We start from the raw sequence: 44,893 nt of genomic DNA on the forward strand, positions 1-44,893 counted from the left end.
GGCGCCGAGATCGACCGCGGGGATGTTCGCCAGCGAACCCTGGAAACTGCCGACCGCGGTGCGGGTGGCGGCAACGATTACGACGTCTTGCATGGCGCGAATCCTCATTGTTGTTTGGCCTGGGCATCGATCGGCCGCTAGGGGGAAACGATGCCTGCGAACGCAGAAAATCATGGTTGCATAGAAGGCCACGGCGCGGCCAATCGCGAACCGGTGGGTCGCGATCTGTTCGCCCGGTCGGGGATTACAGGCCCATGCGTCGCTGCGCCCGCTGTATCGAACCATTGCGTACCGCCCAGCGCAGCATCGGCGCGCTGCGGTTGACGCTGGCGCGGATCAGCTGGCGTTGCAGCAGGCCCTGGTTGATGCCAAGCATGGTGCTGGCCCAGTCGGGCAACAGATCGATGCCGGCCTGCATCATCAACGCGCCGAACGGTTTGGCCAGCCGGCTCGGTGCCGGTGCCGCCTGCAGCAGGCGCAGCACTTCGTGGCTGCGGGCGTCACAGAGCAGTTGTGGGCGGATCCCGGCCAGGTAATCTGCCACGGCCCGGCGCGAGCGCGGGACATCGCGGGCGCCGAGGCGCTCGGCGATCAAGGCGACTTCCGCGTAGTAGCGGTCCTGGTCGGTGGGCGACAACCGTGGGTTGCGGTAGCGCAGGTGCGCCGCCAGAAAGCTACTGACTTCGGCCACATGCACCCAGGTCAGCAGTTGCGGATCGCTGGCGGCATAGGGACGGCCGTCGGGCGCATGGCCGACGATCTGCAGGTGAATGGTGCGCACCTTGTCGATCAGCCACTCGGCATCCTGTCGCGAACCGAAGGTGGTGCCGGAAATGAACTGCGCGGTACGCCGCAGGCGCCCGATCATGTCTTGGCGGAAGTTCGAGTGATCCCAGACTCCGGCCAGGGCCAGCGGATGCAGGGCCTGCATCAACAGGGCGCTGATGCCGCCGATCAGCATGCTGCTGAAATCGCCATGCACCTGCCAGCAGATGGCGTCCGGGCCGAACAGGCCCGGGTCGCCCTTGGGGTTGTCCAGGTCGAGCTGACCCAGCGACAGGCCGCCCAGGCTCATGACCTGGGTTTCGATACGACTGCGAATGAATTCCATACCGCTTGGCTGTTCCTTGGTTGGGAGGCTGAACCCCGCTCAGAGGTTCAGGCGCTTGTCGATCAGCCCCTCGACCACGCTCGGGTCGGCCAGGGTCGAGGTATCGCCCAGGCTGTCGAGCTCGTTGCAGGCGATCTTGCGCAGGATACGTCGCATGATCTTGCCCGAGCGGGTTTTCGGCAAGGCCGGTGCCCACTGGATCAGTTCCGGCTTGGCGAAACTGCCGATCTCGCGGCTGACCAGGCCCAACAGCTCCTTCTTCAGTTCGTCGTCGGGCACGACGCCATTCATCGGGGTGACAAAGGCATAGATGCCCTGGCCCTTGAGGTCGTGGGGGTAACCGACCACGGCGGCCTCGGCGATGCTGTCGTGCAGGACCAGGGCGCTTTCGACTTCGGCGGTGCCGATGCGGTGCCCGGACACGTTGATCACATCGTCGATGCGCCCGGTGATCCAGTAGTCGCCGTCTTCGTCGCGCCGGGCGCCGTCGCCGGTGAAGTAGTAACCCGGATAGGGTTTGAAATAGGTGTCGATCATGCGCTGCGGATCGCCGTAGACACTGCGGATCTGCGCCGGCCAGCTGGCCTTGAGCGCCAGGATCCCGCTGCCGGCGCCGCTGATTTCCCGGCCGTGTTCGTCCAGCAGCACCGGCTGCACGCCGAACATCGGGCGGGTGGCGCAGCCCGGCTTGACCCGGCTGGCGCTGACCAGCGGGCTGAGCATGATGCCGCCGGTCTCGGTCTGCCACCAGGTATCGACGATCGGGCAGCGCTGTTCCCCGACGTCATTGAAATACCATTCCCAGGCTTCCGGGTTGATCGGCTCGCCGACGGTGCCCAGCAGGCGCAGGCTGCCGCGGGAGGTCTGCCGCAGCGGCTCGGGGCCTTCGCGCATCAGCGCGCGCAACGCCGTGGGGGCGGTATAGAAGATGTTCACCCGGTGCTTGTCGATGACCTCCCAGAAGCGCGAGCTGCTCGGATAGCTGGGCACGCCCTCGAAGATCAGGGTGGTCGCGCCATTGGCCAGCGGGCCATAGACGATGTAGCTGTGGCCGGTGACCCAGCCGACGTCGGCGGTGCACCAGAAGACTTCGCCTTCGCGGTAGTCCAGCACGTACTTGAAGGTCATCGCCGCCTGCAGCAGGTAACCGCCGGTGGTGTGCAGCACGCCCTTGGGTTTGCCGGTGCTGCCGGAGGTGTAGAGGATGAACAGCGGGTCTTCGGCGTCCATCGGTTGCGCTGGGCAGTCGTCTTCGACGCCGCGTATGGCCTGGTGATACCAGAGGTCGCGGCCTTCGACCCAGTTCACCGGGTTCTGGGTGCGCTCGACCACCACCACCGTGCTGACGTTCGGGCAGCTCTGCAGGGCCTTGTCGACGTTGTGTTTCAAGGGCACGAACTTGCCGCCGCGCACCCCTTCGTCGGCGGTGATCACGGTGCGGCAGTCGGCATCGAGAATCCGGTCGCGCAGCGCGTCCGGGGAGAAGCCGCCAAAGACCACCGAGTGCACCGCGCCGATACGGGTGCAGGCAAGCATGGCGTAGGCCGCCTCGGGGATCATCGGCATGTAGATGCAGACCCGGTCGCCTTTGTTCACGCCGCGGCTTTTCAGGACGTTGGCCAGGCGGCAGACGTAGTGGTGGAGTTTCTTGTAGGTGATGGTCAGCGACTCGGCGGGATCGTCGCCTTCCCAGATGATCGCCACCTGATCGCCGCGTTTTTCCAGATGGCGGTCGATGCAGTTCTGGCTGACGTTCAACTGGCCGCCGGCGAACCAGGTGGCGGTGCCGGTTTTCAGGTCATAGCGCTGCACGGTTTGCCAGGGGGCGCTCCAGTCGAGAAAGCGGGTGGCCTGTTCGGCCCAGAAGGTGCTGGGGTGCTCGATGGATTCGCGGTACAGCCGCTGGTAGTCGTCCTGACTCAATTGCGCAGCCCGGCGGACGGCATCGGCGTTGGGGAACGTGCTGATATCGAACATGACGGTTCCTTATTCTTGTTTTAGCGACAAGTAATAAAGATGCGCCTTGCGGGGGAGGGGTTCAAGGGGAGGGAGACCGACGCGAGCCCGCTCGTTGCTACAGGTGGAATGCGCATCCTGTAGGAACGAGCGGGCTCGCGAAGGGTTGTTTCAGGTCGCGATCAACCGCGATGACGACCGCGGAAGTAGTTGATCAGGCCCTGGGTCGAAGCGTCTTCGGCCGGGCTTTCTTCGCTGCCGACCAGGCGGTTGTAGACGCCTTTGCCCAGCTCCTTGCCCAGCTCCACGCCCCATTGGTCAAAGGCGTTGATGCCCCAGATCACGCTCTGCACGAAGACCTTGTGTTCGTACATCGCCACCAGTGCGCCCAGGCGGCGCGGGCTGATGCGCTCCACCACCAGGGTGTTGCTCGGACGGTTGCCCGGGATCACCTTGTGCGCTGCCAGCTTCTGTACATCGGCCTCGCTCAGGCCTTTTTCACGCAGCTCGGCTTCGGCCTCGGCGCGGGTCTTGCCGAGCATCAGCGCCTGGCTTTGCGACAGGCAGTTGGCGTACAGCCACTGGTGATGGTCGGCGACCGGGTTGAAGCTGACGATCGGCACGATGAAGTCGGCCGGGATCAGTTGGGTGCCCTGGTGCAGCAACTGGTGGTAGGCGTGCTGACCGTTGCAGCCCACGCCGCCCCAGATCACCGGGCCGGTATCGGTGGAAACCGGCGTACCGTCCTGGCGCACGCTCTTGCCGTTGGATTCCATGTCCAGCTGTTGCAGGTGCTTGGTGATGTTGCGCAGGTAGTGGTCGTACGGCAGGATCGCGTGGCTCTGCGCGCCCCAGAAGTTGCCGTACCACACGCCCAGCAGGGCCAGCAGCACCGGCATGTTCTGTTCGAACGGCGCGGTCTGGAAGTGCTGGTCCATGGTGTAGGCGCCAGACAGCAGCTCCTTGAAGTTGGACATGCCGATGGCCAGGGCGATCGGCAGGCCTATGGCCGACCACAGCGAGTAACGCCCGCCGACCCAGTCCCACATCGGGAAGATGTTCTCTTCGCGGATGCCGAAGGCCACGGCGGCGGCGTTGTTGCTCGATACCGCGATGAAGTGGCGATACAGCTCGGCCTCGGAACCGCCCTGGGCCAGGTACCAGGCGCGCGCAGCCTGGGCGTTCTTCAGGGTTTCCAGGGTGTTGAAGGACTTCGACGAAACGATGAACAGCGTGGTTTCGGCGCGGATCTTCGACGACAGTTCGTGGAATTCGCTGCCGTCGATATTGGCCAGGTAATGGCAGCGCACGCCTTTCTGGGCGTAGGACAGCAGGGCCTCGGACACCAGCTCGGGGCCGAGGAACGAACCGCCGATGCCGATGTTCACCACGTCGGTGATCGGCTTTTCGGTGTAGCCGCGCCACAGGCCGTCGTGGATGCGCCCGACCAGTTCGGTGATCTGGTTCAGCACCTTGTGCACTTCCGGCATCACGTTGACGCCGTTGACCGACAGCTTGTCGCCCACTGGGCGGCGCAGGGCGGTGTGCAGGGCCGGGCGGCTTTCGGAAGAGTTGACCAGCTCACCGGCGAACAGGGCCTTGATCGCGTCCTGCAGACCGGCTTCGTTGGCCAGGCCCACCAGCAGGTTGCGGGTTTCGGCGGTGATCAGGTTCTTCGAGTAGTCGAGAAAAAGCCCACAGCCGCTGAGGCTGAATTGATGAAAGCGCTGTGGGTCGGCATTGAAGGCTTCGCGCATGCTGAAATCCTGCATGGCTTGGCGGTGGTCATTCAACGCCTGCCAGGCGGGCAGAGCGGTAACGTCGTGAGGAGTGCGGTAGTACGCCATCGCTGCGGTTTTCCTTTTACTTGAACTGCCTGTTGGACACTGAAAAGCCCGGAACGTCCTGCTCGAAGGATAACGTTCGGTCAACCCTGCGCTGACACGATTAAGCACGCAGGGCGATTACAGTAACGCTAGCGTGGTGATCTGTCTTGGCTTTGTCTGACCTGCGGCCGGTACTTTTTTATATCGGCGCCTTGGAACTGCTCAACGATCAGGGCTTCAGGGGAGAGAAATGCGTGGGGCCAGGACCCGCAGCATCGCTGCAAGCCCCGGGCGGCGGCAGTTTGCCCGAAGGTTGGGCTTCGGGCAATCCGCCTTTGGGGCTAGGCGTCGAGGTTCAGGTGCAGGTTGTCGATCAGGCGGGTGGCGCCCAGATACGCAGCTACCAGAATCACCAGGTCACGGTCGTCCGCGGTGGCCGGACGCAGGGTCAGGGCGTGGCGGACTTCCAGGTAATCCGGGCGGAAACCGGCGGCTTCGAGCAGCTGTTTCTGCTCGCCCAGCAGCTTTGGATAGTCCCGTTCGCCCTGGCCGATGGCCTGGGCGATCTGGCTCAGGCCGCGATACAGGGCAGGGGCGATGGCACGCTGCTCTTCGCTCAGGTAGCCGTTGCGCGACGACAGCGCGAGGCCATCGGCGGCCCGCACTGTGGGTTCGCCAATGATCTGGATCGGCATGTTCAGGTCATGCACCAGGGCGCGAATCACCGCCAGTTGCTGGAAGTCCTTCTGGCCGAAGACCGCCAGGTCCGGCTGCACCATGTTGAACAGCTTGCTGACCACCGTGGCCACCCCTTCGAAGTGCCCGGGGCGGCTGGCGCCGCACAGGCCTTCGGAGAGCTGCGGCACGCTGACCCGGGTCTGGCCGTCCATGCCGTCGGGGTACATCTCCTCGACGGTGGGGGCGAACAGCAGATGGCAACCGGCTTGCAGCAGCTTCTCCTGGTCGGCGGCTAGGGTCCGGGGGTATTTGTCGAGGTCTTCGCCTGCGCCGAACTGCAATGGATTGACGAAAATGCTCGCCACCACGAAGTCCACCCGCTGGGCCGCCTTGGTCACCAGCGCGGCATGGCCGCTGTGCAGGTTGCCCATGGTCGGTACGAAGCCGATGCGCTTGCCCTCGCTGCGGGCACGGGCTACGGCGGCACGCAGTTCGCGTACGGTCTTAACGGTATTCATGCAGAAAACCCGTGTTCGGCGCCAGGGAAGGTCACAGCCTTGACTTCATTGACGTAGGCGCTCAGGGCTGCCTGGATGCTGTCCTGGCCGGCCATGAAGTTCTTCACGAACTTCGGTGCGCGACCGCTCAGGGACAGGCCCAGCATATCGTGCAGGACCAGGACCTGGCCGTCGGTGCCGCTGCCGGCACCGATGCCGATCACAGGGATTTTCACCGCCTGGGTGATTTCCGCCGCCAGTTCGCTAGGCACGCATTCGAGCAGCAGCATCGCCGCGCCGGCCGCCTCGAGGGCGATGGCGTCGGCACGCATCTGCCGCGCCTGGTTTTCGTTGCGGCCCTGAACCTTGTAGCCGCCGAGGATGTTCACCGATTGCGGGGTCAGGCCCATGTGGGCGCAGACCGGGACGCCGCGCTCGGCCAGCAGGCGGATGGACTCCGCCAGCCAGAGCGCGCCTTCGACCTTGATCATGTGCGCGCCGGCCTGCATCAGCAGGGCGCTGTTGTTCAGGGCCTGTTCGGTGGTGGCATACGCCATGAATGGCAGGTCGGCGAGGATCAGGGCGCCACTGTTACCGCGCTTGACCGCGGCGACGTGGTAGGCCATTTCGGCGGTGGTGACTGGCAGTGTGCTGTCGTGCCCTTGCAAGACCATGCCGAGGGAGTCGCCCACCAGCAGTACTTCAACGCCGGCCTGGCAGCAGGTGTGGGCGAAGGTGGCGTCATAGCAGGTCAGCATGGTGATCTTTTCACCTTTCTGCTTGAGGCTTTGCAGGGTGGTCAGGGTAATGTCTGGCATGAAAAAGGGTCCTCATTCAGGCGCTCTGGAAACTGCTGCGAGTAACGCGCGTGATTCTTTATCTATGCAGGCGCACGCTCTGTTGTCGTGCTTATAAGGCCTGGATTGCGCCCTGTAACGCCGTGTTGGCGGCAACGGGACGCCTATAGTCGTGAGGAGAACTCGGGAAGTCAATTGCATGTGTTACCGCATTGTTACGGCGTAAGTGTTACCGCCGTAACTGATGCGTTTCAGCAGTCAGGCCAGGCGTTCCAGGCCGACAAATGGGCAGGCGGCGAGCAGCTCGCGCAGTTGGCGACCGTCGGCCAGTTGCAGGTCGGCGGGGGCCAGTTCGGCCAGGGGATAGAGGACGAAGGCCCGGGCCTGCATGTGGTAATGCGGCACCTTGAGCCGTGGCTCGTCGATCAGGCGATCGCCGAACAGCAGGATATCCAGGTCCAGCGTGCGCGGGCCCCAGCGCTGGAGCCGCTCGCGGCCCTGATCGTTCTCAATGGCTTGCAGCGCGTCCAGCAGTTCGAGGGGCGCGAGGCTGCTGTCCAGGGCGGCAACGGCGTTGGTGTAACGCGGTTGGCCGGGTAGCAGCGAATCGCTTTGATAGAAGGCCGAGACCCCTGCCAGTTGGCTGTGGGGCAACTGCGCCAGCGCGTCGATCGCGCTGCGCAATTGCTCTGCCGGGGCCGCGAGGTTGCTGCCCATGCCGATGTAGATCCGTTCCATCGGGTTATTCGCCGGAGGTGGCGCGCTTGCGCTTGGTACCACTGCTGCGACGGCGCTTGCGCGGGCCGGTGCCGGCGTCGTCCTTGCCGCTCAGGTCGCGGATCATGTCGCGGCGACCGGCTTCGTTGGCGTCCTGGTAGTCGGTCCACCATTCGCCCAGGCCGTCGGTCTGTTCGCCAGCGCTTTCGCGCAGCAGCAGGAAGTCATAACCGGCGCGGAACCGCGGGTTGTCCAGCAACTGGTCGGTGCGCTTGCCGCTACGGCGTGGCAGGCGTTCCTGCATGTCCCAGATCTCGCGGATCGGTAGGGTGAAGCGTTTGGGAATCGCGATGCGCTGGCACTGTTCGCTGATCAATTCGTGAGCAGCTTCCTGCATGGCCGGGATCGGCGGCATGCCACGTTCCTGGAGGCGCAACACGCGAGCCGGCAGGGCCGGCCACAGCAGCGCGGCGAACAGGAAGGCCGGGGTAACCGGCTTGTTCTGCTTGATGCGCAGGTCGGTATTGATCAGGGCTTCGCTGATCAGCGTGTGGGTATAGGTCGGGTTGTATTCCAGGGCCTCGGCGCTGGCCGGGAACAGCGGATCGAACAGTTGCAGGTCGACCAGCATCTCGAAGGTGTCGGCGGCATGGCCGGACAGGAACAGCTTGAGCACTTCCTCGAACAGGCGCGCCGAGGGGATCTCCCGCAGCATCGGGGCCAGATCGCGGATCGGCGCCGCAGTGTGTTTCTCGATGCCGAAATCCAGTTTGGCGGCGAAACGCACGGCCCGCAGCATGCGTACCGGGTCTTCCTGGTAGCGCTGGCGTGGATCGCCGATGAGGCGGATCAGGTGGTTACGGATGTCGTGTACGCCGTTGGCGTAGTCGAGGATGCGTTCGCTGACCGGATCGTAATACAGGGCGTTGATGGTGAAGTCGCGGCGCTGCGCGTCTTCCTCAAGGGTGCCGTATACGTTGTCGCGCAGGATGCGCCCGCTTTCGTTGCGCGAGGACTGGTTGCTGTCTTCCTCGTCATCTTGCGGATGATTGGCGCGGAAAGTCGCGACTTCGATGATTTCGCGGCCGAAGTGGATATGCACCAGCTTGAACCGCCGGCCGATAATCCGGGCATTGCGGAATTCAGCTCGCACCTGTTCCGGCGTAGCGCTGGTGGCGACGTCGAAATCCTTGGGGGTGATATTGAGCAGCATGTCGCGCACGCAACCGCCCACCAGGTAAGCCTGGTAGCCGGCGTTCTGCAGGCGTTCGACGATATTCACCGCATAACGGCTGAACTGGGCGCGTTGCAGCGAGTGTTGGCTGCTGTTGAGCACTTCAGGCGTGCTGCGTTTGTGTTGCGTACGACGCAAGGGAGAACGGAATGACTGGAACAACTTCTTCAGCATGGGATGCACTGTTTGAAGGAATGTTCGGCCATAACGAAGAATGACCGCATGATGGGCGGGGATTCTAGCATTTAGTCGGGGGATGGTGTAGGAAGCTGCGCGAGTCGTGCGCGGCGCCTTGGCGTGCGGGGTGATGGGGTTTTGCGCGAGTAAGGTCGCAATCCCGGAAACTCAAATCCCGGAAACTACAAGGGGAGCCAAAGCTCCCCCGGAAGTAGTTGCGTGCTCTATTTTTATTATTGGTTTCGGGCTTCTTGTTTTTGTTTAACGCCCTTGTCACCCGGTTAACCCGGTGTGACCCTCCCAATCGGGAGCCAAGAGCAAACGGATTGCTTTGGTCGCTGTGTTGCAATGATCAGTGATCCAACCAGTTCAGGCTCTGCCTTAGGGCAGTTTTTATTGTTCTCGGCCTGGTTGTGGGGCAAGCCCCAATGACAACGCCTCTCCAAAAGAATCAGTTAGCTGCGCCTCCGCCGTGTTGTTTTTGTTATGCGTGAGTCGATTCGTCTTATTTTTATTGTCTTGTGCATTGCTTGTTATTGTTCTTGTACCAAACATATAGCAGGTGCCGTGCCAACTTTTGCGAGGCCCAGTAAAACAAGGGGTTAGGCGCGTCGTTGAGGTTTTTTCAGGCCAAAAAAAACCGGGGCTTCGTTACCGTAAGCCCCGGTTTTTGTTACGTGAAATGACTGAGGTAACAGTTTTTTCACAAGGTGGCGTGTTACCCGTTCTTGTTACTGACGGGGTTTCAGCTTTCGCTGGCGATCCCGGTCTTGCGCCGTGGGATGCCCAGGCGCTGACGGCGCTCCCACAGGCATTTGCGGCTGACGCCCAGTTTGCGGGCCAGTTCGGTCTCGGTCATGTGGTCCTGGTGTTCGAGGACGAAATGCTGGAAGTAATCTTCCAGGGACAGATCTTCGGTCGGCTCATGGCTGGTGTTGTTGGCGCTGGCGGCCTGAGGCGCCAGGTTGACGAACTCGTCATCCTCCAGGTCGCTCAGCTCGATGTCGATACCCAACAGATCCGCGGAGATTTCCGGGCTTTCGCACAAAATGACCGCGCGCTCGACAGCGTTTTCCAGCTCACGGACGTTACCCGGCCAAGAATAGTGGCGAATGGCTTGTTCGGCGTCCGGGGCGAATTTCAAGTCGGTGCGGCCCACCCGCGCGCTCTGGCGGGCGAGGAAGGCATTGGCGATTTCGTTGACGTCGGCACCACGCTCGCGCAGGGCGGGCAGCTTCAGGGCGATCACGTGCAGGCGGTAATACAGGTCTTCACGGAACTGGCCGATCTTGGCCAGGCTCTTGAGGTCGCGGTGGGTCGCGGCAATCAGGCGCACATCGACCTTTTGCGACTGCACCGAGCCGACCCGGCGGATTTCGCCTTCCTGCAGCACGCGTAGCAGGCGGGCCTGAGCTTCGAGGGGCAGTTCGCCGATTTCGTCGAGGAACAGGGTGCCGCCGTCCGCCGCTTCCACCAGGCCGGCACGTCCGGCGCTGGCGCCGGTAAAGGCGCCTTTTTCGTGACCGAACAGCTCGGATTCGATCAGGGTTTCCGGAATGGCCGCGCAGTTCACCGAGATCATCGGTGCCTTGGCGCGCTTGGACAGGTTGTGCAGGGCGCGGGCCACCAACTCCTTGCCGGTCCCGGATTCGCCCTGGATCAGTACATTGGAGTCCGTCGGGGCGACCTTGCGGATCTTGCCGTACAGGTCCTGCATCGGTGGGCAGGAACCGATGATGCCGATTTCGCCGTTGCTGCTGTTGGCGCCGGCCTTGTCCGCGCCGTTGCCCGACTTGGCGACCGGGCGTTCGCTGGGGTTGCTTTGCGCCGTCTGGCGATCGCGCAGGATACGCGCCACGGCCTGGAGCATTTCGTCGTGATCGAAAGGCTTGGCGATGTAGTCCACCGCGCCCATCTTCATCGAGTCGACCGCCGAGCGCAGGCTGGCGTAGCTGGTCATGATCAGCACCGGGGTGCCCTGGCCCAGCTTGATCAGCTCGGTGCCGGGGGCGCCCGGCAGGCGCAGGTCGCTGACGATCAGGTCGAACGTGGGAATGCTGAAACGCTCTTGTGCTTCCTGCACGGAACCGGCTTCGCTGACCTGGTACTGGTTGCGCTCCAGCAGGCGACGCAAGGCGGAGCGGATAATGGTTTCGTCTTCGACGATCAAAATGTGCGGCATTGATTCGATTCTCTCGACGGTCTCAGTTCACAGCGGACGTCGCTACGACATGACGCGGCAAAGTCACCCGGATACGGGTGCCGCGTTGGCTTTCGGTGTCAGCCGGGCTGTCGATGGTGATTTGTCCATAATGCTCTTCAACGATGGAATAGACCAGTGCAAGGCCCAGTCCGGTGCCTTCGCCAGGATCCTTGGTGGTGAAGAAGGGTTCGAACAGCCGATCCATGATGCTCGACGGTATGCCACTGCCTTCGTCCTCGACGATCAGGTCGATGGTGTGCTCGCCGGCTTCGCTCTTGACCCGTACCGCGCTGCCCGCCGGCGACGCGTCGCGGGCATTGGACAGCAGGTTGATCAGGACCTGGGCGAGCCGCTGCGGATCGCCGTCGACCCAGTGGTCCGGATCGCACAGGTTGAAGAACTGCACTTCGAAGTTGCGTCGGTTCAGCGCCAGCAGACCAATGGCGTCCTGCGCCACCTCGGCCAGGCAGACGGCTTCGTCGTTATGCTGATGGCTGCCGGCGTGGGCGAAACTCATCAGCGACTGGACGATGCGCGACACCCGCTTGGTCTGTTCGAGGATCTGGCCGCTGATTTCGGTGAGTTCACCGTCTTCTTCGCGCTCTTCGCGCAGGTTCTGCGCCAGGCAGGCGATACCGGTGATCGGGTTGCCGATTTCGTGGGCCACGCCGGCGGCCAGGCGGCCGATGCTGGCCAGTCGTTCGGAATGCACCAGCTTGTCTTCGAGCATCTGGGTTTCGGTCAGGTCTTCCACCAGCAGCACCAGGCCGCTGTTGCCCGGGGCCAGGGGCTCGTCGATGGCGGCCTTGTGCAGGTTCAGCCAGCGGGTCTGGCCATCGAGGGCCAGGTGCTGCTTGTGCAGGTGCTCGTCGGGAACGTTGATGAAGCCTTGCAGCAGGGCTCTCCAGGGATCGGCGATGGTGGCCAGGCGCGAACCGACCACGTGCTGCGCCGGAATGCTGGTCAGCTCTTCCATGGCCTTGTTCCACATCAGGATTTCCTGATCCTTGGCCAGGGAGCAGACGCCCATCGGCAGTTCCTGCAAGGTCTGGCGGTGGTAGCGGCGCAAGGCATCGAGCTCGGCGGCCAGGCCGGTCAGCCGCGAGTGGTAGTCCTCGAGGCGGCTTTCGATGAAGTGAATGTCTTCGGTCACGTAGTTTTCGCCGCCGGCCTTGTAGGGCAGGAAGGTTTCCACCATGTCCTGGGCCACGCTGGGGCCCATCAGGCCGGACAGGTTGGCCTCGATGCGGTCGCGCAAGCGGCGCAGGGCGTAGGGGCGACGCTCATCGAAGGGCAGGTACAGGTCGCGTAGCGCCTGCTCGACTTCCTTCTGCGCGGCCTTGGCGCCCAGGGGCTTGGCCAGCTGGGTGGCGAACTCCTGGGGCGAGGCGGCGTGCAGTTCGCGGCGTTGCGGCCGGCGCACGTTGTCCACCGCGCAGGCTTCGGCGGCGCTGGCCTCTTCGGCGCTGGCGTTGGTGAACAGCGAGATCAGAGTGAACATCAGCACGTTGGCGGCCAGCGAGGCGATGGCCGCCATGTGCCAGCTGGTGTCGTCCAGCACGTAGATCATGTTCAGCAGCGGTATGTAGAAGCCCTGCAGGTTGCCGATCAACGGCAGCAACATAGTCACCAGCCAGACCAGCGTCCCGGCCAGCAGCCCGGCGATGAAGCCGCGCCGGTTGGCGGTCGGCCAGTACAGCACCGAGAGCACGCCAGGAAGGAATTGCAGGGTCGCGACAAAGGCCACGATGCCGAGGTTGGCCAGGTCCTGTTCGGCCCCCAGCAGCAGGTAGAAGGCATAGCCGGCCATGATGATCGCCACGATCAGCGCCCGGCGGGTCCACTTCAGCCAGCGGTAGATGTTGCCTTCGGCCGGCGGCTGATACAGCGGCAGAACCAGGTGGTTGAGGGCCATCCCCGACAGTGCCAGGGTAGTGACGATGATCAGGCCGCTGGCAGCGGAAAGCCCGCCGACGTAGGCCATCAGGGCCAGGGCCGGGCGCTCGGCGGCGATACCGATGCCGAGGGTGAAATACTCGGGGTTGGTGGTGGCGCCCAGCTTCAGGCCGGCCCAGAGAATCAGCGGCACTGCCAGGCTCATCAGCAGCAGGAACAGCGGCAGGCCCCAGCTGGCACTGACCAGCGAGCGCGGGTTGAGGTTCTCGGTGAAGGCCATGTGGTACATGTGCGGCATCACGATCGCCGAGGCGAAGAACACCAGCAGCAGGGTGCGCCATGGTCCTTCCTGCAGGGGCGTGTGCAGGGCGGCGAGGGCGGTCTGGTTCTGCAGCAGCCAGAGCTCCAGCTGTTGCGGGCCGTCGAACACGCCGTACAGGGCATAGAGGCCGACGCCGCCGATGGCGACCAGCTTGATCACCGACTCGAAGGCGATGGCGAACACCAGGCCTTCGTGTTTTTCCCGGGTGGCGATATGTCGGGAGCCAAAGAAGATGGTGAACAGGGTGATCAGCGCACAAAAACTCAAGGCCACCCGGTGCTGGACCGGCTCGCGGGTGAGGATGCCGATGGAGTCCGCCACCGCCTGGATCTGCAGGGCCAGCAGCGGCAGCACGCCGAACAGCATGATGAGGGTGGTCAGCGCGCCGGCCCAGGTGCTGCGGAAGCGGAAGGCGAACAGGTCGGCCAGCGAGGACAGCTGGTAGGTGCGGGTGATTTTCAGGATCGGGTACAGCAGCACCGGTGCCAGCAGAAAGGCGCCGGAGACCCCGAGGTAGCTGGAAAGAAAGCCGTAGCCATACTGATAGGCCAGGCCGACCGTACCATAAAAGGCCCAGGCGCTGGCATAGACCCCGAGGGACAGGGTGTAGGTCAGCGGGTGGCGGATGATCGAGCGCGGAATCATGCCGCGTTCGCTGATCCAGGCCACCCCGAACAGCACCAGCAGGTACGCGGCGCTGATCAGGATCATCTGGGTCAGGCTAAAGCTCATCGGCATCTTTTTGGCTCTGCAGGATGAAGGTCACGACGATCAGGATCAGCCAGAGCAGATACGGGCGATACCAGGCGCCCGTAGCATCGATCCACCAATCCATGATGGCGGGGGAGAACAGATAGATCCCCACTACCAGGAGCAGGACCAAGCGATAGATGTACATCTCGGCCTCTCTTTATTGTGTGCGTGCCCGAAAACGTGCGGCGATGGTAACGGATGGGCGCCAGGCTGCAAGGGGCGTCAGCGTATTTGCGCTTCCGGCACGCTCAGTGTGCGCGGGATCAGTAAAGCATCCCAGTGTTCGATGCCCCAGCCCAGCACTTCCCGGGGGCTGGCGTGGACCAGCGCGCTGTCGGTTTTCTGCCCCAGGGCGCGCAGGGCCCGCAGCAACAGCGGGGTGGCCTGGTCCGCGGCCAGGGGCGGGGAGCGGTAGGACTTGCCCAGCTTGTGCCCGTCCGGCTGGGTGATCAGCGGCACATGCAGGTAGCGTGGCTGTGACAGGCCGAGCAGTTCCTGCAGGTACAGCTGGCGCGGGGTGGAATCCAGCAGGTCGGCGCCGCGCACGATATCGGTGACGCCTTGCCAGGCGTCGTCCAGCACCACCGCCAGTTGATAGGCATAAAGGCCGTCGCGGCGACGGATCACGAAGTCGCCCACGTCGCGCCCCAGGTGCTGGCGGAACTCGCCCTGGACCCGGTCGGTGAAGCGATATTCCAGCTCCGGCACGCGCAGGCGGATGGCGGCATCCTGCTGGCTGTGGCCGGCATTGCGGCACAGGCCCGGATAAATGCCGTGATAGGGCTCCAGCTGTTTGCGCGAACAGGTGCAGGCATACGCCAGGCCCTGGTTGAACAGGCGGTTGAGGACTTCGGCGTAGGCCGCGTGGCGATCGCTCTGGCGGACCATCTCGCCGTCCCACTCGAAGCCGTAGCTTTCCAGGGCCTTGAGGATGGCGGCCTGGGCCCCGGGCTCTTCCCGGGGCGGATCGAGGTCTTCCATGCGCACCAGCCAGCGGCCGCCGACGGCGCGGGCATCGAGGTAGGAGGCCAGGGCGGCGACCAACGAGCCGAAGTGCAGGTGCCCGCTGGGGGTTGGGGCGAAGCGCCCGATGTAGGGGGAGGTCGAGGTATTCATGGGCAGGATGTTACTTGGTCTGATCCCCAGAGCGCGAAGCTTGCTCGCGGTCGGGCCTTCAGCCTTCATGGATAAACGTCGGAAACAAAAACGGAGCGTTTGCACGCTCCGTTTTTCGTTCAAGCCAGCAATTATTTGCCGACTTGTTTTTCCTTGATTTCCGCCAGGGTCTTGCAGTCGACGCACATGTCGGCGGTAGGGCGGGCTTCCAGGCGACGAATACCGATTTCGACGCCGCAGGATTCGCACCAGCCGTACTCTTCGTCTTCGATCAGTTGCAGCGTCTTGTCGATCTTCTTGATCAGCTTGCGCTCGCGATCGCGGGCTCGCAGTTCAAGGCTGAACTCTTCTTCCTGGCTGGCACGGTCGGCCGGATCGGGGAAGTTGGCTGCTTCGTCTTTCATGTGATCAACAGTGCGGTCGACTTCCTGCATCAAGTCCTGTTTCCACTTGTTCAGGATCTTGGTGAAGTGCTCGCGCATGGGCTTGCCCATGTACTCTTCGCCCGCGGTTTCAACATAGGGCTCGAAGCCGCTGATCGATTGATTCTGTTGCTTTGCTTGGGTGGGCATGAAATGGACCGCCTCTACTCATGTAATCCATTGCGCAGGATTGCTCCATCACCGGCATGCCGGCCCTGCGACTGCAAGCGGGCGAACTTACCAGATCGAATCGGGCGGCGCCACTCCCGGTTGTCGAGCCTGCGCCGGGCGCTGCTCGCAAAGGTCGACGCCGCCTGCTCCGGTCAGTTCGCAGGCCAGGTCAATTAATGATTTTAGCCAAGCCTGGGCCGGGTGTTCGTCTTCTTTATGGCGTGGAGAGTCGGTACTTGAGGGCCTTGGGTTCTCCCTTGTCCACGGGGTGGGTAGAATCGTTTTTTTGCTCACTTCAATGAAGGAAGGCTAATGGCTCAGTCCTACAGTGCGCGCAGTCGCGCTATCGAACCTTTCCACGTAATGGCCCTGCTGGCCCGTGCCAATGAGCTGCAAGCGGCCGGTCACGATGTGATTCACCTGGAAATCGGTGAGCCGGACTTCACCACGGCTGAGCCGATCATCAAGGCCGGGCAAGCGGCGCTGGCCGCGGGCAAGACCCGCTACACCGCCGCCCGCGGAATCCCCGAACTGCGCACAGCCATCTCCGGTTTCTATCGGCAGCGCTACGGGCTGGATATCGATCCCGGGCGCATCATGATCACCCCCGGTGGTTCCGGTGCATTGCTGCTGGCCAGCAGCTTGCTGGTCGATCCGGGCAAACACTGGCTGCTGGCGGACCCGGGCTACCCCTGCAACCGGCATTTCCTGCGGCTGGTGGAAGGCGCGGCGCAACTGGTGCCGGTCGGGCCGGACGTGCGTTATCAACTGACACCGGATCTGGTGGATCGCTATTGGGATCAGGACAGCGTCGGCGCCCTGGTGGCATCGCCGGCCAACCCCACCGGGACCCTGCTCAGCCGTGACGAGCTGGCAGGACTGTCGACTGCCGTGAAAGCCCGTAACGGGCATCTGGTGGTGGACGAGATCTACCACGGCCTGACCTACGGCAGCGATGCCGCCAGTGTGCTGGAAGTCGACGACAGCGCCTTTGTCCTGAATAGCTTTTCCAAATATTTCGGCATGACCGGCTGGCGCCTGGGCTGGCTGGTAGCGCCACCGGCGGCGATCGGCGAGCTGGAGAAGCTGGCGCAGAACCTTTATATCAGTGCCCCGAGCGTCGCTCAGTATGCGGCCCTGGCCTGTTTCGAACCGGGCACCATCAGTCTGCTGGAAGAGCGTCGGAACGAGTTCCAGCGGCGCCGCGACTTCCTCCTGCCGGCCCTGCGCGAGTTGGGTTTTGGTATCGCGGTCGAGCCGGAAGGGGCGTTCTATCTGTATGCCGATATCAGCGCCTTCGGCGGCGATGCCTTTGCCTTCTGCCAGCACTTCCTCGAAACCGAGCATGTTGCCTTTACCCCGGGGCTGGACTTCGGTCGCCATCAGGCCGGCCACCACGTGCGGTTCGCCTACACCCAGGACCTGCCGCGCCTGCAGGAAGCGGTGGAGCGGATTGCCCGTGGCCTGCGGAGCTGGCAAGGCTGATGCGCTTTCACCCTCACCTCGAAGAAGGCCGCCTGCTGCGTCGCTACAAGCGTTTTCTCGCCGATATCGAAACCAGTAGCGGCGAGTTGCTGACCATTCACTGCCCCAACACCGGCTCCATGCTCAATTGCCTGGTCGACGGCGGGCAGGTCTGGTTCAGCCGTTCCAACGACCCCAAGCGCAAACTGCCCGGCACCTGGGAAATCGGTGAAACCCCACAAGGCCGGTTGTTCTGTGTGAACACCGGGCGGGCTAATGCGTTGGTCGAAGAAGCCTTGCAGGCCGGTGTCATCACCGAGCTGAACGGCTTTACCGGATTGAAGCGAGAGGTGGCTTACGGGCAGGAAAAGAGCCGGATCGATTTCCGCCTCGACTATCCGACCGGTCCGGCGTACGTGGAAGTGAAAAGCGTCACGCTGGGCTTCGACGGCACGGCGGTGGCGGCGTTTCCCGATGCGGTGACCCAGCGTGGCGCCAAGCATCTGCGTGAGCTGGCACACCTGGCACGGGATGGCATCCGGGCGGTGCAGTTGTATTGCGTCAACCTGTCCGGCATCGAGGCGGTGCGGCCCGCGGAAGAGATCGATCCCGGTTATGCCGCGGCGCTACGCGAGGCCGTGGCCTCCGGGGTCGAGGTTCTGGCCTACGGGGTGCGCCTGAGCGCCGAGGAAATGTGCATCGACCGTCGCCTGGACGTCTTGCTCAACGGCTAAAGCCGGACCCAGATGCCCTGGCTGTCTTCCCGGCAAGGGATGGCCACCAGGGACTCCCCGGCACAGGGGCCGGCCACGCATTCGCCGCTTTCGATCAGGAACAGCGCGCCATGGGTGGCGCACTGAATCAGGCTCGCACTCCGATCGAGAAACTGATCAGGGCGCCACTCCAGGTTGACCCCGCGATGGGGGCAGCGATTGAGATAGACATAGACTTGTTGATTGCGGCGTACGGCGAACAGCTTTTGACCGTCAAGGACAAAACCTCGGCTGGAGGCGTCCGCCAGGTCGCCGGTCAGGCAAAGAAACTTCATATCTATCCTCTGAGGGCTCGTCTGTCCGGTGTTCTTCTATGTAGGCGACCATGTGGATGCCCAGCGGATGGAATTGAGAATAGAGGTTTCCAAGGGCGTGGAGGGCGCCCATCCAAGCAGATCCCGTGCCAGCTGGCTGGAGGCATAGCCGCCAATGATGTCCCCGGAGCGTCGCCCCGCCATTTCCACGATCAGGTCGGATGCCGTGGCGTTTATGAAGACAGAGACAAACTCCTTCACGGTGACGCCCTGCTCTGAACCGAGATTCATGATGGGCAGACCGAACGCATTAAGGGGGACCGACAAGGTGCCTTTACCAAAGGCTTCGGCTGCCAGCACATGCGCATCCGCGAGATCACGGACATCAACGAAGTCCCTGATAGTGGACCCGTCACGGGTATCCCAGTCGACACCGTTGATCTGAAAAGGACGATTGAGGTTCGTGCATTGGATTAAAGAGTTTAGAAGGCTGCTCTTGTTAGCCCCTCTAAAACCGGTCCTCAGCTCTTTATCACTGCCGATTGGATTGAAATATCTGAAGATGAAGAACTGAAAATCCCTCGCCTTGGAAATATCATTGAGGGCAAGCTCGAGGAAATACTTGGAGCGAGCATACGGACTCGTCGGGTTGGGAGCGGCGTCTTCGTCGAAACTGTAAGCAGACTCGGAATTGTATAATGACGCGGTGCCGCTCAAGATCAGCTTGTTGACTCCCAGATCGATAAGGTGGTTAACCATCTCGATGGACTTGGAGAAGTTATTGTTGTAGTAGAGATCGGGTTTCAAGGTCGACTCTGCGACATCGATTTTTGCTGCGCAGTGAATGACTAAGCCTATCTCTGGATGTGTCCGGATGATCGTTGTCAGGAGCGCCTTGTCCGCAATATCGCCTTGATAGTAGTCAAATGCGGCGATTGTGTTATCCGCTTGGATGGGCTGTTCGTCGAGAATAATCGGGTGATGCCCGGCATCTGTCAATGCGAAGGCAATCGTATTGCCGATATATCCGGCGCCGCCAGTAATAAGAATTTTCATTTAGAATTTCCAAACAAGCTGAAAATTGTAGCAATTGATTTTTTTAGCTGATCCGCTGGGCAGGCAAAATTTAATCTGATCCAGCCGGGAGAGCCAAATTCTTGGCCGTCCGAGACCGCGACACCCCTGTGTAGAAGCCTCTCGAAAACATTATCGCCTGCTTGTCTAGCGTCAACCCAGGCGAGATATGAGGCGTCCGAAGGGCTGTATTTAAGTGAAGTATTCAGTAAGCCTTCATACACGATGGACTGATTTTTTCTCAACTGAACTATAAGCTTGTCAAGCCATTCCGAGCAGTAAAGATAGCCATGCTCCAATGCTACGAGGCCCAGGGCATTGATCCCCGTAGAATAAAATGCCTGGGTAGATATAAAATTTTCCCTGATAGCGCGGGACGGGATCACGGCATAGGCTACAGATATACCCGACAGATTGAAAGTTTTGCTAGGGGATAGAATAGTGATGGATTTGTTTTTCAGGCCCTTTACTGACCCTGCCGGGACATGGCTCCGCTCTCCGAGTATGAAGTCCGCATGCGCTTCGTTGGAAATTATTACTGTATCAAGATCCTCGATGCTGCTGGCCATTGCTTCTAAGTCCGCAAGGCCGCTAACAATGCCGTTTGGGTTGGTAGGGTTGCAGAGAACTACAGCGGATGGACGGGTACGTGCTATTTTGAGAAGGTCGCTCGCAACAAATGGTTTGCCGGTCGTGGCGATATCTATTGCTTTGGGTTCAATCTCAAAGCCGTTGCCTAGATTCAGTAACTTGCCGTAATTAGGGCGTTGTAAGAAAAATGATCTATTCTTGCAGACGCTTTTAACTCCAACTCTCACGCCGGAGATTGTATTTGGAATAATAGCGATCCACTCTCGGCATATTTCCCAGTTGTAACGAGTCCGGCACCAATTACGAATGGCCTCGTATACCGTATCAGGGATGTTGGGGTAGGAAAAATGCCCTTCCGCAACTCTTTCTCTAATGGCCGAAAGTATTGGTTCTGGTGTGGCATAAGACATGTCTGCAACCCAGTGCGGTTGCGTGCCCGGGTATCTGGCAACGGCCAAAGTGTTTTTTTCCTGACGATTGACTACGCGTAGTTCGCTCATCGGAAAAATTCGCGCATCGAGGTGAAGTCCGCATCATCGTAATGTTGGAGTTGGTCTTCATCCAGAATGGAAAGTAAACATCTGGATAAATCGAGCTTATGATCGATAAATTCATTTAGGGCATACTTTATGTCTTTTTTTGCGTACTTCAGCTTGCAGTGAACATCCTCGTAGTTTTGCGATAAGCACTGGTCGAGTTTTTGCCTGGCGATTGCGCTCATCCAGAAGTCGTTGGAGGTGATAATCTCGGACATCAGGTCCGCTTGAGGCAGGGCGTTCATTATCTGCGACATTTGGCCTAACAGGCCAAGTGAGGTAAGCCCCCAAAGGTTGTAAAACAACTTGAATCGGGTAGGGGTTCCGGCAGCATCGAATTTATATATTTTTGACGATGTGCTTTTGAGAAAAGCATCGTTTTCCGGCAAAACCGCATCTGACGACGCAAAATAAATCAGACTACCGTTCAGTGCGCCCGTTTTACTGCCGGTAAAGGGGGCTTCTATGAACGTTAGTGTTTCATGGCAGAATGCATCGTTTATTTTTTTGATTGTTGTGGGGGTAAGTGTCGATATATCGATGAATACTGTCTTGTGCACTCCGTTGCGCAATGAGGCGGTTAGTATTTCGCTCCATACCATTTCTGCGGTTTCTGCATCAGGCAGGCAAGAAACGACATAGTCATAGCCGGCAAGGTTGGTTTCGCCCAGGTTTTTTTCTGCTCGGGTGTGGTGAGCAATGCGCCATTGGTTTGTATCCAGGCTTTTGCTCAGCGAAGTGGTAATGGTTCCCTTGCCAATAAAAAGGACGCTATACATATTTGGCCCCTTTCACTGTAAAGGAGTCGCTAACCAGTCCAACCTTGTATTGGCTGATCGGCTTGATGCCGCAACTCTCAAGAAATGGAAGGTCTATCCTTGGCGACGTGCACTTGAGAATGGGCGCAGCGATATAATCTGCTATTTCCAACACTGAAAGTCCCTTGGCCTCAAAGTCAGAAGTCCGGTAGTTTCGATAGGTCAAGTGCGGGAGTAGCGAAATGTCCTCGAGTTCAGTGGGCGATATTTCGAATTCAGCGCGATTGTCCACACCCTTCCAGCAAAACCGGCTGAACGCATCGCCAAACTCAACCTCTCCTATATGTTTTCTGTACCCCAGAAACGCTCCTCTTATAATGGAGTGCGGCGCATCTACAAGAGCAAATATTGGAAAGTAGTACTGTACGGAATGCAGGTCGACCATCACTTTCAGAATGGCTTCATGGCTTGGAGTGAAATCGTTATCGCTATAGCAGGTCGATTGCATTCTGGAAATCGTTAACAGCATTTCCTGGCTTACTCGTGCCTCGCTTGGCAAAGTCTGAAGAATTTCCGAGATGCAAGGGAGTGTCTTTTCAGGGCAGAACTCGGCATTGAATTGAATGTGTAAGTTATCGCACTTGAACTTCCATGGGGATATCACTTGAGTTTTTCTCCTTGTGTTGGGCCTGGCAAAATACTGCTTGCGTCATGCCACTATGCGTTACTCACTAGCGAAGCAATTCTGTCTGGAGGGGCTTAGATGTTTCAGAGACAGAAAAAAGAGTAGTGCGGTAGCACTACAGGTTGCAAAAACCAACCCTGTGCCTCCGAAGTTAAAAAGAATGGGGCCTAGAATATACCCTGTGGTTATGCCGGCGAACGTATACAGGCCGCGCATGCCATTCAACTTGGCTGTCAAACCACGAGGAATCTTGCGTTGAAATTGGTTGTGAGATCTCAGAAACATGACTTGGAACGAGAAGCCAATCAAGCAAGAGAGTGCATTGATCAGAATGCTTGATTGGGTAAAGATAAAGGCGATTTCCGATAACGCGATGGCGATGATCAGAATACCGTATTGCCTGAATCGCTCTCCAAAAAAGCGCTCAAACATTATGTTGGCCGCTATGAGTCCAACGACTTGAGAAAATATGATGTTGGCATACAGCTGAACCGGCTTGTCCGAGACACTTTGGCAATATAAGAGCAAAGCACTGAGAAACAGCCCCGAAAGTAACATCCCTATGAATATGAAATGGTTCGCGGAGGCGATCTCTCTGGACTCGCTTCGCTCGACTGCAACATGTGTTGAGGCTTTGGCCGTCGCGGAAACGGAGGACGAGCACAGGCTGAAAAGCACGCAGATTAATAGCATTGCAAAGGCGAAGTTTAGATAGTTATCTGCCTTGGTCAGGGTCAAGCATATCGGGGCAGCAGCCATCGCGACCGTTATGGAAAGCTGCATGCGGGTATGGGCGCGAGAAAGTTCTGCATTACTTACCTCGCTATTTATTACGGAAAGTCGGCGAAAGTTTATGATTCGAAGAATAGCACCGATGCAAAACGTCAGGAAACAGCCCCAGCCAAGTGCTTGGGTAGTACCAAACATGTAAAAGGACAGCGTCGCGGCTGCGGCAAAGAGAATAATGATTCCCGAAAAACCTTTTTGCTTGTAAGAGTCGATATATGGAGCGACGAGCAGGCCGGTAAAGACGGTGGAGGCAGCCATCGTGCTAAGAAATAACGACATTTCAATGCTGCTTAACCCCATATGGTTCACAATCAACGGGATTGATGCCTGAGTGAATCGCTCGGTGAGGGAAATGCCAAAGCACAGCATTACAATTATGTAGCCTTTCAAGTTTTTCACCACTTAGCTCCTTGCACTCATCGTTCGTGCCTGGGGCAACCTGCGTCGTCTGAGTTCAAATACTGGTGTCACACCGAAAATCCTCTGTTCTGGCAATGAAATATGAGAGGTGTTTCATCTACGCATTGCTGCTCTTCATTTTATACAGGCACCACACCATAGTGGGGGCGAAACGCATTTTTATATGGGGGGGGTCGTTATTTTCATCGATGAGGCAACTGCTCGTTACCACCGCGGAGACCTCGCCCTGTTTAAAAAGTTGATAAGCCTCTACCTTCGATTTGGCATACTTTATCTGTTCGTATTTTTCCAGTTCAGGGACCAATGAGGAGGTGGAGGGATGGATGGCGATTACACTATAAGACTTGTGCAATAGAACCATTGGCATGGTCTCTTCAAACCAGACTTTTTCAAGTTCGATGGCTTCAAGGTTTTCAAAGTGAAAGTCCACCCAGGAAAATAGCCTGCCTTCCCGATTTTCTCTGAATCCTGCAGGCACCAAGAGCTTTATTTTATGCTTCTTTGCATATTCAGCAGCCGCTTGGAATGTGTCATGTAATGAGATGCCAGTCCCCAGTCGCTCGGCTTGCCTGTGCGAGTCTGTTCCGATGGGACCTAAAGTGGCGATAATTTCGCACATTCAGGCAGCCTCTATGAACAGGGTGTCTGATTTTTTCAGTTTGTTATTTTCGAGAAAAATAGAATCTATTATTTCTTTTGAATACTTGTCCTTGTCCAAGACGTAGAGCCTTGTGGATTCCAGGAAGTCGGCTGCTGCTATGATCGAAGCGCACTGCGCTACTTGGCGTTCCAAGCGCTCTGCTGTGTCACGCAGCTCTGCATCTGGCAGGTCCCTGTTCAAAATGTTTTGAACCAGCATTTCGTCGATACTGGTGAAGTTTTGAAGTTTTAGTTCCCGTTCATAGATAAAGCTTCTCCTGCCCGGGTGATGCGCGAGATATAGCAACTTCAGGCACGTTATCGCGATTTTGCTATATAGCCTTCTTCTTGCATCAGGTGTCGAGTGTTTCAGTTGTGATGCATAATAGGCGAGGGGCTGGAACTGATAGGCTATAAACTCTGCCGCACGAGTGTTGGTGAAGTCGGGCTTTGAGAGGTTGAGGTCGTTATTGATAAGCGAGTCAAACGCGATAGACAACACTGCGTTGGATGGATGATTTAAGGCGGAGGCGCTCATTAGTATCAACGGGATGGAGTGAGCGTACTCTCTCTTGCAGGACAATGTTTCTGCAATCGAATCGGGTTCGATTATGCAAAGTATATCTGTGTCGGAGTCGTAGTCATATCGGCCTGAGTTTTTGCGTAGTTCTCCTCTCGCCGTGGAACCAGTCAATGCTAATGTGTGCGGAATGTTGGCGTTCGTCAGGCAGGTGATAAAGCCTTCAATTTCAATGAGCTCGCTCATACATTAATTTCCATATTCATGCAGTCCTTATTCAAGTTTGTACACTACTTGTTGGCTAGGCCTATAAGCACAGGCCGCTCTTGTAAGTGGTGAGAATAAAGATTGAGTGTGAATCGCCGGGTTCAGCCGAAGGCTCCAGTTACCATGTTGTCAAATAGTGAATAAGCTGATTGCACTTCGCTGATGTATTGCGCTTCTGGAGCGTCAAGTGGTGTTATGTTGGCCGAAATGGTGTCGATTTTGTTTGAGTCTGGGTTCTGCCGATAATTAACCGTGACAGAGATGGCGTAGTGGGTCCCGCAGAGGCTGAAGCATACATTCATGTATTCTGGCGTCATCACCGGTTGTTTATTGAGTATCGAGTGAATGGCCAGGGCACACACTCTTGCCTGACAGGTAGCGGCAAACGCCGATTTTGGCAGGCTCTGTGCGTCTGCCGCATCGCCAATGACATGCACGTTGGGGATCTTTAACGACTCAAGTGTTTGAGTGTTGACCGGGCACCATCCGTTTTCACCGGTTAGTCCATTGGCGGCGGTAAATAAATCCGCCTTTTGCCGAGGGATGATGTTAATAACATCGCCCTTGAATGTACCTGCCGCGCAGACCAATTCGCGGGTGTCCGCTCTGAGCGCGGTAACCGTGCCCCCTTGCTTGGCCCCAATCCATTGAATATTGCTCTTGTCGGTGCCGTACCCATAAAGTTTTGTCCAGGCCAGCTCGAATTGTGCTTGTTTGGGAAACCTTTCTTTGGAGTCGAGAAAAATCAGTTTTGAGTTTGGCTTGTGCGCTTTCAAATATTCTGCAATCTGACTGACTCGTTCGTAAGGACCAGGTGGGCATCTATATTCGGTATTAGGTGCAGTCATGAGGACGGTGCCGCCATCCGGCATTTCATGCAGTTGTTTTTTGAGAATATTTAGCTGCTCTGCGCCTTTCCAGGCATGTGGAAATACGTTCGCCAACTCTTGGCTATGACCTTTGATGTGTTCGAAGTCGAAGCTGATGCCAGCGGCGACAACGCATCTATCGTAGTGATAGCTCGAATGCCGGGTTTCTATACATTTTTTCTCAGCGTTGATTCGAGTTGCCCGATCATAAACAATATTTATCCCTTCGGCCGCTAACTTCGTGTAGTCAAACGTCAAGGTCTTCTCGTCTCGTTTGTCGACCAGGTATTCTGCGCCTAGCGGCCCGCAGTGATATTTGGGATTTTCCTCGATTAATGTGATCTTCACATCGGGGGCGAGGTGTCGGAGCGTGCGTGCAAATGTGGCACCGGCGAAGCCGCCACCAATCACCACTACTTTGAACGCTTCTGCAGAAGCAAATTTTAGCGTAGGCCCTGCCACAGCATCTAATGCAGCAACCCCGGCGCCTGTCGCTAACCACTTAAGAAGCGTTCTTCGTTCGTCTAGCATGTTGTCTCTATCCTTAGAGTACTGATCAAGTTATCAAGGTCAGAAGCTTCCTGCCTTTATGGGCTTGATGCGTTAAGTTTGACCCGAGGGGGCATGCCTTGATGGTGCAGGCACGGGATCTGTCCAGGCAGGCGTCAGCTGGTCACTTACAGGCTGCATGCGGGGCGTGCATCAAGCGAAGCGGCATCATGGAGAGGCGCTCTCCATGGCCGGATCGCTCGATACCTGTCTAAAGCATAACCTGTGGTCGGGGGAATCATCAGGTCATTGGAACTCAAGCTTTTACTCTACGACTTTAGCGAAATACGATTGGGAATTCTGGAGGTAGATTTTTGGGATTTTCAGGTCGCCGTACTTGTCAGAGTGTTTACCTACGTACGCCCCGCGGTTTTCCTTGGGGCCGAAGTTCTTATACGTTTCTTCGAAATGTTTTTTGTCTTTCAGGATGGTGATATGAATCAACGGTTCCCCTTCTTTTGTGGGGATCAGGTTGATGGATTCACTTTTGTTCTTTTGGCCTGCGGAATATGCCTTGAAGTTGGCGGCCTGTTCTTTTGCAAAAGACTCAAAAAATTCTTTCTCCATTCCTTGAGGCGGCTTGAAGACTATGACCACCGCGTTCAGGTCCTCTGTTGCCTTTTTTTCGGCTTCGTCGGCGAATGTTGTGGCGCTATTGAGGCCTAGGGAGAGTGACAGCAATGAGAACAGGAGGGTTTTTTTCATGAGGGTTCCCTGATTTCCTTGGGGTGGCAAGTCCAGTCTCCAGACTTGTTGTTTCTTTAAAATTTTTGCTTGAGGCGTTTTTCTGTTTTGGTTCTTTCTTTGGCTTTAAGAAGTTAAGAGGAGATTGAGAGTTTTATAATTTTTTTGCTCTGCCGGATTCGTTGTTCTTAGTGGTTGAGTTTGCTCTATGGTTTTGGATCCAATCAGTTGGCGAGCGTTATAGCCCCAGGGGGCTGTGTCGACAAGCGGCAAAATGTAATAAGATGTTTCTTTTGCGAATGGCCTATTTTATTGGGTGGCGCCAGGTGTTTCTAGCATCATTTTTTGCATGATAGGAGTTGCGTATCGTTGCTTTTTACTTTTTTGCTGTCCTTGACGCACGTGGTTTTTACGGGATAAATTTATGCCGGTTCGCCCACGCGAAGGTTGTTTTTCCTGCCTGTAAGAAGTTGGTTTGCTTCTAGATAAAAGAGTCTTGGAGGCTCTTTGTTTTATGGGCGCGTGCGAAGAAAGGGTATCGGTGTATTTATATGTTGATATTGGTGTTTTCGCGTTGGTGATGTTGAAATTATATAAGGATATAGTCTGATGAATTTTTCGGTTGGTTTTGTTGTTGCATCATTTCTTTGTGTTGCCAATCTCGCATTCGCTGGTGGTGATGAAAACGGAGTAATGGCTAGTAATGGTTGCGTGAATTGTCACGGTGTCGAAGGGCGAGGTCCAACGGTTGGTAATATTCCTCCCTTGAAAGGACGTTCGAAAGAGTTCCTTGTCGCGGCAATGGAAGGTTATAAGACAGGCACTTTGCATGGGACGGTGATGAACCGAGTGATGAAAGATTTTGATGCGCAAAGAATTGACGTTCTGGCCACCTACTTTAGTTCCATAAAGTGATGTGCCGAATGCAGGCTCTAGTGGTTTTTAAGTCTCTGTCGCAAGTAGTTGGGCGCGGGGCGCAGAAAGCCGAATCTTTAAGAGGGCTGTCTGGCTCAGTGCTTTTCCTTAACCTTTCTGGGTTGCTGCCTTTATGGTCATGGCGTTCGCAAGGGATCGAAAGCGCGACCACGCGTTAACGCAAACATAGCTGTATTATGCTCTGTCTGATTTTCATCAGGCTTATAGTGTCGGCAACACTTAATTGATGGCCTCTCATGGAAAATCCGATTCAGTTGGCGGCAACGGCTCCGAGGCGCGGACGGCGCTGCGGATTTAGCCTGGCTCGGCTGCCGGGTCGCCCCAGGCCGCGGCTGTCCAAATTTCCGAGAAGCCAGCCGAGCGAGCCCAATTGCTTCCAATGACCCCTTTACTCAAACCCCGGGCTTTGTTCATCACTCTGAGCCTGCTGTGCCTGTTGGCGATCTGGTTGTCCCTGGCGCTCGGGCCGGTCAGCCTGCCGTTGCTCGACACCCTGCGTGCCGCCTTGCGTCTGCTGGGCCTGCCCATTGAGGGCCAGGGGCTGGAGCAGGCTGAACTGATCCTTGGGCAGATTCGCCTGCCGCGCACCTTGCTGGGGTTGGCGGTGGGCGGTGTCCTGGCCTTGTCCGGGGTGGCGATGCAGGGGCTGTTTCGCAACCCCTTGGCCGACCCTGGGTTGGTGGGGGTTTCCAGTGGTGCGGCCCTGGGCGCGGCTTTTGCCATTGTCGGCGGCTCTCTGTTGGGCGGGGTGTCAGAAGCGATCGCGCCTTATCTGCTGTCGTTGTGCGCCTTTCTTGGCGGCCTGGTGGTGGCAGCGCTGGTCTATCGCTTGGGACGGCGCAATGGCCAGACCCACGTGGCGACCATGCTCTTGGCGGGGATTGCGCTGACGGCGCTGGCCAGTTCGGCCGTGGGACTGTTCACTTACCTGGCCGATGACGCGACCCTGCGCACCTTGACGTTCTGGAACCTGGGCAGTCTCAACGGTGCCAGCTATTCAAGGTTGTGGCCGCTGTTGCTGGTCAGCGCGGCCGTGGCGTTGTGGCTGCCGCGCCGGGCCAGGGCCCTGAACGCCTTGCTGCTGGGGGAGTCGGAAGCCGGCCACTTGGGCATCGATGTCGAGCGCTTGAAGCGCGAACTGGTGTTCTGCACCGCTCTGGGTGTCGGCGCGGCCGTGGCTGCCGCCGGGCTGATCGGTTTTGTCGGGCTGGTGGTGCCCCATCTGGTGCGTCTGCTGGCGGGGCCCGATCACCGGACCTTGTTACCGGCGTCGATCCTGGCCGGCGCCAGCCTGCTGTTGCTGGCGGATCTGGTAGCGCGCCTGGCGCTGGCACCGGCGGAGTTGCCCATCGGTATCGTCACCGCCTTTATCGGGGCGCCGTTCTTTCTGTTCCTGCTGTTGCGAGGGCGTGCCTGATGCTGCGAGCGGAGAATCTGACGGTGCGCCGTGGCAGCAAGATCGTGCTGGAAGGGATCGACCTCGAACTCAAACCCGGTGAAGTGTTAGGCGTGCTGGGGCCCAATGGCGCTGGTAAAAGCACCTTGCTGGCGGCTTTGTGCGGCGAGTTGAAGCCTGATCACGGTCAGGTCCGGCTGGATGAGCGCGAGCTCTCCAAGTGGGAAGGCGGGCAAAAGGCGCAAAGGCTGGCGGTGCTGCCGCAAAGCTCGACGCTGGAGTTCGCCTTCCGCGTCGAAGAGGTCGTTGGCCTGGGACGCTTGCCTTATCAAAGCGGCCGGGCGCGGGATGACGAGATAGTCGGGCAGGCGCTGCACGCCGCGGATGCCGGGCATCTGTACGGCCGCAACTATGTGGCCTTGTCCGGTGGCGAACGTCAGCGCGTGCACCTGGCCCGGGTGCTGGCCCAGCTATGGCCGGGCGCGGTCGGTCAAACCCTGTTGCTCGACGAGCCGACCTCGGCCCTCGACCCTTTGCATCAACATGTCACGTTGCAGGCCATCCGCGCGTTTGCCGATCGGGGCGTCGCGGTGCTGGTGATCCTGCATGATCTGAACCTCGCCGCGCGCTATTGTGATCGCCTGTTGCTGCTCGAAGGCGGCCGCCCTCACTCGCTGGACAGCCCGGCACGGGTGCTGCGGCCCGAACCGCTCAAGGCGGTGTTCGGCCTGGAGGTCCTGGTGCAGGAGCATCCCGAGCGCGGACATCCCTTGATCATCGCCCGCTAAGGCGATTCGCGGAGGCGCCCCATGCGTGCGCTGTTGATTCTGACCCTGTTGCTGCTGGGGGCCTGCCAAAGCGCTCCGCTCATGCCCGAGCTTCCGGTTCCCGCGCGGAGCGGGGCGATTCAGGATCTGCACAGCGGCCAGATCCTGACCCCTGAGGAACTGGTCGTTCGCCTCTCCCGGGCGCCACGGGTGATGGTCGGCGAGCAGCATGACCACCCCGAGCATCACGCTGTGCAGTTGTGGTTGTTGCAGGCGCTGGCGACCCAACGTGCGCAAGGCAGCCTGTTGCTGGAAATGCTTGTGCCGGACCAGCAGCCGCGGGTCGACTCGCTCCAGCAGCACCAGGCGACACAAGGGTTGCCGGATGATCTGCCACGGGCGCTGGCCTGGTCGCCCGGTTGGGATTGGGCGCTGTACGGACCTATCGTGCGTTATGCGCTGCTCCAGCCTTATCCGTTACTGGCCGCCAACCTGGATACCGCTGAGGTTCGCGGCATTTACCGCCAGCCACCGGTCTTGAATGGTGAGCGCTCGAATGCCACCACGGTGCGCAACGAATTGCTGCGGCAAGTTCGTGACTCCCATTGTGGCCTGCTGCCCGACAGCCAGATGCCGGCGATGCTGGCGGTTCAGCAGCAGCGCGATCGCCGCATGGCCGAGCGCTTGCTGGCGGCGCCGACGCCGGCGCTGCTTTTCGCCGGAGCCTTTCATGCGCGCAAGGATGTTGGGGTACCTGTCCACCTGTCGGACCTGGAGTCGTCGAACGGCACCCTGGTGTTGATGCTGGCGCAGCAGGGCACGCCGGTAGCGCCGCAAAGCGCGGATTATGTGTGGTACGGCGCGCAATTGCCGGAGAAGGACTACTGCGCGCAGATGCGCCGGTAAGCCGCTGGCCAGCGGTTTTTTCCGGGCAAAAAAAGACCCGGCAAGAGCCGGGTCAAATAACCGTGATTAGCCTGATGAGGAGATAATCTGAGAGTCCGAACCACCGGTCTTCCAGGTTATCGACCGATCTCGCGATCAGTTGTGATAATCATAACGATTCTCATTTAATGGTCAACAAGAATTTTTCCCATCTCTGCGTATTTCGCCAAACGCTCGTTTGGATTGTCGATAAAACAGGGGCTCAAAGGCTGCTGTTGAGGTGATGCAGGCGGCTGACTTCCTTGTTCAGCAAGTCGATTCGCCGCGCCATGCTTTCGATCAGGCTCTGAGTAATGCGTGGGTTGCTCTGGGTCAGGCTGAGAAACTGGTCCTTGGGGATCAGCATCAAGGTGCAGGGCTCGCTGGCAATGACACTGGCGTTGCGTTTTTCCCCGGTAAAGACGGCCATCGCGCCAAAGATCTCGTCCTTGGGTACGTCTCCAACCTTGTGTCCGTCGACAAACGCTTCGGCATGCCCCTCGATAATGACGAACACGTGATCGGCCTCGTCGCCCTGGCGAATCAGCAGTTCCCCCTTGTCCACACGTTGAAAACCGTGGCTGCGGTGCTGTTCGGGCTGTTTCAGGCGGGCAATGGCATCGGATAGCAGGGCGGTTTGCCCGATCAGGTACTGCAGGAACAGTTCCGAACGCTGCTCGTTGGCATACACATGCTGGAATACTGCCGAACGTTGATAGGGGATCAGGCTCAAGGGTCGGTCGCTGCTGAGTTGCCAGCGAGGCAGTTCGGCCCCTCGGCGCAGCCCGAGCAAGTCGCCGGTGTGCAGGTAAAACAGTGGGCGCTCATCGACGCTGGCCTGCACCTGGCCGCCTTCAAGCAGAAACAGTTGGCTATCGGCAAGGGTGCTTGAGAGGTCTCTGGAGGGCGCCACCACCAATGCGTCGCCAGACGGGGCCAGGCCTTCCAACAGGCGGGGCGGGATGCTTTGCAGTTGATTGGTCAGGGCGTCAGCGTAAGCCGGTTGTTCCCCCAGTAAGTACATAAAAGGCCTGCCAGGTCAGTTCTTGTGGAGCGAAGAAATGGCTTCCAACTGCTTGTTGAGCGCTTCCTTGCGTTCTGCTGGGACATCGTTCCAGTGCACGTCCATCAAGGCGCCTTCGATAGCGTACAACAGCACCTTCGAGGCCCTGAATCCTCGGGTGCGCACCGCCCGATAGGCGTCCACCGCCCCCAGGCGGCGCAAGTCCGAAGCGCTATGGATGCCCACCGCATGCAGCCACTGTGCCGACGTCTTGCCGAGGTTCTTCAGGTGTTGCAATTCATCATTCATCAAGCCTCCTTGCGACAGCCGAATGGTGCGTGGGCGAGTCTCAAAGGAGTGTAGCGTTCAGTAGGAAAAGCGCTGTTCTTTGGTCGCTTTTGGCGCAAAAGCTTCTAAGGCGACAGAGGAAACTACGTCAGAAGCAGAGGGGAAAGGAGAAGGGGAAAGCCAAGTCCAGCGTAAGGCGGGGACGCCGGACTTCGGAAAAACGAACGGTTACTTGGTGCGGTAGCGCAGGCGGGTGCCGAAATTGACAGACATGAGGATTTCGTCGGCGGTCAGTTCAGGGGGGAAGTAGGCTCCGGAGATCTGGGCGTGGGCCAGGCTCGCGCCTTCCATGGAGGAGTTGCGCAGGTCGAGGCCGCGCAGGTCCGCGGAACGGAAATAGGCGTCGGTGAAGTCGATGCCATCGGCGTTCAGTTCGCGTAGGTCAAGGCCGCGGAAGTCGCCGCCACGCATGTCGACGATCTGGTCTTTCGGGCGTTCCCGGTTGAAGCCGTCGATGTCGTCTTTGTGCAGCAAAGCGTAAAGGGGGGTGTCGAGAAGTTTGGGCTGACTCATGGGGGCGTCCCTGCTGGAATTATGACGCCAGTATAGTGCCACTATTTCAGCCGTGAAACCTTTACGGTTTCACGGCTGAAATAGTTGATTACAAGCCTGGGAGACGCTGGCGAATGTTCGCGACCAGGGCGTCGAGGCTTCCGCTTTCGTTGGTCTCGACGCGCTTGCTGCGCAGCGCTTCCTCAGCGGTCAGGGCTTCGCGATTCGCTTGCTGTTGCTCGATCACGGCCAGGGTCGCGTCCGATGGGTCGTTGCGGTCGGCCTGGCGTTGCGCCAGCCAGCTGGCGATGACGGCTTGCGGCGCATTGCAGTCGACGATCAGGCACGGCGTGCCGGTCGCTTCGGCAACCTTGGCCGCGGCATCACGCTGGTCGCGCTTGAGGTAGGTCGCGTCGATGACCACCGGGAAACCGGCCCGCAGGACGATGCTAGCAATCTCATGCAGGCGGTCATAGGTCGCGGTATTGGCCTGGGCATTATAAATGCCGGCATTCGGATCGTTCGGCACCTGCTGCTCACCGAACAGGCGCTTGCGCTCGACATCGGAGCGCAGGCGAACGGCACCCAGGGCTTCCACCAGGCGCATGGCCACATGGCTTTTGCCGACCGCGGAGACGCCCGAGGTAATGGCCAGGAAGCGCGACGGAATGGTGCTGTAGCTCTCGGCGAGGTTGGCGTAGTTGCGGTACTGGCGCAGGGTGGTGGCGCGCTGCACCGGGGTGGCGTCGGCCGGCATGCTGAACAGCGCGACCTTGGCGCGGACCAGGGCGCGATAGGCTTTATAGAAGTTCAACAGCTCCAGGCCCTGGTAGTCGCCGGTCTGTTCCAGGTACTGACTGACGAAGCGGCGGGCCAGGCTTTTCAGGCCGCGGTCTTCCAGGTCCATGGCGAGGAAGCCGGCGTCGGCGTAGACGTCGGTGAAGCGGAACGGCTCGTTGAATTCGATGCAGTCGAAAATCACCACCTTGCCGTCGATGACCGTCGCGTTCCCCAGGTGGATGTCGCCATGGCATTCGCGGATGAAGCCTTCGGCCTTGCGCTGGGCGAACAGCGGTTTGAGGCGTTCGAAGCTGCTTTCGGCCCAGGCTTGCAGGGCTTCGAGTTGTTGCAGGTCGGCCTTGTCATTGAGGAACGGGCGAATCTGCTCGAAGTTCTGGCGTACAGGCGCCATCACGCTTTCCGGGGTGCCGGCTTCGTGGCTGGCCGGGACGCGCGGGGCGTTGAGGTGGAACTTGGCGATCTGCCGGGCCATCTCGTCGATGTGTGCGGTGGTCACTTCGCCGTTGGCTTGCAGGGTGCTGAGCAACTGGCTTTGCGGGAACTGGCGCATTTTCAGCGCATATTCGATGACCGGGCCGTCACCACCGAGCTGCGGCGCTTCGGCACTGCCGGTGATCGGCAACACTTCCAGGTACAAATCGTCGGTCAGGCGCTGATTGAGGCGCAGCTCTTCGCCGCAGAAGTGTCCGCGAGCTTCGAGGCTGGTGAAGTCGAGGAAACCGAAGTTGACCGGTTTCTTCAGCTTATAGGCATAGGCGCCGGTGAGCAGGACCCAGGAAATATGGGTTTCGATGACCTGGAATCCGTCTACGGGATGCGGGTAGAGGGCCGGGTTTTGCAGAGCGGCGATCAGGGATTGGCTCACAAGCGATCCTTCAGAGTCGGGGAAAATTCAAGGGCGTCATTATGGCCGCTGACAGGGCTAACGCAAACCTCGGACGGCTCCTGTTGACGATGAATAAAGTGCGTATAATCCGCCGCCATGACTCGTACCCGATCCCCCCGTACCGCTAAAAAAACTCCGTCTGGTGGCCTGCGCCCCTGGCTGGGCTGGGCCTTGAAGCTCGGTCTGGTCGGTCTGGTGGTGCTCGCCGGCTTCGCGGTTTATCTCGATGCCGTGGTCCAGGAGAAATTCTCCGGCAAGCGCTGGACCATTCCGGCCAAAGTCTACGCACGCCCACTGGAGCTGTTCGTCGGACAAAAGCTCAGCAAGGACGATTTCCTCACCGAACTCGACGCCCTGGGCTATCGCCGCGAAAGCGTGGTCAACGGCCCCGGCGCCGCCTCGGTCAGTGGCAACACCGTGGACCTCAACACCCGCGGTTTCCAGTTCTATGAAGGCATGGAGCAGGCGCAACCGGTGCGGGTGCGGTTTTCCGGCGACTACGTGGCCGAGCTGTCAGGCAGCCAGGGTGCGAAACTGGCGGTGGTGCGCCTTGAGCCGCTGCTGATCGGCGGCCTGTATCCGAAGAACCTCGAGGACCGGATCCTGATCAAGCTCGATCAGGTCCCACCGTATCTGCTGGAAACCCTGGTAGCGGTCGAGGACCGGGATTTCTACAGCCACTTTGGCGTGTCGCCCAAGTCGATCGCCCGGGCCGTCTGGGTCAACACCTCGTCCGGGCAGATGCGCCAGGGCGGCAGTACCCTGACCCAGCAGTTGGTCAAGAACTTCTTCCTCACCAACGAGCGCAGCCTGAGCCGCAAGCTCAACGAGGCGATGATGGCGTTGCTGCTGGAGTTGCATTACGACAAGCGTGAGATCCTCGAGGCCTACCTCAACGAGGTCTTCATCGGTCAGGACGGCCAGCGTGCCGTGCACGGTTTCGGCCTGGCCAGCCAGTTCTTCTTCAGCCAGCCGCTGGCCGAGCTCAAGCTGCATCAGGTTGCCTTGCTGGTGGGGATGGTCAAGGGGCCGTCCTATTACAACCCGCGTCGGTATCCGGAGCGGGCGCTCGAGCGGCGTAACCTGGTGCTCGACCTGCTGGCGCAGCAGGGCGTGGCGACGCCGGAGCAGGTCGAAGCGGCGAAGAAAATGCCACTGGGCGTGACCAAGCGCGGCAGCCTGGCGGACAGTTCGTTCCCCGGCTTCCTGGACCTGGTGAAGCGCCAGTTGCGTGAAGACTACCGCGACGAAGACTTGACCGAGGAAGGCCTGCGGATCTTCACCAGCTTCGACCCGATCCTGCAGATGAAGGCCGAGGCTTCGGTCGGCGACACCTTCAAGCGCCTGGCCGGCCGCAAGGGCGCGGACGAAGTCGAGGCGGCGATGGTGGTGACCAACCCGGAAACCGGTGAAGTCCAGGCCATGATCGGCAGTCGCCAGCCTGGCTTTGCCGGCTTCAACCGGGCGCTGGATGCGGTGCGGCCGATCGGTTCGCTGATCAAGCCCGCGGTCTACCTGACGGCGCTGGAGAAGCCCAGCCAGTACACCCTGACCAGCTGGCTTTCCGACGACTCGTTCTCGGTGAAGGGCGCTGACGGCCAGGTGTGGAAGCCGCAGAACTACGATCGCCGCACACACGGTACGGTCTTCCTTTATCAAGGGCTGGCTCACTCCTACAACCTGTCGACCGCACGGCTGGGTCTGGAAGTCGGCGTGCCGAACGTGCTGAAGACTTTGGGACGCCTCGGCGTCAGCCGCGAGTTCCCAGCGTTCCCTTCGATGTTGCTGGGGGCGGGGGGCTTGAGCCCGATGGAAGTTGCCACCATGTACCAGACCCTGGCCAACGGTGGTTTCAACACCCCGATGCGCGGGATCCGTAGCGTGCTGACCGCCGAGGGCGAGCCGCTCAAGCGTTATCCGTTCCAGATCCAGCAACGTTTCGATCCGGGTTCGATCTACCTGATCCAGAGTGCGATGCAGCGCGTGATGCGCGAAGGCACCGGCAGCTCGGTCTACAACGTGCTGCCGCGCTCCCTGGCGCTGGCGGGCAAGACCGGTACCAGTAACGATTCCCGTGACAGCTGGTTCGCCGGTTTCAGCCAGGATCTGCTGGCGGTGGTCTGGCTGGGGCGCGACGATAACGGCAAGACGCCGTTTACCGGTGCCACCGGCGCGCTGCAGGTCTGGACCAGTTTCATGCGCAAGGCCGACCCGCTGCCGCTGGATATGCCACAGCCGGATAACGTGGTGCAGGCCTGGGTCGATTCGCGGACCGGACAAGGTTCCGACGCCAACTGTCCGGGTGCCGTACAGATGCCGTATATTCGCGGCAGTGAGCCCCCTCCCGGTCCGGCTTGCGGCGGTCTCCCGGCGCCCGTCGAGTCGGTGATGGATTGGGTCAAGGGCTGGATGAATTAAGCGAAGAGGGTTTGACGTGAACAAGTGGTGGATTCCAGCTATTACAGCTCTGGCTTTGCTCAATGGTTGCGCCAGCGTGCAGCGTGGCTCGATTCCGGTGGTGGATTCCGGCACTGCCGTGTCCAACAGTGAGCGCATATCGGCCAACGGCGGCTTCCGCAAGACGACGGTCAAACGTCCGGCCCAGGCGCAGGCTCAGACTCAGGCGATTCCGCAGGACTCGGGTGTCGTGGTGATGGTCCCGGGCGGGGCCGCCGCGACTGCCGCGCCGATCAGCAGCTCGCCGATCACTCCGGGCCCGATCACGCCTGGGCCTGTCGATACCTCGCCGATTCAGTCCGCACCGATCAATCAGGGCAGCTACAGCCTGCCGCCGACGCCGAGCGGCGTGCCTTCGGCCAGCGCTGGCGGCCTGTCCGCCGATGAACAACTGGACGGCCCGGTGCTGGCGCTGTTGACCACGGCTCAGCAACAGCAGGCGAGCGGCGACCTGAACGGTGCGTCCTCCAGCCTCGAACGCGCCCAGCGTGTCGCGCCTCGCGAGCCGCAGGTGCTGTATCGCCTGGCCCAGGTGCGCATGGCCCAGGGCGATGCCGCACAGGCCGAACAGTTTGCCCGTCGTGGCCTGAGCTTCGCCAATGGTCGTCCCGATCTGCAGGCCAGCCTGTGGGGGTTGATCGCCCAGGCACGGGAGAAGCAGGGTGACGCCGCCGGTGCTGCCCAGGCCCGGCAGAAAGCCAAGGTATCGCTGTGATGGATGCGCGCTTTCCGAAAGTCGCCGAACAGTTGCTGTTGATCGAGCGTGAGCTGCGTTTGCACGGGCTGTGGGATGAGACCCCGCCGAGTGCCGAGGCGCTGGCCAGTGTCGAGCCTTTTGCCGTGGACACATTGGAGTTCGAACAATGGCTGCAGTGGATCTTCCTGCCACGGATGAAGGCGATTCTCGAACAGAATCTGCCCCTGCCCAACGTTTCGGGCATCCAGGAAATGGCCGAAGTGGTGTTTGCCGGCCGCTCGATGCAGGGCCGGGATCAACAGTTGCAGATCCTGCTCAAAGAGTTTGACCAACTGATCGTCGCCACCCGCTGAAACACCTGCAACCACTGCCTAGCGGCAGTGGTTGTCAATCGCCTTTCTCGTCTCCATGGTGCGCTGCTGACGTTGTTCCTCGTTCAGGCGGCGCATTCCTCCCTCTACGTTCTCGCTCAGGCGCGGGTTGTTCTGTAACTGCGCCAGGCTGGCGCGTGCCTGTTCGCAAAAACTTCTGCGTTCGGCTTCCTGCTTGGCAAGCTGTTGTCTCACCTGGCTGTCCATGACCGATTGCCGGGTATCCGCCTGGCTGCGCGGTGACGAATTGCTCGTGCCTTTGGGCACGGCTGGCAGCGTGATGGGGGTACTGGCAACCCCCAGGGGAGGCTGGGCGTCGAAGTGGGTAACCCCTTCGGCGTCGACCCACCTGTAAACCTCCCTGGCCTGGCAGGGAAGATTCCAGGCTAGAAGCAGACTGATGGTGATGGCGAAGATTCGCATTTATGAATTCCTTATCCAGGATTGCGCAATTGAAGCGCAGGCGCTCGCTGTTTAGAGGTTTTTTCTTGCGTTCTCATGCGCTTAGTTCGAATTAAGCCCATTGGCATCTTGACTTGCAGAGGGCGAAACAGAAGAATCCAAAGTCCGCTGTAGAGGGACTGCCAGAAGCAGACCCACTCGGTAGAACATGAGGCGCACACCAGCGCCGACCTGCTACACCCGCAACGCGTTACCTCGCGCTGGGTGGGAAAACCCCGCAACACTTGGGGCACTCCCAATACTTGCTCAGTCAGTGCTGACGTAGTCGGCGACCACCGTCGCTCATGCTCTGCCGAGAAGTAAACCTATTAAGACCCGTCCCCTTTCAAGAGGGCGGTATTCTGGCGTTTTAGAGGTGAACAACGTGGAGCTTTTATCTGGCGGTGAGATGCTCGTCCGCTTCTTGCGTGACGAAGGCGTCAAATATATCTATGGGTACCCGGGTGGTGCTCTCCTTCATGTTTACGATGCCCTGTTCAAAGAACCGGAAGTGACCCACATCCTGGTTCGTCATGAACAAGCGGCGACCCATATGGCTGACGGCTACGCCCGTGCCACCGGTAACGCCGGCGTGGTACTGGTGACTTCCGGCCCAGGCGCGACCAATGCCATCACCGGTATCGCCACGGCCTATATGGACTCCATTCCAATGGTGATCATCTCCGGTCAGGTGCCTAGCACCATGGTCGGTACCGACGCGTTCCAGGAAACCGACATGATCGGTATCTCCCGGCCGATCGTGAAGCACAGCTTCATGGTCAAGCACGCTTCGGAAATCCCGGAGGTCATGAAGAAGGCGTTCTACCTGGCGCAATCCGGTCGTCCGGGTCCAGTCGTGGTCGATGTCCCCAAGGACATGACCAATCCGGCTGAAAAGTTCGAATACGTTTTCCCTAAAAAAGCGAAGCTGCGCTCCTACAGCCCGGCTGTTCGCGGTCACTCCGGGCAGATCCGCAAGGCGGCAGAAATGCTCCTGGCGGCCAAGCGTCCTGTGCTGTACGCAGGCGGCGGCGTGATCCTCGGTGGTGGCTCCGCGCCGCTGACCGAACTGGCACAGATGCTCAACCTGCCGGTGACCAATACCTTGATGGGCTTGGGTTGCTACCCTGGCACCGATCGCCAGTTCGTCGGCATGCTCGGCATGCACGGCAGCTACACCGCCAACCTGACCATGCACCACGCTGACGTGATCCTGGCGGTTGGCGCGCGTTTCGACGACCGGGTTATCAACGGCGCGCCGAAGTTCTGCCCGAACGCCAAGATCATCCATGTCGACATCGACCCGGCTTCCATCTCCAAGACCATCAAGGCAGACGTGCCTATCGTCGGTCCTGTGGAGAGTGTCATGACCGAAATGGTCGCGGCCCTCAAGGAAATCGGCGAAACCCCGAACAAGGATACGGTCGCCAGCTGGTGGAAGCAGATCGACGAGTGGCGCGGTGATCGTGGCCTGTTCCCTTACGACAAGGGCGACGGCAGCATCATCAAGCCGCAGACCGTGATCGAAACCCTGTGCGAAGTGACCAAGGGTGATGCCTTCGTCACCTCCGACGTGGGCCAGCACCAGATGTTCGCGGCGCAGTACTACAAGTTCAACAAACCCAATCGCTGGATCAACTCCGGTGGCCTGGGCACCATGGGCTTCGGCTTCCCGGCGGCCATGGGCGTCAAGTTGAGCTTCCCGGACGCTGACGTCGCCTGCGTAACGGGCGAAGGCAGTATCCAGATGAACATCCAGGAACTGTCGACCTGCCTGCAGTACGACCTGCCGGTCAAGATCGTCAACCTGAACAACGGTGTGCTGGGCATGGTTCGCCAATGGCAGGACATGAGTTACGGCAGCCGCCACTCGCACTCCTACATGGAATCGCTGCCTGACTTCGTCAAGCTGGTCGAAGCCTATGGTCACGTGGGCATTCGCATCACGGACCTGAAGGACCTGAAGCCGAAGATGGAAGAGGCGTTCGCCATGAAGGATCGCCTGGTGTTCCTCGATATCCAGGTCGATACCAGCGAGCACGTCTATCCGATGCAGATCAAAGACGGCTCCATGCGCGATATGTGGCTGAGCAAGACGGAGCGTACTTAATCATGCGGCACATTATCTCCTTGCTTCTGGAAAACGAACCGGGCGCCTTGTCTCGTGTGGTGGGCCTGTTTTCCCAGCGTAACTACAACATCGAAAGCCTGACTGTGGCACCGACCGAAGACCCGACCTTGTCGCGTCTGACGCTGACCACCGTGGGGCACGATGAAATCATCGAGCAGATCACCAAAAACCTGAACAAGCTGGTTGAAGTGGTCAAGCTGGTCGACCTGACGGAAAGCGCGCACATCGAACGCGAACTGATGCTGGTCAAGGTCAAGGCCACCGGCGCCCAGCGCGCCGAGGTCAAGCGCACCACCGATATTTACCGTGGGCAGATCGTCGATGTCAGCGCCAGCGTGTATACCGTTCAATTGACCGGTACCAGCGACAAACTCGACAGTTTCATCCAGTCGATCGGCACCGCTTCGATTCTGGAAACCGTACGCAGTGGCGTCACCGGCATTGCCCGTGGCGACAAAGTACTCAGCATCTAACTCAAATTGGCGAATGGCCGGAACGGCCTGATATAGGGGAAATTCATGAAAGTTTTCTACGATAAAGACTGCGACCTCTCGATCATCCAGGGCAAGAAAGTTGCCATCATCGGTTACGGCTCCCAGGGCCATGCTCAAGCGTGCAACCTGAAAGACTCCGGAGTCGATGTGACCGTTGGCCTGCGTAAAGGCTCGGCTACCGTTGCTAAGGCCGAAGCCCATGGTCTGAAAGTGACCGACGTGGCTGCGGCCGTTGCCGGCGCCGACCTGGTCATGATCCTGACCCCGGACGAGTTCCAGTCCCAGCTGTACAAGAACGAAATCGAGCCGAACATCAAGAAGGGCGCCACCCTGGCCTTCTCCCACGGCTTCGCGATTCACTACAACCAGGTTGTTCCGCGTGCCGACCTCGACGTGATCATGATCGCGCCGAAGGCCCCAGGCCACACCGTACGTTCCGAGTTCGTCAAGGGCGGCGGTATCCCTGACCTGATCGCGGTTTACCAGGACGCTTCCGGCAACGCCAAGAACGTAGCCCTGTCCTACGCGGCAGGCGTGGGCGGTGGCCGTACCGGTATCATCGAAACCACCTTCAAGGACGAGACTGAAACCGACCTGTTCGGCGAGCAGGCCGTTCTGTGTGGCGGTACCGTCGAGCTGGTCAAAGCCGGTTTCGAAACCCTGGTCGAAGCTGGCTACGCGCCAGAAATGGCCTACTTCGAGTGCCTGCACGAACTGAAACTGATCGTTGATCTCATGTACGAAGGCGGTATCGCCAACATGAACTACTCGATCTCCAACAACGCTGAGTACGGCGAGTACGTGACGGGGCCGGAAGTGATCAACGCCGAATCCCGTCAGGCCATGCGCAACGCCCTGAAGCGTATTCAGGATGGCGAGTACGCCAAGATGTTCATCAGCGAAGGTGCTACCGGCTACCCATCGATGACCGCCAAGCGTCGCAACAACGCTGCCCACGGTATCGAAATCATCGGCGAGCAACTGCGTTCGATGATGCCGTGGATCGGTGCCAACAAGATCGTCGACAAATCCAAGAACTAAGTTCGGCTTTTGTCAGGGAAAACGCGGCTTAGGCCGCGTTTTTTCGTTTGGATAGACAGGTTCTGGTATAAAGCTGGATCCTTTGGGGTCGAATCGCGGCCCTGGTACCGTCGAAACTTTTCACACCGTTGCAAGGTAATGTCCATGAGCGAACGTCCCGAAGAGCCAAACCAGGCCTCTGACGCCGAAAGCCTGCTACCCGTCGATGAGCATGTCGAAGAAGGGCATGACGCTGAAGGCCGTAAAGTCCGGCATCGTGGTATCTATCTGCTGCCGAACCTCTTCACCACCGCGAACCTGTTCGCCGGTTTTTACTCGATCATCAATTCCATGAGTGCCCAGAGCGCGGCGAGCGCTGGCGACGCGGCAGGGGCGAGCAAGTATTTCGCGTTCGCGGCCATCGCGATCTTTGTCGCCATGGTGCTCGATGGCCTGGACGGGCGTGTGGCCCGCATGACCAATACTCAGAGCGCCTTCGGCGCCGAGTATGATTCGCTGTCCGACATGGTCGCCTTTGGTGTTGCGCCTGCCTTGCTGGCATTCGGTTGGGCGCTGGGTGACATGGGCAAGGTTGGCTGGATGGTCGCCTTCATTTATGTGGCGGGCGCGGCTTTGCGTCTGGCCCGTTTCAACACCCAGGTCGGGACTGCCGACAAGCGTTATTTCATCGGTCTGGCCAGCCCGGCGGCGGCGGGTGTGGTGGCCGGTATCGTCTGGGCATTCAGTGACTACGGTATCCAGGGTTCGAAGATGTCGTTCCTGGTGGCGCTGATGGTGGCGGCAGCCGGCATGCTGATGGTCAGCAACATCAAGTACAACAGCTTCAAGGAGCTGGATCTCAAAGGGCGCGTCCCGTTTGTAGCCATCCTGGCGGTGGTGCTGGTGTTTGCCGTGGTATTCAGTGATCCACCACGAATCCTGCTGTTGGTATTCCTTGCCTATGCGGCATCCGGGCCTGTGCAATACCTGCTGCATCTTCGTCGACGCAAAACGTTGCCTTAATGTAATTTCCCCCATACTCCGCAGTCTATTGGTGCATCAGTCCTCCAATGCTGCGGAGTTGCCATGTTGATCAAAGTCCCCAAGTCGTCTGATTGCAAAGAGTCGGACGTCACGCCTGAATCTCTTTATCTCTCTCGTCGTAGCCTGTTGGGCGGGGCTCTTGCCGGCCTGGCCGCAACTGCTTTGCCGCGCTGGGCCAGCGCTGAAGAAGCAGGGCGCTATGCTGGCGTCGATCCTGGCAAGGCGCCGTCATGGTTCACACAAAAACTGCCGCAGACCAAATGGCAAGCCGTTAACGTCAAGGACGAGTCGATCACCCCATTCAAGGATGCCACCCACTACAACAACTTCTATGAGTTCGGTGCCGACAAGGGCGACCCGGCTGCCAATGCCGGCGCGCTGAAAACCGAGCCCTGGAGTGTGGTGGTGGATGGTGAGGTGGGTAAGCCTGGGCGTTATGCGCTGGAAGACTTCATGAAGCCTTACCAGTTGGAAGAGCGGATCTATCGGCTGCGTTGCGTCGAGGCGTGGTCCATGGTGATTCCCTGGATAGGTTTCCCGGTCTCCGAGTTGCTCAAGCAGGTCGAGCCGACCTCTAAGGCCAAATACATTCGCTTCGAAACCCTGCAGGACCCCAAGAGCATGCCGGGTCAGCGGTCGGGGTTTGCCCTGATCGACTGGCCTTATGTGGAGGGGCTGCGCCTGGATGAAGCCATGCACCCGTTGGCGATTCTTGCCGTGGGGATGTATGGCCGTGAGCTGCCTAATCAGAACGGTGCTCCATTGCGCTTGGTGGTGCCGTGGAAGTACGGCTTCAAAAGCGTGAAGTCCATTGTGCGGATCAGTTTGGTGGAGGAGCAGCCGAAGACGACCTGGCAGAGTATTGCGCCCAATGAGTACGGTTTTTACGCGAATGTGAATCCCACGGTCGATCATCCACGCTGGACCCAGGCCCGTGAGCGTCGGCTGCCTAGCAGTCTGTTCAGTCCCAATGTGCGCGAGACGCAGATGTTCAATGGGTACGCGGAGGAAGTCGCCTCTTTATATACCGGCCTGGATCTGCGGAAGAACTACTGATGCGCTACCCACTCTGGCGCCTTGGCGTCTTTATTGTTGTGGCTATCTGGCCTTTGTTCTGGTTGTACCAGGCTTGGGCTTCCGTTCTCGGGCCCGACCCGGGGAAAGTGCTGGTCGATCGCTTGGGGTTGGGGACACTGACTCTGTTGCTGATCACCCTGAGCATGACCCCGCTGCAGAAGCTGACGGGTTGGGCGGGGTGGATCGCGGTACGGCGGCAGCTGGGTTTGTGGTGCTTTGCTTATGTGGTTCTGCATTTAAGCGCTTACGCCGTCTTTATCCTCGGGCTAGATTGGTCGCAGTTGGGGGTGGAGTTACGCAAGCGGCCCTACATTATTGTGGGAAGCCTGGGTTTCCTCGGATTATTGGCCTTGGCGGTGACGTCCAATCGATACAGTCAGCGTCGCCTGGGCAGTCGTTGGAAGAAACTGCACAGGTTGGTGTACTTCATCCTGGGGTTGGGTTTGCTACATATGCTCTGGATTGTCCGGGCGGATCTTAAAGAGTGGGCTATCTATGCCTCTATCGGCGCGTTGTTATTAGTGCTGCGGGTGCCACCGGTGACGCGCCGAATTCCCCGGTTGTTGGTGAAAAAACCATCTTCTGCAACAAAAACGTAATTAGGTGTTGACGGCGAATTATATCTCTCTATAATTCGCCCCACTTCCGGCGCAGTCGAAACGGAAAACTCCTTGGTATTCAACGAGTTATACGATTTTCGACAGCGGTTGCGCTTCAGTTCAGCGAAGCCCGAAGGAGTCGATAAGGCAGTGTGGTTTCGCCTGATTGACGATTCGATCGTCTCGGTCGAAAGCGGAGCAAAAGAGGTGTTGACAGCAGCGTGTAACGCTGTAGAATTCGCCTCCCGCTGACGAGAGATC

General features: G+C 59.2%; 43 protein-coding genes. 15 read left to right on the forward strand and 28 right to left on the reverse strand.

Annotated features, from left to right (window positions below; translation table 11 throughout):
* The 13 genes from ACQKQA_RS17725 to dksA form a co-directional block, all read right to left on the reverse strand.
* On the reverse strand, positions 1-93 hold a 93-nt coding region (locus ACQKQA_RS17725; RefSeq protein WP_233447046.1), incomplete at its 3' end, for a hypothetical protein.
* Positions 94-244: 151 nt separating this feature from the next.
* A complete protein-coding gene (locus tag ACQKQA_RS17730) occupies positions 245-1,111 on the reverse strand; it encodes an oxygenase MpaB family protein (RefSeq protein WP_427560142.1) in 867 nt (288 codons plus the stop codon).
* 39 nt (positions 1,112-1,150) lie between these two features.
* A complete protein-coding gene (acs, locus tag ACQKQA_RS17735) occupies positions 1,151-3,088 on the reverse strand; it encodes an acetate--CoA ligase (RefSeq protein WP_427560145.1) in 1,938 nt (645 codons plus the stop codon).
* Between the two features lie 161 nt (positions 3,089-3,249).
* Positions 3,250-4,914, reverse strand: coding sequence for a glucose-6-phosphate isomerase (gene pgi, locus ACQKQA_RS17740; protein ID WP_427560148.1), 1,665 nt, complete (start codon positions 4,912-4,914; stop codon positions 3,250-3,252).
* Positions 4,915-5,234: 320 nt separating this feature from the next.
* A complete protein-coding gene (panC, locus tag ACQKQA_RS17745; RefSeq protein ID WP_427560151.1) occupies positions 5,235-6,089 on the reverse strand; it encodes a pantoate--beta-alanine ligase in 855 nt (284 codons plus the stop codon).
* Complete coding sequence (gene panB, locus ACQKQA_RS17750; RefSeq protein ID WP_427560154.1) at positions 6,086-6,886, reverse strand: 3-methyl-2-oxobutanoate hydroxymethyltransferase; 801 nt, start codon at positions 6,884-6,886, stop codon at positions 6,086-6,088. Before panB ends, panC begins: the two co-directional genes overlap by 4 nt.
* Positions 6,887-7,123: 237 nt before the next feature.
* Positions 7,124-7,603 (reverse strand): 2-amino-4-hydroxy-6-hydroxymethyldihydropteridine diphosphokinase, encoded by a 480-nt coding sequence (gene folK / locus ACQKQA_RS17755; RefSeq protein ID WP_427560157.1) that lies wholly within the window; start codon positions 7,601-7,603, stop codon positions 7,124-7,126.
* Between the two features lie 4 nt (positions 7,604-7,607).
* Entirely contained in the window at positions 7,608-8,990 is a 1,383-nt protein-coding gene (locus ACQKQA_RS17760; protein ID WP_427560159.1) for a polynucleotide adenylyltransferase PcnB, read from the reverse strand.
* A 748-nt stretch (positions 8,991-9,738) separates the two neighbouring features.
* Entirely contained in the window at positions 9,739-11,175 is a 1,437-nt protein-coding gene (locus tag ACQKQA_RS17765; RefSeq protein ID WP_427560162.1) for a sigma-54-dependent transcriptional regulator, read from the reverse strand.
* A gap of 22 nt (positions 11,176-11,197) precedes the next feature.
* Positions 11,198-14,152 carry a sensor histidine kinase gene (locus tag ACQKQA_RS17770; RefSeq protein WP_427560164.1) on the reverse strand — a complete coding sequence of 985 codons (2,955 nt, stop codon included), beginning with the start codon at positions 14,150-14,152 and terminating at the stop codon, positions 11,198-11,200.
* Complete coding sequence (locus ACQKQA_RS17775) at positions 14,136-14,312, reverse strand: hypothetical protein (RefSeq protein WP_003176118.1); 177 nt, start codon at positions 14,310-14,312, stop codon at positions 14,136-14,138. The genes ACQKQA_RS17770 and ACQKQA_RS17775 overlap by 17 nt, the downstream gene beginning before the upstream one ends.
* A 77-nt stretch (positions 14,313-14,389) precedes the next feature.
* A complete protein-coding gene (gene gluQRS / locus ACQKQA_RS17780) occupies positions 14,390-15,283 on the reverse strand; it encodes a tRNA glutamyl-Q(34) synthetase GluQRS (RefSeq protein WP_427560168.1) in 894 nt (297 codons plus the stop codon).
* A 131-nt stretch (positions 15,284-15,414) separates the two neighbouring features.
* A complete protein-coding gene (gene dksA, locus ACQKQA_RS17785) occupies positions 15,415-15,855 on the reverse strand; it encodes an RNA polymerase-binding protein DksA (RefSeq protein ID WP_007924645.1) in 441 nt (146 codons plus the stop codon).
* 333 nt (positions 15,856-16,188) lie between these two features.
* On the opposite strand from dksA, the gene ACQKQA_RS17790 reads away from it, so the two are divergent.
* Both ACQKQA_RS17790 and sfsA read left to right on the forward strand, forming a co-directional pair.
* Complete coding sequence (locus tag ACQKQA_RS17790) at positions 16,189-17,361, forward strand: pyridoxal phosphate-dependent aminotransferase (RefSeq protein ID WP_427560170.1); 1,173 nt, start codon at positions 16,189-16,191, stop codon at positions 17,359-17,361.
* On the forward strand, positions 17,361-18,074 hold the full coding sequence (gene sfsA / locus ACQKQA_RS17795) for a DNA/RNA nuclease SfsA (RefSeq protein ID WP_427560173.1): 714 nt from the start codon (positions 17,361-17,363) through the stop codon (positions 18,072-18,074). The genes ACQKQA_RS17790 and sfsA overlap by 1 nt, the downstream gene beginning before the upstream one ends.
* Here the strand turns inward: sfsA and ACQKQA_RS17800 are convergent.
* From ACQKQA_RS17800 to ACQKQA_RS17845, 10 genes are all read right to left on the reverse strand, one after another.
* The gene (locus ACQKQA_RS17800) at positions 18,071-18,388 is read right to left on the reverse strand and encodes a Rieske (2Fe-2S) protein (RefSeq protein ID WP_427560176.1); all 318 of its coding nucleotides are present in this window, start codon (positions 18,386-18,388) and stop codon (positions 18,071-18,073) included. The genes sfsA and ACQKQA_RS17800 overlap by 4 nt on opposite strands.
* Before the next feature lie 36 nt (positions 18,389-18,424).
* Entirely contained in the window at positions 18,425-19,423 is a 999-nt protein-coding gene (locus ACQKQA_RS17805) for an NAD-dependent epimerase/dehydratase family protein (RefSeq protein WP_427560179.1), read from the reverse strand.
* Positions 19,420-20,532: an aminotransferase class I/II-fold pyridoxal phosphate-dependent enzyme gene (locus tag ACQKQA_RS17810; protein WP_427560182.1), complete on the reverse strand. Its 1,113-nt coding sequence runs from the start codon at positions 20,530-20,532 to the stop codon at positions 19,420-19,422. The genes ACQKQA_RS17805 and ACQKQA_RS17810 overlap by 4 nt, the downstream gene beginning before the upstream one ends.
* The gene (locus ACQKQA_RS17815; protein WP_427560185.1) at positions 20,529-21,347 is read right to left on the reverse strand and encodes an NAD(P)-binding domain-containing protein; all 819 of its coding nucleotides are present in this window, start codon (positions 21,345-21,347) and stop codon (positions 20,529-20,531) included. The genes ACQKQA_RS17810 and ACQKQA_RS17815 overlap by 4 nt, the downstream gene beginning before the upstream one ends.
* Positions 21,340-21,834: a hypothetical protein gene (locus ACQKQA_RS17820; RefSeq protein WP_427560187.1), complete on the reverse strand. Its 495-nt coding sequence runs from the start codon at positions 21,832-21,834 to the stop codon at positions 21,340-21,342. The genes ACQKQA_RS17815 and ACQKQA_RS17820 overlap by 8 nt, the downstream gene beginning before the upstream one ends.
* Positions 21,835-22,050: 216 nt before the next feature.
* Entirely contained in the window at positions 22,051-23,199 is a 1,149-nt protein-coding gene (locus tag ACQKQA_RS17825) for a hypothetical protein (protein WP_427560190.1), read from the reverse strand.
* 118 nt (positions 23,200-23,317) lie between these two features.
* On the reverse strand, positions 23,318-23,839 hold the full coding sequence (locus ACQKQA_RS17830) for a hypothetical protein (protein WP_427560193.1): 522 nt from the start codon (positions 23,837-23,839) through the stop codon (positions 23,318-23,320).
* Positions 23,840-24,625, reverse strand: a complete 786-nt coding sequence (locus ACQKQA_RS17835) for a hypothetical protein (protein ID WP_427560196.1) — start codon at positions 24,623-24,625, stop codon at positions 23,840-23,842. It lies immediately after the preceding gene.
* A gap of 122 nt (positions 24,626-24,747) precedes the next feature.
* Positions 24,748-26,046 (reverse strand): FAD-dependent oxidoreductase, encoded by a 1,299-nt coding sequence (locus ACQKQA_RS17840; RefSeq protein WP_427560200.1) that lies wholly within the window; start codon positions 26,044-26,046, stop codon positions 24,748-24,750.
* Positions 26,047-26,328: 282 nt separating this feature from the next.
* Positions 26,329-26,769, reverse strand: coding sequence for a hypothetical protein (locus ACQKQA_RS17845; protein ID WP_427560203.1), 441 nt, complete (start codon positions 26,767-26,769; stop codon positions 26,329-26,331).
* A 588-nt stretch (positions 26,770-27,357) separates the two neighbouring features.
* Here ACQKQA_RS17845 and ACQKQA_RS17850 point away from each other — a divergent pair.
* From ACQKQA_RS17850 to ACQKQA_RS17865, 4 genes are all read left to right on the forward strand, one after another.
* A complete protein-coding gene (locus ACQKQA_RS17850) occupies positions 27,358-27,663 on the forward strand; it encodes a c-type cytochrome (RefSeq protein WP_427560205.1) in 306 nt (101 codons plus the stop codon).
* A 454-nt stretch (positions 27,664-28,117) separates the two neighbouring features.
* Entirely contained in the window at positions 28,118-29,101 is a 984-nt protein-coding gene (locus ACQKQA_RS17855; RefSeq protein WP_427560254.1) for a FecCD family ABC transporter permease, read from the forward strand.
* On the forward strand, positions 29,101-29,868 hold the full coding sequence (locus ACQKQA_RS17860) for a heme ABC transporter ATP-binding protein (RefSeq protein ID WP_427560208.1): 768 nt from the start codon (positions 29,101-29,103) through the stop codon (positions 29,866-29,868). Before ACQKQA_RS17855 ends, ACQKQA_RS17860 begins: the two co-directional genes overlap by 1 nt.
* A 21-nt stretch (positions 29,869-29,889) precedes the next feature.
* The gene (locus ACQKQA_RS17865; RefSeq protein WP_427560211.1) at positions 29,890-30,753 is read left to right on the forward strand and encodes a ChaN family lipoprotein; all 864 of its coding nucleotides are present in this window, start codon (positions 29,890-29,892) and stop codon (positions 30,751-30,753) included.
* Positions 30,754-30,994: 241 nt separating this feature from the next.
* On the opposite strand, the gene ACQKQA_RS17870 is transcribed toward ACQKQA_RS17865, so the two are convergent.
* The 4 genes from ACQKQA_RS17870 to ACQKQA_RS17885 all read right to left on the reverse strand — a co-directional run bounded on the left by ACQKQA_RS17870 (position 30,995) and on the right by ACQKQA_RS17885 (position 34,280).
* Positions 30,995-31,795 (reverse strand): Crp/Fnr family transcriptional regulator, encoded by an 801-nt coding sequence (locus tag ACQKQA_RS17870; protein ID WP_427560214.1) that lies wholly within the window; start codon positions 31,793-31,795, stop codon positions 30,995-30,997.
* Between the two features lie 15 nt (positions 31,796-31,810).
* Entirely contained in the window at positions 31,811-32,083 is a 273-nt protein-coding gene (locus tag ACQKQA_RS17875) for a TfoX/Sxy family protein (RefSeq protein ID WP_427560217.1), read from the reverse strand.
* 207 nt (positions 32,084-32,290) lie between these two features.
* Positions 32,291-32,635 carry a pentapeptide repeat-containing protein gene (locus ACQKQA_RS17880; RefSeq protein WP_114762307.1) on the reverse strand — a complete coding sequence of 115 codons (345 nt, stop codon included), beginning with the start codon at positions 32,633-32,635 and terminating at the stop codon, positions 32,291-32,293.
* 88 nt (positions 32,636-32,723) lie between these two features.
* A complete protein-coding gene (locus ACQKQA_RS17885; RefSeq protein ID WP_427560221.1) occupies positions 32,724-34,280 on the reverse strand; it encodes an AAA family ATPase in 1,557 nt (518 codons plus the stop codon).
* Positions 34,281-34,397: 117 nt separating this feature from the next.
* On the opposite strand from ACQKQA_RS17885, the gene mrcB reads away from it, so the two are divergent.
* The 3 genes from mrcB to ACQKQA_RS17900 are packed head-to-tail and all read left to right on the forward strand — an operon-like array spanning position 34,398 to position 37,808.
* Positions 34,398-36,719: a penicillin-binding protein 1B gene (gene mrcB, locus ACQKQA_RS17890; RefSeq protein ID WP_427560224.1), complete on the forward strand. Its 2,322-nt coding sequence runs from the start codon at positions 34,398-34,400 to the stop codon at positions 36,717-36,719.
* A 16-nt stretch (positions 36,720-36,735) separates the two neighbouring features.
* Entirely contained in the window at positions 36,736-37,473 is a 738-nt protein-coding gene (locus ACQKQA_RS17895; protein ID WP_427560227.1) for a tetratricopeptide repeat protein, read from the forward strand.
* Complete coding sequence (locus tag ACQKQA_RS17900; RefSeq protein ID WP_427560230.1) at positions 37,473-37,808, forward strand: YqcC family protein; 336 nt, start codon at positions 37,473-37,475, stop codon at positions 37,806-37,808. Before ACQKQA_RS17895 ends, ACQKQA_RS17900 begins: the two co-directional genes overlap by 1 nt.
* An 18-nt stretch (positions 37,809-37,826) precedes the next feature.
* On the opposite strand, the gene ACQKQA_RS17905 is transcribed toward ACQKQA_RS17900, so the two are convergent.
* Positions 37,827-38,249, reverse strand: coding sequence for a DUF4124 domain-containing protein (locus tag ACQKQA_RS17905; RefSeq protein WP_427560233.1), 423 nt, complete (start codon positions 38,247-38,249; stop codon positions 37,827-37,829).
* A 403-nt stretch (positions 38,250-38,652) separates the two neighbouring features.
* Here ACQKQA_RS17905 and ACQKQA_RS17910 point away from each other — a divergent pair, with 403 nt between their 5' ends.
* The 6 genes from ACQKQA_RS17910 (at position 38,653) to msrQ (ending at position 44,632) form a co-directional block, all read left to right on the forward strand.
* Positions 38,653-40,377, forward strand: a complete 1,725-nt coding sequence (locus tag ACQKQA_RS17910) for an acetolactate synthase 3 large subunit (protein WP_427560236.1) — start codon at positions 38,653-38,655, stop codon at positions 40,375-40,377.
* A gap of 2 nt (positions 40,378-40,379) precedes the next feature.
* Positions 40,380-40,871: an acetolactate synthase small subunit gene (ilvN, locus tag ACQKQA_RS17915; protein ID WP_427560239.1), complete on the forward strand. Its 492-nt coding sequence runs from the start codon at positions 40,380-40,382 to the stop codon at positions 40,869-40,871.
* Between the two features lie 45 nt (positions 40,872-40,916).
* A complete protein-coding gene (ilvC, locus tag ACQKQA_RS17920) occupies positions 40,917-41,933 on the forward strand; it encodes a ketol-acid reductoisomerase (RefSeq protein ID WP_427560242.1) in 1,017 nt (338 codons plus the stop codon).
* A gap of 144 nt (positions 41,934-42,077) precedes the next feature.
* Entirely contained in the window at positions 42,078-42,935 is an 858-nt protein-coding gene (gene pssA / locus ACQKQA_RS17925) for a CDP-diacylglycerol--serine O-phosphatidyltransferase (RefSeq protein WP_427560245.1), read from the forward strand.
* A 63-nt stretch (positions 42,936-42,998) separates the two neighbouring features.
* Positions 42,999-44,012, forward strand: a complete 1,014-nt coding sequence (gene msrP / locus ACQKQA_RS17930) for a protein-methionine-sulfoxide reductase catalytic subunit MsrP (protein WP_427560247.1) — start codon at positions 42,999-43,001, stop codon at positions 44,010-44,012.
* On the forward strand, positions 44,012-44,632 hold the full coding sequence (gene msrQ / locus ACQKQA_RS17935) for a protein-methionine-sulfoxide reductase heme-binding subunit MsrQ (protein WP_427560250.1): 621 nt from the start codon (positions 44,012-44,014) through the stop codon (positions 44,630-44,632). The genes msrP and msrQ overlap by 1 nt, the downstream gene beginning before the upstream one ends.
* The last annotated feature ends 261 nt before the right edge of the window (positions 44,633-44,893 follow it).

This window comes from Pseudomonas sp. NPDC089530 (genome assembly GCF_050280705.1).
Classification (GTDB): Bacteria; Pseudomonadota; Gammaproteobacteria; order Pseudomonadales; family Pseudomonadaceae; genus Aquipseudomonas.

Bases quoted from the DNA above. Each gene is read 5' to 3' on its own strand.
- ACQKQA_RS17730 (WP_427560142.1), bottom strand. From the start codon at position 1,111: ATGGAATTCATTCGCAGTCGTATCGAAACCCAGGTCATGAGCCTGGGC.
- acs (WP_427560145.1), bottom strand. From the start codon at position 3,088: ATGTTCGATATCAGCACGTTCCCCAACGCCGATGCCGTCCGCCGGGCT.
- pgi (WP_427560148.1), bottom strand. From the start codon at position 4,914: ATGGCGTACTACCGCACTCCTCACGACGTTACCGCTCTGCCCGCCTGG.
- panC (WP_427560151.1), bottom strand. From the start codon at position 6,089: ATGAATACCGTTAAGACCGTACGCGAACTGCGTGCCGCCGTAGCCCGT.
- panB (WP_427560154.1), bottom strand. From the start codon at position 6,886: ATGCCAGACATTACCCTGACCACCCTGCAAAGCCTCAAGCAGAAAGGT.
- folK (WP_427560157.1), bottom strand. From the start codon at position 7,603: ATGGAACGGATCTACATCGGCATGGGCAGCAACCTCGCGGCCCCGGCA.
- ACQKQA_RS17760 (WP_427560159.1), bottom strand. From the start codon at position 8,990: ATGCTGAAGAAGTTGTTCCAGTCATTCCGTTCTCCCTTGCGTCGTACG.
- ACQKQA_RS17765 (WP_427560162.1), bottom strand. From the start codon at position 11,175: ATGCCGCACATTTTGATCGTCGAAGACGAAACCATTATCCGCTCCGCC.
- ACQKQA_RS17770 (WP_427560164.1), bottom strand. From the start codon at position 14,152: ATGCCGATGAGCTTTAGCCTGACCCAGATGATCCTGATCAGCGCCGCG.
- ACQKQA_RS17775 (WP_003176118.1), bottom strand. From the start codon at position 14,312: ATGTACATCTATCGCTTGGTCCTGCTCCTGGTAGTGGGGATCTATCTG.
- gluQRS (WP_427560168.1), bottom strand. From the start codon at position 15,283: ATGAATACCTCGACCTCCCCCTACATCGGGCGCTTCGCCCCAACCCCC.
- dksA (WP_007924645.1), bottom strand. From the start codon at position 15,855: ATGCCCACCCAAGCAAAGCAACAGAATCAATCGATCAGCGGCTTCGAG.
- ACQKQA_RS17790 (WP_427560170.1), top strand. From the start codon at position 16,189: ATGGCTCAGTCCTACAGTGCGCGCAGTCGCGCTATCGAACCTTTCCAC.
- sfsA (WP_427560173.1), top strand. From the start codon at position 17,361: ATGCGCTTTCACCCTCACCTCGAAGAAGGCCGCCTGCTGCGTCGCTAC.
- ACQKQA_RS17800 (WP_427560176.1), bottom strand. From the start codon at position 18,388: ATGAAGTTTCTTTGCCTGACCGGCGACCTGGCGGACGCCTCCAGCCGA.
- ACQKQA_RS17805 (WP_427560179.1), bottom strand. From the start codon at position 19,423: ATGAAAATTCTTATTACTGGCGGCGCCGGATATATCGGCAATACGATT.
- ACQKQA_RS17810 (WP_427560182.1), bottom strand. From the start codon at position 20,532: ATGAGCGAACTACGCGTAGTCAATCGTCAGGAAAAAAACACTTTGGCC.
- ACQKQA_RS17815 (WP_427560185.1), bottom strand. From the start codon at position 21,347: ATGTATAGCGTCCTTTTTATTGGCAAGGGAACCATTACCACTTCGCTG.
- ACQKQA_RS17820 (WP_427560187.1), bottom strand. From the start codon at position 21,834: ATGCAATCGACCTGCTATAGCGATAACGATTTCACTCCAAGCCATGAA.
- ACQKQA_RS17830 (WP_427560193.1), bottom strand. From the start codon at position 23,839: ATGTGCGAAATTATCGCCACTTTAGGTCCCATCGGAACAGACTCGCAC.
- ACQKQA_RS17835 (WP_427560196.1), bottom strand. From the start codon at position 24,625: ATGAGCGAGCTCATTGAAATTGAAGGCTTTATCACCTGCCTGACGAAC.
- ACQKQA_RS17840 (WP_427560200.1), bottom strand. From the start codon at position 26,046: ATGCTAGACGAACGAAGAACGCTTCTTAAGTGGTTAGCGACAGGCGCC.
- ACQKQA_RS17845 (WP_427560203.1), bottom strand. From the start codon at position 26,769: ATGAAAAAAACCCTCCTGTTCTCATTGCTGTCACTCTCCCTAGGCCTC.
- ACQKQA_RS17850 (WP_427560205.1), top strand. From the start codon at position 27,358: ATGAATTTTTCGGTTGGTTTTGTTGTTGCATCATTTCTTTGTGTTGCC.
- ACQKQA_RS17860 (WP_427560208.1), top strand. From the start codon at position 29,101: ATGCTGCGAGCGGAGAATCTGACGGTGCGCCGTGGCAGCAAGATCGTG.
- ACQKQA_RS17865 (WP_427560211.1), top strand. From the start codon at position 29,890: ATGCGTGCGCTGTTGATTCTGACCCTGTTGCTGCTGGGGGCCTGCCAA.
- ACQKQA_RS17870 (WP_427560214.1), bottom strand. From the start codon at position 31,795: ATGTACTTACTGGGGGAACAACCGGCTTACGCTGACGCCCTGACCAAT.
- ACQKQA_RS17875 (WP_427560217.1), bottom strand. From the start codon at position 32,083: ATGAATGATGAATTGCAACACCTGAAGAACCTCGGCAAGACGTCGGCA.
- ACQKQA_RS17880 (WP_114762307.1), bottom strand. From the start codon at position 32,635: ATGAGTCAGCCCAAACTTCTCGACACCCCCCTTTACGCTTTGCTGCAC.
- mrcB (WP_427560224.1), top strand. From the start codon at position 34,398: ATGACTCGTACCCGATCCCCCCGTACCGCTAAAAAAACTCCGTCTGGT.
- ACQKQA_RS17900 (WP_427560230.1), top strand. From the start codon at position 37,473: ATGGATGCGCGCTTTCCGAAAGTCGCCGAACAGTTGCTGTTGATCGAG.
- ACQKQA_RS17905 (WP_427560233.1), bottom strand. From the start codon at position 38,249: ATGCGAATCTTCGCCATCACCATCAGTCTGCTTCTAGCCTGGAATCTT.
- ilvN (WP_427560239.1), top strand. From the start codon at position 40,380: ATGCGGCACATTATCTCCTTGCTTCTGGAAAACGAACCGGGCGCCTTG.
- ilvC (WP_427560242.1), top strand. From the start codon at position 40,917: ATGAAAGTTTTCTACGATAAAGACTGCGACCTCTCGATCATCCAGGGC.
- pssA (WP_427560245.1), top strand. From the start codon at position 42,078: ATGAGCGAACGTCCCGAAGAGCCAAACCAGGCCTCTGACGCCGAAAGC.
- msrP (WP_427560247.1), top strand. From the start codon at position 42,999: ATGTTGATCAAAGTCCCCAAGTCGTCTGATTGCAAAGAGTCGGACGTC.
- msrQ (WP_427560250.1), top strand. From the start codon at position 44,012: ATGCGCTACCCACTCTGGCGCCTTGGCGTCTTTATTGTTGTGGCTATC.